Below are 57,671 nucleotides of genomic sequence, written 5' to 3'. Positions count from 1 at the left end.
ATTCGCTCGCACAGTTCGGCGTCCCACCACAGCATCGAGGCAGAGGCCCCGGCGACCAGCACGATCGCCGGGTCCGTGTGGTCTCCGAAGGTCTCGACACACAGCTCGACGCCGTTGACCGCGAGGAGTCGTTCGCCGTGGGACAGATGAGCAGTCATGTCAGCCACGCTACGCCCGCACCTTCATGGGGGTTGAGGAGCATCGGACAGGATCCGGCGCTCAGCGCGGGTTTTCGTTCCGATGTTCCCCACGCCCCGCGACGCGGTGTCGCGCAGGGCCTCCGGGGGTCGGACCACCGCCCTCGCCATCACCGGGGGAAGTCCGACCGTGACCTGTGACCGACGTCAGAGGTCCACCAGCTTGTAGTTGATCCAGTAGTCGTCGTCGTTGCCGCGATCCTTCTTGCTGCCCTTCGTGCTGTCCTGCACCGCGTCGGTGAGGTTCTCCAGCACAGGGAGGGAGACCAGCGTGGGAACGGCGATCATGCCGTCGTCGTGCTGGGCGTGGGCGGGCGCGGCGCCCAGGGCCAGGACGGCGGCGGCCAGCGCCAGGGACGAGGCGAGCTTGCGCATGCGGAACCTCGGGTGTGTGGGTCATGTCCTCCGAGGTCTCTATCCCGATGACCTGCACTGACACTCCCCAGAAGCAAGAAGTGACAGGGCGTTTGCCCTCTGTGTCCACGAGGGTGTGAAAAAGCCCCCGCGCAACGCTCGGTCGCGCGGGGGCTCCCACATCTCACCGGACCCTGCGGATCCCCCGATGCCGGCGGTCCAGCTCAGGCCGTGCGCGCTCAACCCCCGTTGGCGCCCGGCCCCGCACCCGCGCCGTGTCATCCCTGGGCCACACGGCCGTGGAGGCCGCCCCCCCGTGGCCCACGGGGCGCGCAGGTGCGCACCCGCCTGCCTACCCGTTCCACGACGGGCGAACATCGGTCTGCCTCGCCCTTGGCCGTACCTTCGGGAAACTGGGCCGGCACCGCGCGGGGAACCTGCCGTCGGCCGCACTTTCTCCGGCGGCCTCCTCCGGCGGCCGCCAGCTCTCCGGAGGGAGAGTGCCGTGCGCGAGAACCGCACAGGACCGCGGTCGCACCAGGACTGCGGTCCCGTGCAGCCTCAGGCGAAAGCGCGGACCCTCCGCAGGTTCGCGTCCGCACAGGTCAGCAACCCGCTGTCACGGGTTCCGTGGTGGCCACGGCCCAGGCAGGCGTGCACGCGCCGAAGTAGGTACACGCCTACACGTACCCGCGCGTACCTAGATCCGCCAGGGAGACCAGTCCTTGGACATCTCACCACCCGCCCCATGGGAAGCGGGTGTCCCGGCCACAGTGGTAGCAGCTCGCCGCCGTGCCGTCGGCCATGTCCAGGAACAGCTTCGGGTTGGCGCGCTTCATCACCACGTCGCAAGGCTCGCACTCGCCGACGCGTGCGTCTTGGTCAGTCAGCGGACGTGAGGGCGGGAAGACGGTGCATGCGGTCTCCCGCACGTAGCCGATCCGACCTCCGGGGACGTGGTCGGCCGGGCTCAGATCCACAGTGGGTCCGCAACGGGTTGGAGCGCGCCGCGGTGTGGCCCCGCTCCGGCCGGGCGGTGAACTCCTCCGGCACGGCCTGGGGCGCGGCCGCGCGGCGGGAGGCGGCGGTCTTGGCTAACCGGCTCGCGCTCGATGTCGACCTGGCAGCGTTCACGCGGCCACCTCGATTCCGGCGCGGCGCAGGTACTCGCCGCCCAAGAGCGCGATCGGGTCCCCGGCCGAGACCGCGGGCATGACGCCGTAGCCACGATCACGATCGTGCCCGGTCCGGCGAAGTCCTTCAGACGGCGGCCAGCGTCTTTCGCGGCGAGACCGACGATTTCGAAGGGGAAACCGTCGACCTCGTCCGACCACGCGAGGGCGGACCCGGCGGGATCGGCTTCGAATTCTTGCAGGTGGTGGGCGATGTTCCACTCGTGGCAGACCTGGTTGGGGTGGGTGCCGAACCTCTCTCGCGCTCGGCGGCCCAGTCGTAGGCGGAGTCGGTGAGGAAGGCGCGGAAGGAGCGGACGGTCTCGGCACCGGTCCTCTCCCGGATGCTCGGCACATCACCGCTCTGGCCGCGGCCGAGGGGAGTCCATGGTCTCACCACGCCCCGACGACCACGCGGAGTGATCAAGTGGAAGGAGGAGGAGAGAACACCGACTATTTCGACTACCGGCCTCCACCAGAACCGCTCCCTATCCGGCTCTGGCCTGTCCGTCCGAGAAGCCGCGCATCCCCAACGGCATCGGAAGGATAAAAAATCAGCTCGCAGTTGAAATGGACAAAAGGGAGATCAGAATCACTGGAAGCACAAGAGAGCAAAAAATAAGGGCTTTTCCGAAGGATCGTGAAAATGCGATCTTGACAAAAACTGACTGCAACAAGAAACCGAGGACGAAAGCAATAAAAGAAACCGTTATTACTTCTGTTGTGGCCCCCCAGCTGAAAGCCAAGGATGCCGGCAGCGCGGCGTACAACAGGGCTGCAAAAGTTGCGGATGCGGCGATGGGGGCGGACAGGGAGTTCTGGCCGACCGAGGACTTGCTTCTTCTGGCCAGGGAGAATGCAATTACGCCAACCGTTGTACACAGAAAAACAAATATTAAGTAGGAGGCGAAGAGAGCGAAAAAAATTATTACCGGAGGCGTGCCGGGGCTGATGCTGAATGGAAGAAGAAGCAGGAGGCAGGCGTGCATACCGCTGCCTGCGGCTGTTCTTAACATTTTTTCGGTAGCGGCCAAACACGCCTCACAAATTCTTAGGGATTCACAGTCGAGCAGTCACCACTGGCGTACGGATCGCTGTGCTCGCTGGTGCTGAAGGTAACTGACGCTGGCGGAAAAGCCAAGCTCCAGAACCCCACGTTGGTGTGCCTGTGTACGCACGTGACGTGGGTTCTGCATGCTGTTGAAGAACTGCCCGACCGATGGAGCATCGGGTATGTTTGGATCTGGTGCGTCGCAACTATAGTATAGCACTGCGGTTGGGAACAGCATCTTTAGCCCCTGCATAGCTGTACGACCCGTCGGCGTGAAGGATGACAGTCAAAGAAACATTGTTGTCGGCGCCTAGAAGGCACCCATCACCGAACAAAGCGGGTTTGTTCAACAGGTGACCATGTAGAATTCTACTGTGGTTCTTTTGAAGAATGGCGCGTTGGCCTGCATCTCATCCAAGGGGGGCGGTTTCAGCGTCTATTTTTCCGCCCCGTCCGGGAGGGTGTTGCGCTCGATCATGAGCAGCTCGCAGCGATCAGCGGACCAGACGGGGACGCCGACGGATGTCTCGCAGCAGGGCTTGGTGCCCATACTGGGTGTGCTCCTTGTCGGGAGTGGCGCGGCCCGTCCCGGGTGTCCTTGGGCGGATGGAAGGGGTGGGCCGCGTGTCTTCGTCACGCGATGTGCGCGTGACGGGACCGGGCCCCCTCCGCCCCACCCCCAGGCGGGGAAGAGGGACAGAGGCAGAGGCCACCGAGGCTCTGCTTGCGGGCGGCCCGGCACTCGGCGACACTCTTGTCTTCTGCCGACACCCCACCAAGGCGGGCACGCGAGATGATCACCGGTCAAGGACACCGAGGACTCTGGGCGGCAGCCGCCCTGGGTCTGACACTCACCGGCTGTACCCCTCCGGATCCACCTCCACCACCGCCTGAGCCGTCCGGGCCCAGCGCCTTCCCTCCGTGTTCGGACTCCAGCGGCCGGCTGATCGCCGATGTCGACAACGACGGCCACCTCGACCGCGTCACCGGCACCGAGGGCACAGGCACCGGCCTGGGCATCTCCTTCGGCGGGGAGTCCGGGTTCGCGCGACCGCGCACACCGGGCGACCTGCTCGGAAGCTCACCTGAAGGGGAGGAAGAAGAAGAGGTCACGGCGGCGGTGGCCGACTTCGACGGCGACGGATGGCTCGACCTGGCGATCGCGGCCGCCGCTCCCATCCGGGGAGACGACCCGATTCCCCCCAGAGTGACCGAGCTACGCCTGGGCCCCTTCTCGGACCAGGGCGTCGGACAGCGCACCGACGAACTGGACCCGGAGGCCACGTACGGCCTGCGCGTGGTCGACTTCGACGATGACGAACACCCCGACCTCGCGTCGTACTACTACCAAGGGGACGGCGTGTACGGGATGAACGCCCTGCTGGGCGGTGCCGAAGACGGACTGAGCGATCGGGTCGAACGCTTCTCCGAATTCGACTTTACCCACAGAGAACCCGAAGAAGATCTTCCTCCCCCGGCCCTGGACCAGTTCCACCCGGCCTGCGATACGTGACCCGGACGCGCTCGACCGGCCGGCCCGCCCCTCGACCGAGCACCTCGCCGGGACGGGGTCGAGGGACGTCCGGACAGGACCCGGCGCTCAGCGCGGGTTCGCGTCCAGGTGTTCCCCGGCCCCCGCCCAGGCGGCCCGGTCGGTGCCCCAGGAAGTGGGAGGACCGGCCCAGTTCCCGGGAGACCCCTCGTAGTGGACCGGCGGGAGCGCGTGGCGCAGGAGGCCGTGGGGAGACGGCGTGTCGGTCAGCCAGTCGGCGGCCTCGTAGGTGCCCTCCCCGGCGGGTTCGCGGGTGATGCCGTGCAGCAGCCAGTCGGCGGTTCCCGCCAGTGAGAACCGCAGGAGGCGCCCCCGGCCGTCGGTCCGCCGTTCGGTCAGTGCCCGCAGCACCCCCGCGGCCAGCAGGTAACCGGTGCCGTGGTCCAGCGCCTGGGCGGGCAGCGCGCCAGGACGTCCCTCAGGGCCCGCCTCGATCGCCGCGATACCGCAGGCCGCCTGCACCAGACTGTCGAATCCCCTCCGGCCGGCCCACGGACCCGACCACCCCCACGCGCACAGCCGGGCGACGACCAGACCGGGGCGGCGGGCCATCAGCTCCTCGGCCGCCAGCCCGCGCCGGTCGAGGGAGCCGGGCCGGTACCCGGTCACGACCACGTCGGCCGAGTCGAGCAGCCCCTGGAAGGCGCTCCGGTCCTGGGCCGAGTCCAGGTCCAGCAGGGTGGAGCGCTTACCCAGCCCGGTGTCGATGTGGCTGTCGGGATCCTCCGGAAACCTCGGCGAGTCCACGCGCAGCACGTCCGCGCCCAGCAGGGCGAGGGTGCGGGTGGCGACCGGACCGGCGATGACCCGCGTCAGGTCCAGGACCCGCACCCCGGCGGCGGGCAAGGGGGCGGGCGGCAGTCGGCGCCCGCCGGTCCCACCGGCCTCCTCGACCTCGGCCAGGGGCCGACCGCACGTGAGGGCCCCCTCGCCCGGTGCGGGGGCCACGGCCACCGCCAGGCCGCCGGCCGCGTAGACCCGCTCCTGGACCTCCCGTGCGGTGAGCGCCGCCAGCGTCTCGGTGAGCGGCCCGACCAGGGCCGCCCCACCGTCGTCCCCCGCCCCGTCCCCGGTTCCACCGCCACCGCCATGCCCCGCGCCGGGGTGAACACCCAGGGCGGCCAACAGCCGGGCACGGTGGTGGGGGTAGTTCGCGTGGGTGCGCACCCATCCGTCGGCGGTCCTCCAAAAACCCGACAGGGGTGCGAAGGGGGTCGGTTCGCGGCCGTTCACCCGCAGGTGCCGTTCGCTGACGAACGCGGTGGCCACGGCCCCCTCGTCCACCCGCACCTCGGGGACCGTCCCCCCGTTGCGCGCGGCCAGCAGCTCGGCCGCGGCGAGCGAGCACACTCCGACCGTTGCACGTGCGAGTTCACGCACCGGCAGCACGGCGGGGAGCACCTTCCCCGCACCCCGGTAGGAGACCCTCGCGGTCAGGTCCGCGGGTCCGCCGACCGCCTTCCACGCGTGGGCCGTCGTCACATCGCGTTCGCTCGTCATGGCTCCATACTCGCCGCCCCGTCCTCACCTGTCCCGGCCGGGGCCGGGTAGGGGACCCGGGCGCCCGCCTACCGGGCCAGGAGGTCGCGCAGCGCCTCGACCACCTCCGCCGGGGCCTCCTCGGCCATGAAGTGCCCGCAGGTCACCGTGCTGTGGTGCAGGTCCTCCGCCCACGCCCGCCACACCGCGGCGGCGTCATAGCCCAGCGCCGCTCCCCAGTCCTGCTGTAGCACCGACACCGGCATGCGCAGCCGGTTCCCGGCCGCGCGGTCGGCCTCGTCGTCCTCCACGTCCACACCGGCCGAGGCCCGGTAGTCGGCGACGATGGAGGTCACGGCACCGCGTGAGGCCCGCAGGTAGGCGGCGCGCACGTCGGCGGGGACCGCGTCGGGGTCGCGCGCCCAGATGTCCAGGAAGTGCCCGAAGAACACGTCGGGGCTGGCTCCGATCAGCTGCTCGGGCAGGCCGGGCGGCTGCGCCATCAGGTACAGGTGGAAGCCCACCGCGGCCGAGGCCCCGCGCAGCACCTCCCACATGTCCAGGGTCGGCAAAACGTCCAGCGAGGCCAGACGGGTGACCGCCTTCGGGTGGTCCAGTCCGGCGCGCACGGCGACCAGGGCGCCCCGGTCGTGTCCCGCCAGGGCGAAGCGCTCGTGCCCCAGGGCCCGGGCCAGGGCGACGACGTCGGCGGCCATGGTGCGCTTGGAGTAGGCGCGCCCGTCGGTGTCGGCGGGTTTGTCGCTGTCGCCGTAGCCGCGCAGGTCCGGACAGATGACGGTGTGGTCGGCGGCCAGGTCGGCCGCCACGTGCCGCCACATCAGGTGGGTCTGGGGAAAGCCGTGCAACAGCACGACGGGGCTGCCCGCTCCGCCCACGGCGGCGTTGAGCGCCACCCCCTCGGCGACGGGCACGCGCTGGTAGTCGAATCCCTGGATCCTGGGTTCCACGGTGCTTCCTTCCGATCGGTTGCCTCAGGCGCCCCCGAAGAACCCCGGGGACGCGGTCGTGCACGAGCCTGCCGGGAGCCGATGAGCAGCCGGTGAGCAACGGATGAGCACGGGCGCCGACGGTCCTGACCGGGGCGGGGCGCCGGATAGATTGACCGCCATGGGGGAGGCGACGGAGACGGCGGAGGCGGAGGTGGCCTTCGGTGTACTGGGCCCCGTGGAAGCCGTCGGCGCGCACGGGCCGCTCGACCTGAGGGGGCCGCGCCACCGCGCCGTGCTGGCACGGCTCCTGGCCGCCGAGGGGCGGGTCGTGCCCCTGGACCGGCTCGTCGCGGACCTGTGGCCCGATCCCCCCGACGGCGCTGTGGCGGCGGTGCGCACCTTCGTCTTCGCCCTGCGCCGCTCCCTGGAACCCGGCCGGGCCGCGCGCGAGCCCGCCCGGCTGCTGGTGACCGCACCACCGGGCTACGCGCTGCGCACCGCCCCGGAGACGGTCGACGCCCAACGCTTCGAGGCGGACCTGGAACGCGCAGGCGCACTGCTCGCCCGGGGCCGGTCCCACCAGGCGCTGGCCGCGCTGGAGGAGGCGCTCACGCTGTGGCGCGGTCCCGCCTACGCCGAACTCACCGCCCACCCCTGGGCGCGCGCGGAAGCCGACCGGTTGGAGGGACTGCGGCTGCTGGCCGTGGAGCGCCGCTTCGAAGCGCTGCTGGAACTGGGCCGGGCCCAGGAGACCGTGCCCGCCCTGCAGGCGCACACCCGGGACCACCCGCTGCGTGAGGACGCCTGGCGGCAACTGGCCCTGGCCCTGTACCGCTCCGGAAGGCAGGGCGACGCCCTCCTGTCCCTGCGCCGGGCACGCCAGACCCTGGTGGAGGAACTGGGCGTGGACCCCGGCCCCGAACTGCGCCGGCTGGAAGCCGACATCCTGGACCAGGCACCACACCTGACTCCACGGACCCCCGCCACCACACGGGCCGACACACACCAGGGGACGGTGCCGGCGCTCCCCGGCCCCGCACCGCACCCGCTCGTGGGCCGCGACCGGGAACTGGAGTCGCTGGAGCGGGCCGCCGCCTCCGCCGCACCGCGCACGGCGGCCCGGGTGGCGCTGGTCTCCGGTGAGGCCGGAGCGGGCAAGACGGCCCTGGCCCACACGCTCACCCAGCGCCTGGCCGCGGCCGGGTGGACCACGGCGTGGGGGCGCTGCCCCGAACACGAGGGCGCACCCCGGGCCTGGCCCTGGACGCAGATCGCCACCGCGCTGACCGCCACCGCCGCGACCGGCGCCGCGGGGTCCGCGGCCCCGTCCGCGGACCCCGCGGCGGCCCGGTTCCACGCCCTGCGCGAGGCCGTACGCCTCCTGGCCACGGCAACGGAGCGGGCCCCCGTCCTGCTGGTCCTCGACGACCTGCACCGGGCGGGACCGGAGACCCTGGACCTGGTCACGGCCCTGACCTCGGAGGCGCTGCCCGGACCGGCGCTGCTGGTGGGCACCTACCGCACCGGCGAGGTCCACCCGGCGCTGACCGCGGCCCTGGCACGCCTGGCCCCGCGCGAGCCGGCCCGGATCTACGTGGGCGGCCTGCCCGAAACCGCCACGGACACACTCGTGCGTGCCCTGGCCGGCCACGACGTCCACACGCGGGACCTGCACACGATCCACCGGCGCAGCGGCGGAAACCCCTTCTTCGCACGGGAGCTGGCCCGCCTCCTGGCCGCGGAGGGAAGCGCCGCGCTGGACACGGTTCCCGCCGGGGTCCGCGACGTCATCCGCCACCGCCTGGACGCACTGCCGCCCCCGGCCCAGCGCCTGCTGCGGCAGGCGGCCGTGATCGGCCGCGAGGTCGACACCGAGGTCCTGGCGGCCCTGTCCCCGGGCGAGGAGGAACTACTCGACGCCCTGGACGCGGCCCTGCGGGCGGGCTTCCTCACCGAACAGGACGACCCCGCGCACCGGGAGGGCACCCACCCGCTGCGGTTCGCGCACGCCCTGGTGCGCGACACCCTGTACGAGGACATCTCCCGACCGCGCCGGGCCCACTGGCACACGGCCGCGGCCGAGGCGATCGAGGCCCTGCACCCCGACCGCGCCGCCTGGCTGGCCCACCACTTCGGCCGGGCGGGCACCCGCGCCACGGCCGCCAGGGCCGCCCACCACGCCCGCCGCGCGGCGCTCCAGGCCCAGGAGCGCTTCGCCCCGCACGAGGCGGCCCGGCTGTGGCGGGAGGCCGTCACCGCCCACGCCCGCTCGGGGGAGACCGACCAGCGCCTCCACCTGGAGGCGGTCATGGGCATGGTGCGCGCCCTGGCCGTGACCGGACGGCTGGAGCAGGCCCGCCACCACCGGGCCCAGGCGGTCGCCGCGGCCGAGGACGTGGGCGACGCTGACCTGACCGCGCAGGTCATCACCGCCTTCGACGTACCCGCCGTGTGGACCCGCAACGACGACGAGGAGATGGCCCGCCGGATCGCCGGGGCGGCCGAGCGCACCCTGGCCGCCCTGCCCCGGACACACCGTGAACAGCGCGGCCGCCTGCTGGCCACCCTGGCCCTGGAGCTGCGGGCCACGCCCGAGGGCCGGGGCCGCCGCGCCGCCCGCCAGGCCGAGGAGATCGCCCGCGACCTCGACGACCCGGCACTGCTCGCCCTGGCCCTCAACGCCCGCTTCATGCACTCCTTCGAACGCGCGGGGCTGGCTCCCCGCCGCGTGGAGATCGGCGAGGAACTGGTCGACCTGGCCGCCCGGCACCACCTGGTGACCTTCCAGGTACTGGGCCACCTCGTCCTCCTCCAGGCCCACGGCGCACTCGCCGACCCCACCGCCGCCGACGCCCACGCCGAGGCCGCCGACCAGCTCGGCGCACGGTATGAGCTCCCGCTCGTGGGGGTGCTGACACGGTGGTACCGCGCACTGCGCATGAGCGCGGCCGGACGCGTGGACGAGGCCGAGGCCGCCTACCGCACCGCGAGCACGCGGCTGGCCGGAGCCGGCATGCCGGGCGTGGAGCAGGGCATCCTCCCGCTGGCCCTGCTGTGCCTGCGCGTGCGCGGCGCCGAGCCCGTGCCGGTGGACCTTCGACAGGACTGGGGACCCTACGCCCCCTGGGCCCGCGCCCTGGCCCGCCCGGGCGCCCACGACGAGCCCGTGCCCCAGGCGCCGCCGGGTCTGCTCCAGGAGGCCCTGACCTGTCTGGCCGCACGCGCCGCCACCGCCGCAGGCCACCGCGACGCGATGGAGCGCGCCTACCGGCAGCTGCTGCCCGCCCGCGGGGAGCTGGCCGGTGCGGGCAGCGGCCTGCTCACCCTGGGGCCCGTCGCCCAGCACCTGGGCGACCTCGCCCGCGCCCTCGGACACCGCGACCGGGCCGCCGAGCACTACCGCCAGGCCCTGCGCGTGGCCGACGGGGCCGGGGCGCCGCACTGGACCGCCGACGCCCGCGGGGCCCTGGAGGACCTCGGCTGAACGAGGCCGTGCCGGGCGGGGCCGTGCCGGGGAACGCCCGCCGGCGCGGTTCAGGCGGGGGCGAACGAGTCCAGGGCCGCGACGCGCTCCTCCTCCAGGAAGGCCCACGAAGGCTCCGGGGACACCCAGGCGATCGTGTAGTACGTTCCCGGGGCCACGGTGATGTTGCGGGCCAGGAGGTGGCGGGCCCGGCCGTCGCCGTTCCAGGTGAACTCCCACTCCGCGGCGGAGTGGAAGCCCGTGGAGCCGGTGACGTCCTCGACGCGCAGCCGCTCATAGCCCGGCATCCGCCCCGAGGCGCGCACGTTCTCCTCCTGGGCCAGCACGTGCTGGTACTCGTCGTCGGTGGGGTGCTGGGCCAGGTCGACCTGGAGGTAGGAGCCGTCGGTGGGGGAGTCGTAGAAGACGGCGCTCCCGTCCACCCGGCGGATCCAGTCGGCGGGGACCAGGATGCCGAAGCCCTGGGGGTCCCGCGTCCAGGTCATTCCCCCCATGGAGGGGACGTCGCCGTCCTCCCCGCCTTCGCCGGCGCTCTCCTGGCCCCCACCGGTGCTCTCCGCGCCCTCACCCTCGCCCGCGCCGGAGGCCGCCGCGGTGGTGCCGGATCCACCCTCCCTCGGATCGAACGCCACCAGCAGCGCGGCCGCCGCCACCAGTGAGGCCAGCCCCAGGGTGAGGACCACCACCGGCCAGGACAGGCGCCCGCCCCCGCGCGGCTGCCCGGGGGACGGGCGGGAACCGGCCGGGGGCGGCGGGACGGCGGTGCCCGTCCCGGTTCCCTCCCCGGCCGCGGCGCGGAGCAGGACGCGGCAGCGCGCGGCGTCGATCCGCCGCGCCGGGTCCTTCACCAGCAGACCGCGCACGGCCTCGTTCAGCGGACCGTGTCCCGAAAGGCCGGCCGGTTCCTCCACGGTGATGGCGTGCAGGGTCGCGGAGACCGTCTCCCTGCGGAAGGGGGAGACCCCGGTGGCGGCGTAGGAGAGGGTCGCTCCCAACGACCACAGGTCGCTCGCCGAGGTGGCCGGGGACGACGCCAGCCGCTCGGGGGCCAGGTAGGCGGCCGAGCCGACCATCCCACCGGTCTGGGTGAGGGCGGTGGCGTCGGCGATGGTGGCGATGCCGAAGTCGGTGAGCACCACCTGTCCGGCGTCGGTGACCATGACGTTCTCCGGTTTGACGTCGCGGTGGATGATGCCCTGCCCGTGCGCGGTGCTCAGCGCGCTGAGCAGGTCCAGTCCCCACCCGGCGATCACCCGGGCGTCGAGCGGCCCCCTCTCGCGCACCACCTTGCGCAGGGAGTGCCCGGTGAGGAACTCCATGACGATCCACGGGCGTCCGTCGTCCTCGATGATGTCGTGCACGGTCACGATGTTGCGGTGGCCGCCCATGGCGGTGGCCCGCGCCTCGCGCTTGGCCCTGGCCGCCACACGGTCGCGTTCGTCCTCGTCCAGCCCGGGGCCGAGAAGGATCTCCTTGACCGCGACGGTGCGGTTGAGCCGCGCGTCGTGGGCCCGCCACACCCGCCCCATCCCGCCCCGGCCGATCTCGGCCAGCAGGTGGTAGCGGTCACACAGCGTGCGGTGCGGTTCGGCCCGCATGGGACTCCCTGAAGGTGTGGGCCGCCTGGGCCCCTGAACGTCCGAAAGCCCGCGGGGACAGAGGGTCTCCCGCGCGCAGGGCGTCAGTCTAGTGACGTCCCGGGCCGCCCCGGTCCCCGGGGTGGGAGCCCCGGGCCCGCTCTCGTTCGCCGCCGTGGGACCGCGTCCCGGCACGGTCCGGTCGGCGTGTCGAGGACTCGGCGTGTCGAGGACGCCGGCACGGGTAGTGGGTGCCCGAACCCGAAGACGTGACCCGCCGGAGGTTCTGCCGCGATGTGTAGTTTGGCTCTCTTGTGGTAAAAAGTTAGGCGTGCCGAACTTTAGAGATGAGGCTCCCACAAAGACTTGGTCGGCGAGGCTCCCCGCCGCCCTCCTCACCCTTGCCCTGACCCTGACCGCCTGCGCCACCTCCACCGGTCAGCCCCGCGAGGACGGACGCCTCCTGGTCCTGACCACGTTCACCGTCATCGCCGACATGGCGCGCAACGTCGCCGACGGCCGCGTGGAGGTCGCCTCCCTCACCCGGCCCGGCGCCGAGATCCACGGCTACGAACCCACACCCGAAGACCTCGTCCGCGGCCAGGGCGCCGACCTCATCCTGGAGAACGGGCTCGGCCTGGAAGCCTGGTTCGCCCAGTTCACCGAGGACGTCCAAGCCCCCACCGCCGTACTCACCGAGGGCATCGAGACCATCCCCATCTCCTCGGGCGGATACGAGGGCGAACCCAACCCGCACGCCTGGATGTCCCCCGACAACGCCCACGTCTACGTCGACAACATCCGCGACGCCCTCACCGAACTCGACCCCGGGGGCGAGGACGTCTACGCCCGGGCCGCCGAGGACTACAAGGCCCGCATCAGCGAGGTCGACGACTACCTGGAGACCGAACTGGCCGAGGTCCCCGAGGGCTCCCGGGCCCTGGTCACCTGCGAGGGCGCCTTCTCCTACCTGGCACGCGACGCCGGCCTCACCGAGATGTACCTGTGGCCCGTCAACGCCGAATCCCAGAGCACACCCCAACAGACCGTCGCCGTCACCGAGTTCGTCCGCGAGCACCGCGTACCCGCCGTGTTCTGCGAGAGCACCGTCAACGACAGCGTCCAGCGCTCGGTGGCCCGCGAGACCGGCGCACGCATGGGCCAGACCCTCTACGTCGACTCCCTCTCCGAGGAGGACGGACCCGTGCCCACCTACCTGGACCTGCTCCGCCACGACGCCGAGGCCGTGGTCTCCGGGCTCAAGGAAGGAGCCACATGAGCCCCGCCATCGAGGTCACCGACGCCACCGTCCGCTACGGCGAGGTCCTGGCACTGGACTCGGTCAGCCTCTCCGTCGCCCCCGGCCGGATCTGCGGCCTGCTCGGCACCAACGGATCGGGCAAGTCCACCCTGTTCAAGACCGTGCTCGGCCTGGTCCCCACCGACCACGGCAACGTGCGCATCCTGGGCCACACCAGAACCGTCGCCCGCCGCCGGGGCCTGGTCGGCTACGTCCCCCAGGCCGAACAGGTCGACTGGGCCTTCCCCGTACGCGTGCGCGACGTGGTGATGATGGGCCGCTACGGACACATGGGACGCCGCCGCAGGGCCCGGCCCGCCGACCGCGAGGCCGTCGCCCACGCCCTGGCCCGCACCCACCTGAGCGACCTGGCCGACCGCCAGATCGGCGCGCTCTCCGGCGGCCAGCGCAAACGCGCCTTCGTCGCCCGCGCCATCGCCCAGGGCGCCGACGTGCTGCTGCTCGACGAACCCTTCGCCGGGGTCGACAAACGCTCGGAGAGCCGCATCACCGAACTCCTCCTCCAACTGCGCCAGGAGGGCCACACCCTGCTGGTGTCCACCCACGACCTGGCCCAGGTACCCGCCCTGTGCGACGAGGCGGTCCTGTTGCAGCGCCGCGTCATCGCCCACGGCGACCCCGAGACGGTCCTGCGCCCGGAGATCCTCATGGAGGCCTTCGGCATCCACACCGACGGAAGAGGAGCGGCATGGACGCCCTGACGGCACTCACGGAGTGGTTCACCGTGCCCATGCAGTTCGGTTTCGTGCAACGGGCCCTGCTGATCAGCGTGGTCGCCGGAGTGGCGTGCGCCGTCCTCTCGTGCTGGATGACGCTGGTGGGCTGGTCGCTGATGGGCGACGCCGTCTCCCACGCCGTCCTGCCCGGAGTGGTGCTGTCCTACATGGTCGGGCTGCCCTTCGCCGTGGGCGCGCTGGTCTTCGGAGCCGGATCGGTCGCCCTGATCGGGGCGGTCAACCGCACCTCCAGGGTCAAGGAGGACGCCGTCATCGGAGTGGTCTTCACCGCCATGTTCGCCCTGGGCCTGGTACTGATCTCCCGGGTGCCCAGCCAGACCGACCTGGGCCACATCCTGTTCGGCAACGTGCTGGGGGTCTCCGACACCGCCATCTGGCAGGTGCTGGTCCTGGCCGGGGTCGTCCTGGCCGTGGTCTGGTACAAGCACCGCGACCTGACCCTGTACGCCTTCGACCCGGTCCACGCCCACGCGATGGGCATCAACCCGCGCCTGCTGGAGACCCTGCTGCTGGGCCTGTTGTCGGTCACCGTGGTGGTGGCGCTGCAGGCGGTGGGGATCATCCTGGTGGTGGCCATGGTCATCATCCCCGGCGCGACCGCCTACCTGCTCACCGACCGCTTCGAGCGGATGCTGGTGATCTCGGCGGTGATGGCCGCGGCCGCCGCCGTGGTGGGGGTCTTCGCCAGCTTCCACCTGAACGTGTCCACCGGCGGGCTGATCGTGCTCACCCAGGCCTCGGTGTTCACCCTGGCCTACCTGGCCTCACCCAGGCACGGCGTGCTCTGGCGGGGCCGTACCGCACGCCGGATCCGCGCACGCGCCGCCACCGGCTGACATCCCCGCCCCGGGCCCGCCCACCGGACGCCGGGGCGCCCCCGGTCCGCCACCGGAGCGCGCTGCCCGGCCGCACTCCCGGGGAAGGCGGGCGCCCCCACGTGGAGGACGTGAGGCGCCCCGCTCCCTCGCCGGCCCCCTCCCGCACCGCCCCGACGGGGACGACCGGGCCCCCGGCGCGGCCGGTCGGCCGAGAGCGCTGCCGGGGATCCCCCCCAGCGCACACCCGGGCACCGCGGCGGACGAGGACTGCCCACGGAGCACGCCCTGGCGGGGACCGCGCCGCACGCCGGATCCGCGCGCGGAAGGGCCGCGCACACGGCTGTCGTACCTCGTGGACGCGAATTAGCCTTCGACGTACCCCGACGGGAACGGCGGATCCGCGCTGACCCGTACCCCTTCCGGGCCCCCGCGACCCACCCGAACACGAGGACGGCCATGACGCTTCTGCTCGCCCATGTCAGCGACCTGCACCTGGACGGAACCGCGCACACCACCGAGCGCGCCCAACGAACAGTGGACTACCTGCGCGGACTCTCCCGAACGCCGGACGCGCTGCTGGTCACCGGCGACATCGCCGACCACGCCGCCGCCGAGGAGTACCGGGAGGCCGCCCGGCTGCTGGACCTGCCCTTCCCGGTGCTGGTCTGCCCCGGCAACCACGACGGCCGCGCGATGATGCGGGAGGCGATGCTGGGGGAGGAGCCCTCCGAGGAGGCGTTCAACCGGGTACACGAGGTGGCCGGCGCGACCGTGCTGGCCTGCGACTCCACGGTCCCGGGCCAGGACGGCGGCCACCTGGACGCGGCCACCCTGATGTGGATCAACGAGACCCTGAGCGCACTGCCCGGCCGGGGCCCCGCGCTGTTGGCCCTGCACCACCCGCCCGTGCGGGTGCACCACCCGCTGCCCGACTCCATGCGCCTGGACAACGCCGACGACCTGGCCGGGCTGCTCCACGCCCACCCCCGGGTGGCGGGCATCCTGGTCGGACACGCCCACACCGGCGGGGCGACCACCTTCGCCGGGCGGCCCCTGCTGTTGGCGCCCGGGGTGACGTGGACACTGCGCATGCCCTGGGAGGGCGAGCCGGCCACCAACCGCGACCAGCCGCCCGGGGTGGCCTTCCACGTCCTGGAGGAGGACCACCGCCTGACCACGCACTTTCGCGCGGTGGTCTGACCCGCCGCGCACGGGGCGAGGCCCCGTGCGGGCGGCGGCCCGCCCCGCGGCCCCCAGGAGCGCTAGAGCAGCATGGCCAACTGGCGGCACTGGGCCACGAGGGTGCCCGTGCCGTCCCAGATCTCCATGTCCTCCTCGTGCATGCCGCCCGACACGTGCTTGGTGAACACCCGGCAGGCCAGCCACCCTGGGGCGGGCCGGGCGCGCACGTGCACGCTCAGCTCGACGGTGATGGTGGCGAACTCGCCGATCTCCAGCACCGCCGGGGGAGCGAAGTCCACCATCGAGGCCAGGGAGTGCGTGTCGGGCTCGCGGCCGTCGGCGAAGCGCATCCAGAACTCGGCGTGCGGGCGCCCGTCCTTCCTCCCCTCCAACCAGGCCGGGCGCCGGGGGTAGCGGTACTCCACGCTGTGGGCGATGCCCAGGCCCTCGGGCCGGTCGAACTCGGGCGGGACGAAGCAGTCCTCGGGGGAGGGCAGGCGCGGGGGCTCCTCCAGGGTCAGCACGCGCGCCTTGGGGTCGGGGGTCAGATCGCCGTAGGTGGCGGTGGCGCGCACGATCTCCTTGCCGCCCTGCTCCATGAGGGCCTGCCCGGTGGCGGTACGGCGCCCCTCACGGACCACCTCGGTGCGCACGGTGGCCTCGCCGGGGGCGGCGGGGCGCAGGAAGAACACCGAGACGGCCAGGGGGTCGGGCTGGTTCAGGCCCTGGCGCAGCGCGTTGAGGGCGGCGCCCAGCACGTAGCCGCCGTTGGGATGGGTGGTGAAGGTGTTCCAGGCGTCGGTGAGGGTGGCTGTGAACTCTCCGTCGGCGCGCTTGTCGACGCGGGTGTCCCGGTCGAACCGGAAGCCCTCGGTGGTGTGGTCAAGGCTCATACCCCGATGTTACCGGCGAGTAGGCGGGGGTGGGCGAACCGGGGCCACACCACCGCGAGAAGCCCCTCGGCCCGGGCACGGCACCGCCCCGGCACCGTTCCCGCGTCGGCCCCGCCGACCACACCCGGCCAGACGGCGCCGGCCGGGGACCCAACGCGTCCAGTACCCGCACAGGGGGCACGGGCACTGGACGCGTTCGGCGGGAGCCGAGGCCGCGGACCCGGACCGCGCCGCACGCCGACGGACACACCAGGACCCAAGGCGCGGCGCGGTGGCGCTCACCGGAGCGGAATGTCGTGCCCCCGCCCGCGTTCGCCCTCGGGGCGGGGGCCGAAGTAGCGGCGCTCGTCCTCGGCGATGGCCACGTCGTTGATGCTGGCCTCACGGCGGCGCATCAGACCGTGCTCGTCGAACTCCCACAGCTCGTTGCCGTAACTGCGATGCCACCGGCCCCCGGCGTCGTGCCACTCGTACTGGAAACGGACCGCGATGCGGTCCTCGCCGAAGCTCCACAGGCTCTTGCGCAGCACGTAGTCGAGCTCGCGCTCCCACTTGGCGGTCAGGAACTCCACGATCTGGGCGCGTCCGGTGAGGAACACCTCGCGGTTGCGCCACACCGAGTCCTCGGAGTAGGCGAGGCTGACGCGGTGCGGGTCGCGGGTGTTCCAGGCGTCCTCGGCCGCCTGGACCTTGGCCAGGGCGGTGTCGAGGGTGAAGGGCGGCAGCGGCGGTCGGGCCTGGGACATGACGGGGGCCTTTCGGGTGGTCTTCTCGGTCCACTTCACGGCGGCGCGGGCAACCGGGGCGGCGTGCCCGCAAGCACCCTTTGACGCCTTCCTTCCATTCCAAGCACGAGCACTCTCGCACGCCGGCGCATCCACTCCCACGGCGGCCCGGCCGGTTCCGACGCCCCGGCGGCCACCGGGCGGGCGGCAGGCCCGGGAGCAGGACGCCCCTCAGGCGCTCGAAGCGCCCGCCCCGGCCGCGGCCCTGGGTTTGGGCTTGGCCTTCGGCAGATGGGCGTCCAACAGCCCGAGCAGCCGCAGAACCACCGCCGCCATCAGCGACAGGCCGCCGCCCAGCTCCACGACCTCCTCCAGGGACTGCTGCACCCGCTCGGCGGAGACACTCCACGTACCGGGATCGATGGAGTCCACACCCACGGAGACGGCGGACAGGACGACACCGACGACCAGGGCGGTGGCGGCGGCACGGTCGGCGCGCACCGCACCCCAGACCGCGGGAAGCAGCACGAGCCCGACGACCGCGACGCCCAGAATGAGGAAGTCACCGGGAGCCACCCAGGGCAGGAACGGCACACTGACACCGCGCGGCGCCAGGTAGCCGTCGCGCACGCGCTCGTGGAGGGCGAAGCGGTCGTCCAGGGCCAGCGCGAGCAGACCAGCGCCCAGCAGCGGCCAGATCCACCGCCGCCCGCCGACCGTGCGCAGCACGAGGGCCACCAGGAAACAGCCGAGGCCGGCGACCACCAGAGCCACACTCTGCACCCAGGTCATCGGGGTCAGCTCCGGCGCGATCCACACCCAGTACCTCGGCCAGCGCGCCGCGGCGAGCCCGACCGGCACCAGCACCCAGAGCACGATGAGGCAGACGACCAGCCCCCTGCGCGGGCCGCTCACAGGACCACCGCCTCGGTGACGGCCGCCGCGGAGGACTCCGCGTCCTGGCGGGGCCAGGTCACCGCGTCCCGCGGCCGGCCCCGCACCGCGGCGAGCAGCCGCTCGCCCCACATCCGGGCCCCGCGCTCCAGCACCTCGTCCCGCCACCAGGCGCTGTGCCCGGTCTGCAACACACGGCCCTGGTCGAGCACGTCGGCGTCGCGCTCGGGGTCCAGGACGCCGTCGTCCACCGCGTACCCGCGCAACCGCCCCGAACGCACCCGGGCCACAACCTCCCCGGTCTCGACCAGGGCCGACCGGGCCACGTTCACCAACAGGGCCTCCGACCGCATCCGGGCCAGCTCGACCCGGCCCAGGACCGGCGGGGCCCCGTGGGCGTGACTCGCGCAGACGGCGACCACATGGCACTCCCCGAGCACACGCTCAGGCTCCACCATCGTGATCCCGTCCGCGCGTGCGCGAAGCACCGCCCGGGGATCGGTGTCCGTACCGAGGACCTCCATGCCCAGAGCGCGGGCGCGGCGGGCGACCTCCCCGCCGATGCGCCCGACCCCCACGACCCCCAGGGTCCGCCCGGTGAGCTCCACCCCGCGCAGCGAGACCTCCGGAGCGCACCGCCCGCGGCTGCGGTCGTTGGCCAGGTGCAAACGGGTGGCCAGCGCGAACAGCATCGCCAGACAGTGCTCGGCGACCGCCGTGGTCGCGTAGTCGGGCATCACCGACAGCCCCACCCCGCGCGATCGGAGGAGGTCGACGTCAATGTGGTCGTAGCCGGTCGCGTACAAAACGATTCCGCGCAACCGGGGCAGGGCGTCCAGCAGCTCGGCGTCCACCCGGGGCAGGCACAGGTTGGTGGCCCCGACCAGGTCCGCGTCGGCCAGGAGCCGGACCGCCTCCGCGCGTTCGGGGGCCGCGTCGGCCCGCACGACGGTGGTGTGCGCGTACTGCTCGATCCCGGCCCAGTGCTCGGGGGAGAGCGCGTCCCTGCCACGACGGCTGAGCACGACGAGTCGATGACGTTTCATGCGGTGTGGACCTCCAGCCTTCCAGCGATCCGCCGTTGTCGGATTCCGAATCCTCGGATGTGACTGTTACGACGGGCCCCCTCCCACGGGGGTTGGCGTCTTCACAGCACCGATACACACCCGACACACGGCGGCGTCCCCTCCTCCCGACCTCCGCGAGGACCCCACGGGTGTCGCCGAGCACGGGGATGCCAGGGGACCCAGCACCGACTCGTCAGTGGGGCGAGCACGGACATGTCCGTGCTCTCCGTCCGCCTCCTCTCCTGCCGGCGGTGCGTGATCGGGGAGAGGGCCCGATCGCGCGGCCGCCCCGAGGGCGAACCCGCCCTCGGGGCGTAGCGGCCGGCGGTGTCGGCCCGCCGATCCGTCGGCGCCCGGACTTGCAACCGGTACCCAGGTACAGGTCTACCGTCGGAGTACCCCCCGGCCACCGGGGGCGCGACGACGGGAGAGAGCGCGATGAGTGATCTGGCATGGGTGCCGCGGTCCTGCACACTGCCCACCCGGGAGCGGCCCCTGCGGGCCGCCGAGTGGGACGCGCTGTTCTCCGAGCGCCTGAGGTCGCTGTCCCGGCCCCGGCCGCTCCACCTGCGCCTTGACCTGGCCGGCGGTCCAGGCGTCCAGGAGCGGGTGCGTGACCTGGCCGAGCGCGAGAGCGGCTGCTGCTCGTTCTTCACCTTCACCACCGCCCCCGGCCCAGGCCTGGTCGGCCTGAACGTCTCGGTGGACCAGGCGCACGAGGCGGTCCTGGAGGCCCTGGCCGTGCGGGCCGCTGCGGCCGGGGAGCAGCGGTGAGCACGGGCCTGCGCAGCGGGCAGGTCGCCGCTGCGGCCGGGGTGAACATCCAGACGCTGCGCTACTACGAACGGCGCGGTCTGCTGGCCGAGCCCCGGCGCAGCAACGGCGGCCACCGCCTGTACGGCGAGGACGCGGTCGTGGCGCTGCGGGTGATCAAGGCCGCCCAGCGGCTCGGCTTCACCCTGGAGGAGGTCGCCGAGCTGTTGGAGGCCGGCCGTCACCGGCACGGCCGCCCTGCGGGCGGGCTCCAGGGGCGTGCCGCGGCCAAGCTCGCCGAGACCGAGGCGAAGATCGCCGACCTCACCACGATCCGCACCGCCCTGGTCAGCGCCCTCCAGGCGGGCTGCGACGACCTGACCGCCTGTGCGTCCAGCGCCTGCTGCCCCATCCCCTTCACCGATCTGGCCGAGGAGCACCGCCATGGCGGACCCTGCTGCTGACCCGCGCCCCCGCCTGGCCCCGAAAGCGCTCGCAGGGCTGGCCGCTGTGGCGTGTGTGGCGTGCTGCGCGCTGCCGGTGCTGATCACGGCCGGAGTCGTGGGCTCCGGTGCCGGGGCGGTGGTGGGGTGGCTGCCCGCCCTGGCCATGGCCTCGGGCGTGCTCGCCGCCGGAACCTGGCGGCTCAGCCGGCATCGCCCCTCCTGCCCCTGCTCCTCGAAGGCCGCGGGCCGGGGCAGGTGCGGATGCGGGGCGTCCGGTGAGCCGCTGGGCGTCGGCGGCCCGGACGACCGGTAGAGCCGGCGGATGAGCGCGGCGGCTCGTTCGGGCCCTCCATGTGCCCGAGGGCGAAAAGCCCTTGGCCTTTCGTCCGTACTCGCCCCCTGTCGGATAGGAGATCGTGGTGTCTGTGACCGTGCGTGTCCGAGGCGGATTCCTGCGCCGGGTCGCGACCCGGCGTCCGACGGCGGTCATCGCGGGTGCGGTGGCCACCGCCCTTGGGGTCAACCTCGCCCTGTGGTCGGCCGGCCTGGTTCTCGGCGGGTCGTTCCAGTACGTGGAGGCCGATGGGTCGCTGCACACCACCACGGCTCCGCAGGGCGTCATCACCATGACGGTGCTGCCCATGAGCGGCGGCCTGGCGCTCGCCGCGCTGCTGGCGGCCGCACAGCGGCGCGCCGTTCCACGGCGCGTGGTCCTGCGGTCGGCCCAGGCCATCGGGGCGGGTGCCGCTCTGGCCACGGCGGCGCCGACGTTCACCGCCGGTTTCGATACGCCCAGCACGGTCGCGCTCGGCCTCATGCACGCCGTCATCGCCGCCCTGGTGGTCCTGGCCCTGGAGGCACTGGTGCGCCGACCGGGAGCCGACCGTGCCGTGGTGGCACAGGCCGCCCACTGAGCGGGCCGGGCGGGCCACCCGCCTGCTGGGGCCCTGGGCCCCGGTCCCGCCAAGGAGGACTGAACCGATAACGCCAGCCGAACGCCTCCAGAGCCTGTTCGCGGCCCTGGCCGCCCTGGCAGGTCTGGCCGCACAGGCCTGCTGGGGACCGTCGGCCCGGCGGCCGAGCACGTGGTACTGCCCGCCCTGCTGGTGATGCCCACCGCCGTGTTCGTGCTCGTCGACAACGGGAAGGACGGGGCCGTGCGAACCTGGGGGTCCATCCCCTGCCCTCGTCTGCGGGAGCCGCCCGTGCGCTGGACCGTCCACTCCGAGAAGAGCCTCTACACCGACCCGTGGATCGACGTGCGGGCCGCCGACGTCGAACTCCCCGACGGGCACAGGTTCGACCACCGCCTCGTGCGCCGCCCGCCCGGCGCCGGCGCCGTGGTGCGCGACGGCCAGGGGCGTGTACTGCTGCTGTGGCGGCACCGGTTCATCACCGACACCTGGGGATATGAGATCCCCATGGGCGGCGTGCACCCGGGGGAGAGCCCCGAGCAAGCGGCCGCCCGCGAGGTGCGGGAGGAGACCGGGTGGCGCCCCGGCCCCCTGCGCCCGCTGCTGTACACCCAGCCCTCCAGCGGACTGATGGACAGCGAACACCACGTGTTCACCGCCGAGGGCGCCCAGCGGATCGGTGAGCCCGAGGACGCCTGGGAGTCCGAGCGCGTGGAGTGGGTGGCACTGGAGCGGGTGCCCGCCCTGGTACGGGAGAGGCGGCTGGTCAGCGGCACGTCCCTGAGCGCGCTGCTGTACCTGTACGCCACCGAGCCGCGGTGAGCACGGCGCCCGCCGGCGGCCCCGCCCACCCGGGAAAACCCCTCGCGCGGCCCCGGCGCACCGCACTACCCGCGGGGCCATGGCACCCACCCGCGGGCACCGGCCCGGCCCTGGCCGAGCCGGTGCCCTGCGACACCGGGCGGTTCCCGTGGCCGGTGGCGGACGCGGGCCATGGACCGCCTGGTGTGCCCCGGAGTGCTCAACGCATCAGCGCCAGCTTCCCGGTGAGCCTGTTGACGTCCCCGCGCGGTCCGAGGACGGCCACCCCCACATACTCCACGTCCTGCGGCCCGGTGGCCGCCAGCGCGTCCAGGTACTCCGCGTAGTCACGCGAGCGGCGCGCCACCTCGTTGAAGCCCACCACCGTCAGCCCCCGCTCGTCGGCTCCGGCCTTGAGCCGGCGCAGCTGCTCACCGGAGGCCACCAGGGTCGGCACCGGATGCGGGTTGAGCCCGGCGTGCGCCCCGCCGCCCGCGTCCTTGCCGTCGGCGGCCAGCGAGTCCTCCAACCGCCCTCCCAGCGCCAGGCCGAGCACCACCCCGGCGTTGGCGGCCAGCGCGGGCTCCAGGTCCTGGCGCAGGACGACGACGATCTTGGTGGACATACCCATGACTACCCCGTTCATATGGCGTGTTAACGATCCATAAACTAGGCAGGCGAACAGCTTCCCGGCGCCGGAGCCGCACACTATTCGGCACGAGTCCTAGGATGGGATGCATGGACGAACTTGATTCGGCGATCGTGCGCGAACTCCAACAAGATGCACGGCAGACCAACCGCGCCCTGGCCCACAGGCTCGGCGTGGCCCCCTCCACCTGCCTGGAACGCGTACGCCTGCTGCACCGGCGCGGCGTCATCCGCGGCTACCACGCCGACATCGACCCGGCCGCGCTCAACCGCCGGGTGGAGGCGTTCGTCTCCGTGCAGCTGCGCCCGCCCAGCCGCCAGGTCATCGAGGGCTTCAAGGCTGCGATGTTCGCCCTGCCCCAGGTGATGGCGGTCTACGTCGTGGCGGGGGAGCAGGACTTCCTGGTGCACGTGTCCGTGCCCTCCCTGGACGCGCTGCACAGCTTCCTCATCGACCGGCTCACCCAGCGCCGCGAGGTGGCCGGCTTCCGCAGCCAGATCATCTACGACAGCGCCCGCAAGAACGTCGCCGCACCCCTGGAGTGAGGAGGGGGAACCAGGTGTTCCGCCTCCACGTCCGAGATGCCACCATGACAAAAGCCACCGGAGGTGACACATGAGTAAGAACAACAACAACCTCGGGCTCGGCCTGGCTCTGGGAGTATGCCTGGGCACCACCTTCGGCGCCCTCACCGACAACCTGGCGGTGGGCGTCGCCCTGGGCATCAGCCTGGGCCTGGCCCTGGGCATGACCACCGGCAAGAGGAACGGTAGGAGGAGCGGCGACCAGGGCGAATGACCATCCGGGTGGCACTCACCACACCCCGACCCGCCCCCACCCCCTCCACCAGGCACGACAGGCGTTCTCACCAAGACCACGCGCCCCGGGTGAGCCGACTGTTTCCCGTGCGTTACGGCCGGACACCTCCAGGCAACGCGGCCTTCCTACCTTGGGCTTCGTCAGCAGCCGTCGAGAAGGAAGGCCCGTTCGTGACCTCCGAGGCTGGCCCACGCGCACCGCGCACCGGCAAGAGCTGGATCTCCCACTGGAACCCCGAGGACGAGGCGTTCTGGAACAGCACAGGACGCGCCGTCGCCCGCCGCAACCTGTGGGCCTCGATCCTCTCCGAACACATCGGCTTCTCGGTATGGAGCCTGTGGTCGGTCCTGGTGCTGTTCATGACCCCGGCGGCCGGCTTCGACTGGTCCGCCGAACAGAAGTTCCTCCTGGTCTCCGTGGTCTCCCTGGTCGGCGCGGTCCTGCGGATCCCCTACACCCTGGCCGTACCAGTCTTCGGCGGCCGCAACTGGACGATCATCTCCGCCACCCTGCTGCTCGTCCCCACACTCCTGGCCGCCCACCTCATCCAAAACCCCGACACGCCCTACTGGCTGTTCGTCCTCCTGGGCGCCACCGCCGGACTCGGCGGCGGCAACTTCTCCTCCTCCATGGCCAACATCAACTCCTACTTCCCCGAGAAGGAGAAGGGATGGGCCCTGGGCATGAACGCCGGCGGCGGCAACATCGGCGTGGCCACCGCCCAACTGGTGGGCCTGGGCATCATCGCCCTGTTCACCGTCCAGGCCGGACACCTCGTACCGCTGATCTACGTACCCCTGCTGCTCCTGGCCATCTGGGTGGCGGCACGGCACATGAACAACCTCTCCAGCGCCCGCACCGACGTCTCCGCCCAACTCGCCGCCACCAGGGACCGCCACTTCTGGATCATGTCCCTCCTCTACGTCGGCACGTTCGGATCCTTCATCGGCTTCGGGTTCGCCTTCGGACTGCTCCTACAGAACCAGTTCGGCCTGAACCCCCTCCAGGCCGCCTCCCTCACCTTCCTGGGACCGGCCATCGGCTCCCTCGTCCGCCCCCTGGGCGGCAGACTCGCCGACCGCGTCGGCGGCGCACGGGTCACCCTGTGCACCTTCCTGGCCATGGTGATCGCCACCGGCGTGGTCGTGGCGGCCATCAACCTGGACTCCCTACCACTGTTCACCACCGCGTTCGGCCTCGTGTTCGTCCTCACCGGCATCGGCAACGGCTCCACCTACAAGATGATCCCCTCCATCTACGCCGCCAAGGCACAGAACGCCATCTCCCAGGGCACCCCGGCCCAGGAAGCCCACTCCCACAACAAGCGCGTCGCCAGCTCCATGCTCGGCCTGATCGGCGCCATGGGAGCCCTGGGCGGCGTCGGCATCAACCTGGTCTTTCGCGAGTCCTTCCGCCTCACCGAGTCCGCGGCCCCCGGCTTCCTCGCCTTCGGTGCCTTCTACCTGGTCTGCGCCGCCCTCACCTGGGCCGTCTACCTGCGCCGCCCCGCCCGCACCACCGCACCCGCCGCCGACCGCGTGGAGACCAGCACACGATGACCACCACCCACTGCCCCTACTGCGCCCTACAGTGCGCCATGCACCTGGAACCGGGCCCCGACGGACGCCTGGCCGCACGCCCCGCGGACTTTCCCACCAACCGCGGCGGACTGTGCCGCAAGGGATGGACCTCCACCGAGGTCCTGACCGTCCCCGACCGCCTCACCCGGCCCCTGATCCGCAAGGACCGCGACTCAGAACTGGTACAGACCGACTGGGACACCGCCCTGGACCACGTCGCCGAACGCCTGCTGGCCCTGCGCGCCGAATCGGGCCCCGACACCGTCGCGGTCTTCGGCAGCGGCAGCCTGACCAACGAGAAGTCCTACACCCTGGGCAAGTTCGCCCGCCTGGCCCTGGCCACCTCCCAGATCGACTACAACGGCCGCTTCTGCATGTCCTCGGCGGCCGCCGCGAGCACACGCGCCTTCGGCCTGGACCGGGGCATGCCCTTCCCCCTGACCGACGTCGGCGGGGCCGAGGTGGTCCTGCTGGCCGGAGCCAACCCCGCCGAGACCATGCCACCGATGATGGGCCACCTGTCCGCACCCACCCTCATCGTCATCGACCCGCGCCGCTCGGCCACCGCCCAGGCCGCACTGAACGGCGGCGGCGTCCACCTGGCGCCCCGCCCCGGCACCGACCTGGCCCTGGCCCTGGGCCTGCTGCACGCCGTACGCGTCCAGGGCTGGTGCGACGAGGACTTCGTCCAAGACCGCACCACCGGCTTCGAAACCGCCTGGGAACACGCCGCCGCCTGGTGGCCCGAACGCACCGAACAGGTCACCGGCGTCCCCGCCGCCCACATCCGCGCCGCCGCCGACCTGCTGGGACGGGCCTCCCGCAACCACTCGGCCTACATCCTGACCGGACGCGGCACCGAACAGCACACCAAGGGCACCGACACCGTCTCGGCCTGGATCAACCTGGCCCTGGCCCTGGGACTGCCCGGCCGGCAAGGCTGCGGATACGGGTGCATCACCGGCCAGGGCAACGGCCAGGGCGGACGCGAACACGGCCAAAAAGCCGACCAGCTCCCCGGCTACCGCAAGATCGACGACCCCGCCGCCCGCGCCCACGTGGCCCGGGTGTGGGGCGTGGACCCCCACACCCTGCCCGGACCGGGCCGCTCGGCCTTCGAACTCCTGGACGCCCTGGGCACCGACGACGGCCCGCGCGCCATGCTGCTGCTGGGCTCCAACCCCCTCGTCTCCGCACCCCAGACCGAACGCGTGCGCGAGCGCCTGGCCTCCCTGGACCTGCTGGTGGCCGCCGACTTCGTCCTCTCCGAGACCGCGGCCATGGCCGACGTCGTCCTCCCCGTGGCCCAGTGGGCCGAGGAGAGGGGCACCATGACCAACCTGGAGGGACGCGTCCTGCGCCGCAACCGCGCCACCGCCCCACCCCAAGGGGTACGCACCGACCTGGAGGTACTCTCCGCCCTGGCCGTGCGCCTGGGACAACCCCCACAACGCTTCCCCACCGACCCCGACACCGTCCTGGCCGAACTGGGCCGCGCCTCAGCCGGGGGCACCGCGGACTACTCCGGCGTCACCCCCCACCGCCTGGCCTCGGGAGAGGCCCTGCACTGGCCCGTACGCGAGAAGGAGGAACCCACACCCCACCTGTTCCTGGACTCCTTCGCCCACCCCGACGGCCGCGCCCGCTTCACCCCGGTCCCACACCAGCCCCCCGCCGAGACCACCGACACCGACTACCCCCTCATCGCCACCACCGGACGGACCATGGGCCACTACCAGACCGGCGCCCAGACCCGCCGCGTCCCCGAACTGCACCGGGCCGAACCCGAGGCGTACGTGGAGGTACACCCCGACACCGCCGCCCGCGCCGGACTGGCCACAGGGCAGTGGGCCCGCATCACCTCACGGCGCGGCCACACCCGCGCCCGGGTACGCCTGACCCCCACCGCACGCCTGGACACGGTGTTCCTGCCCTTCCACTTCGCCGGAGACCAGGCCGCCAACAACCTCACCAACCCGGCCCTGGACCCCACCAGCCGTATGCCCGAGTTCAAGGTCAGCGCCGTACGCCTGGAACGCGAACCCGCCCAACCCTGACCCACCCCCTCCCGCACCACACCGACACCGCCACACCCCCGGCCGACGCCGCCCGGGAGCGCACACACCCACACCAGGAGGCAGCAGTTGAGCACCGTGCAGGGCGCGTCCCCGCGTCAGATCGTGGTCGTCGGCAACGGAATGGTCGGCGCCCGCTTCGCCGAGGAGGCGGCCCGCCTGGACCCGGCGGGGGAGCGGGCCCACATCACCGTGGTCGGCACCGAAGAACACCACGCCTACAACAGGGTCCTGCTCTCGGGCGTGGTCGCCGGGGACTACACCCCCGACCAGATCCGCCTGCCCGTCCCCCACACCCCGGGCGTGACCGTGCGCACCGGCACCACCGCCACCGCCCTGGACACCGACAACCGCACCCTCACACTCGACGACGGCACCCACCTGCCCTACGACGAACTGGTCATGGCCACGGGCGCACGCGCCGCCTTCCCCCCCATCACCGGCGTGGCCGACCCCGACGGAACCCCCGGAGAGGGAGTGACCGCCCTACGCGACCTGGCCGACTGCCGGCGCCTGCTCGCCCTGGCCGCCCCGGGCGCACCCGTGGTGGTCCTGGGCGGCGGCATCCTGGGCCTGGAAGCCGCACGCGGCCTGGTGGGCCGGGGCATGCGGGTGTCGGTGGTGGAGTCCTCCCCCTGGATCATGCGCCGCCAGATCGACCAGCCGGCCGCACGCATCCTCGCCCAGCGCTACGCCGCCCTGGGCGTGGCCGTGCACTCCTGGCGGGTGGCCGCACGCTGGATCCCCGGCACCGGCCTGGAACTGGACGACGGCCGCATACTGCCCGGCGACGCCCTGGTCGTCACCGCCGGGGTGCGCGGCAACACCGAACTGGCCAAGGACGCCGGCATCGAGGTCGAGCACGGCATCGTCGTGGACGACCGCCTGTCCACCTCCAACGCACGCGTGCACGCCATCGGCGACTGCGCCCAACACCCCGGAGGCGGCGCGGGACTCATCCAACCCGGCTGGGAACAGGCCGCGGTCCTGGCCCGGCGCCTGACCGGAACCGCACCCGAGGCGCTTTACACCGGAGCCAGGCCGCTGACCCGCCTCAAGGCCCAGGGCATCGAACTGACCGCGTTCGGGCAGGTCCACGAGGAGGAGGACGCCCACGGCCTGGAAACGGTGACCATCAGCGACCCCTACGGCGGCCGCTACGCCAAGCTCTCGGTACGCCAGGAGAAGGTCGTGGGCGCGGTACTGCTGGGCTTCCCCGAGGCCGCGGCCACCCTGGCCCAGCTCTACGACACCGGAGCCCCCGTACCCGCCGACCGGCTCGCCCTGCTCCAGGGGCTCCCCACCGCCACCCCCGACCAGGACCGGGAGGAGCCCACGTCGCTGGTGTGCCGGTGCAACGCGGTCTCGCGCACCGACATCGAACAGGCCTGGCTGGACGGGGCGCGCACCCGCGAGGCCATCGCCCGGCGAACACGCGCCACCACCGGCTGCGGCGGGTGCGTACGCGACGTGCAGGCGCTGCTCTCGGGGATGCAGGACCAGACCAACGCCCCGGTCGGCTAGGACCGTGTCTCCTTGAGGCTGCGCTTCGCCTGGTGCCCAGACGCCGAAGGCAGGGAAACCTTCGGCAGCCCCGTCGGCGCCCCCGCCACCCCCAGCGGCACAAGGCCGAGTCCACCGAACAGACCCAGGGGCCTGGGCGGCCACCGGCCCACACGCTCGCGCGACAGGCCGGCGTGCCCGCTGCGGCGGGCGCGCCCCTGCACCGTGCGCACCGGCACCTCACACCGGTCCAACACCCCGCCGCCGTGCGAGTCCGGCCGGGCGGCCCCACGCGCCCCCGCTCAGCGCACCGTCAGGGCCACCACCGCACAGACCAGAGCAGCCAGGGAGACCAACGTGCGCAGGTGGTTCCAGCGCACCCACACCGCCTCGAAGGCGCCGCGCACCGCGGCGGGGTCCGCGATCCGCCCGGCCGGACCCGCACGGTCCAGGGCGTCGTTGCGCGGCACGTTGACGGCGAAGGTCACCACCAGCGCCGCGCACAGGCACACCAGCGCCGCACCCGACCACACGGCCGCGGCCACGGCCCCCGCGACGGCGTACAGCACCACACAGGCCAGCACCGCCACCGGGGCGCCGACGAAGACCACGGCGAAGTACGGATTGAGGATGGCCGCGTTGACGCCCTGCATGGCCTCGATCATCACCCGGTCCCCGGACCTGCCCAGACCGGGCATCACCGAGACCGAGAACGCGAAGAACAACCCGGCGAAGAGCCCGGTCACCACCACGGCGAACACCGGAACCACCACGTGCACCATCTCCGCCACGCCCCACCCCGAGTCCGTCCTCAACCGCACACCTGGCCGGATCCTACGCCCAGACCGACCGGACCCACCCCCGGCCCTCGAACCCGCGCCCACCCGCCCCACGCCGGCGGGTCTCAGCCGTGCCACTCGCAGAAGAGCACGGTGGCGTCGTCGCCGAACCGGCCGTGGTGGTACTCCAAAACCCCGTGCACCAGGCGGCGCAGCGTCTCGGGAACCGGCATGTTGTCGGCCTGGTGGCGGATGACGAAGTCCACGAACCGCTCCACACCGAACTCGCGCCCCTGGGAGTCACGGGCCTCGATGATGCCGTCGGTGTAGAGCAGCAGCCGGTCGCCGGGCTCCAACTGCTCACGGCACACCGTGACCGGCAACCCCAGGTCCATCCCCAGCGGGTGGGAGGGCTCGCACTCCAGGCTGCGCACCTGGTTGTTGCGGATGAGCACCGGCGGCAGGTGACCGCAGTTGACCCAGTGCAGCTCACCGGTGGTCATGTTCAACTCGGCCAGGACCGCGGTCGCGAAACGGGTGCGCACGAACTCCTGGATCAGGGTCTCCTCCACCCCCCGGCACATCTGGGCCAGTTCGGTGCCCTTGCGGCGCTCGTTGCGAAAAGCCCCCACCGCCAGGTTCGCGATCAGCCCCGCGGCGGTGTCGTGCCCCATCGCGTCGAACATCGCCAGGTGCGCGACCTCACCCGCCACGGCGTAGTCGAAGGCGTCCCCGGCGTTGTCGTAGGCCGGCTCCGTGGCGGCCGAGATCGTCACCCGCGAATCAGCGAAGGTGCCCGGCGGCATGAGCGTCCACTGCATCTCCGCCGAGACCGACATGGGCTTGGTGCGCACCAGACGGGCGTAGGAGTCGCTGTTGGAGCGCTTGGCGATGACCAGCAGGGCCACCATCGAGGCCAGATCCCGCATCGCCGAGCGGTCCGGATCGCCCGCGTACCCCACGTGCATCACACCCAGACGCTGGGCGCCCTCCAACACCGGCACCCAGTACCGGTGCTCACCCTCCACCCGCACGGTCACACCCGTCACGTAGGCCTGTCCGGCCAGGGAGTCGTTCACGCTCAGGGCCTCACCGCCCTCATGGGCGTCCAGCCCCACACCGGTGAACTCACGCAGCACCTGCTGCTGATGATCGGCCAGGTAGACACGGGCCTGGGACAACTCGGCGCCCTCGGCCTTCTTGGCGATCAACGAGGGCAACTCCTCGAAGGTGGCAAGATGACCGGCTCGCACCAGGGAGATCATCAACTCGTTGGACGCGTGTTGCACCGGCATGGCACACCCCGGTTTCTGGCACGTTGGGCGTTCTCCTGGAACCCCCTACCCGCCGCCTCGCCTCTGGACCACAGGACTCATCGTCGCACGGCCACGCGCGAACCGAAACAGCCCCGAACCCGCCTGTGACCAGCCGATACCCGCTACTTGACCCACCACACGGAAAAATCCCCGCCCCGCGCCCGAAGCGGCCACCACGCAAGTCAGCCCCTCCCGGCCCGGTGTGCCTTGTCCAACGCCGCCACCAGCACCTCCACCGGCTGGGCGCCCGAGAAGGCGACGGTCTCGTCGATGACGAAGAAGGGCACACCGCCCGCGCCCAGGCGCCGGGCGGCGTCGATGTCCTCACGCACGTCCTGGGCGTAGTCCCGACCCTCCAGCACCCGGCGCACCTCACCCTCCTCCAAGCCGGCCTGGGCCGCCACCTCCACCAGGGTCCGCGCCTGGCTCAGATCCCGGCCCAGCACCAACTGCGCGCGCATGAAGCACTCGTGCGCCCACCCGCCCAGACCCCGCTCGCGGGCCAGGTGCAACAGGCGGTGGACGTCGAAGGTGTTGACCATGACCCCCGACTCGAAGCGATACTCCAGCCCCTCCTGGGCGGCCACCCGGGTGACCTGCTCGGTCATCGCACGCACCTGCTCCACCGAAGCACCCATCTTCTGCGCCAGAGCGTCATAGACCGGCTGGCTCACCCCCCGGGGAAAAGAGGGGTCGAGCTGGAAGCTGCGCCAGAGCACCTCGACCTCACCAGCGTGCTCGAACCGCTCCAACGCCCGCTCCAGACGGCGCCTGCCGATGTAGCACCACGGACAGACCACGTCGGACCACACCTGGACCTGCACGAGAGCATCCCCCCTCACACACCCGGAGCCAAGGCGTTCTCGACCCCGCACCACCGCCCGCCCACACCCCGACAGGCACACACCACCGCCGCGCCGCGCCCGCGCACCGAAACGCGTGCCCACCCCGACCCGGGGCGCAGCGCACACCGGGAGCGCAACACCAACGGCACACACCACCGCCCATCCTGACCACAAGCCCCACACCTGTCCACGCCCACCGGCGCACAGGCCCCTCCCGCGCCAAGCAGAACACCCCGGTACGCCCCCCGCCCCACAGGCATGTGACCAAACACCCAACCGCCCCCGACCGGCCCCGCACAACCATCCCACCCTGGGACTTCACCCCGCCCCACACCCCATCACGCACACGCCACCTGCGACAGGAGCACAACGAAACAACCGCGTCACACACGGCTGACCCCGGGGAAACACCCTGCGGGTTGCCTGAAACACGTCCGACCCCGCAGCAGGAGGAGCCGCACACCCATGGAAGAACTCGTCGTCATCGGCAACGGCATGGTCGGCCACCGACTCATCGAGGCCCTCCACGACCGCGACAGCGCCCACCGCTGGCACATCACCGTCGTGGGCGAGGAACCCCGCACCGCCTACGACCGCGTCGCCCTCTCCTCCTACTTCGACGGCGCCACCGCCCAGGACCTGTCCCTGGGCCAGGTCAGCGGCCCCCACGTGGACGTGCACGTCAACGAACGCGCCACCCGCATCGACCGCGCCCACCGCACCGTCACCACCACGACCGGCCGCGTCCTGCCCTACGACCGCCTGGTCCTGGCCACCGGCTCCACCCCCTTCGTACCCCCCATCCCCGGCCACGACCTGCCCGGCTGCCACGTCTACCGCACCATCGAGGACCTGGACGCCATCACCGCCTCCGCCCACGGCGCCCGCACCGGCGTGGTCATCGGCGGCGGCCTGCTGGGCCTGGAAGCCGCCAACGCCCTACGCCTGCTGGGCCTGCGCGCACACGTGGTCGAACTCGCCCCCCACCTGATGCCCGCCCAGATCGACGAGGGCGCCGGATCCCTCCTGCGCAACCTCATCACCGACCTGGGCGTACACGTGCACACCGGCACCGCCTCCACCGCCGTCCACGCCGCCGACCACGGCCGCGTCTCCCACCTGACCCTGGGAGAGGACACCCGCCTGGACGCCGACCTCGTCGTGTTCTCCGTGGGCATCCGCCCCCGCGACGACCTCGCCCGCACCGCCGGACTCAAGGTCGGCGAACGCGGCGGCATCGTCATCGACGACACCTGCACCACCAGCGACCCCCGCATCCACGCCATCGGCGAAGCCGCCAACCACCAAGGCACCGTCTACGGCCTCATCGCCCCCGGCAACGCCATGGCCGAAGTGGTCGCCGACCAGCTCCTGGACGGACAGGCCACCTTCACCGGCGCCGACACCTCCACCAAACTCAAACTCCTGGGCGTGGACGTGGCCAGCTTCGGCGACGCCCACGGCCGCACCCCCGGCGCCCTGGACGTGGTCGTCAACGACGCCGCCGGCGGCCGCTACGCCAAACTCGTCCTCTCCGACGACGCCACCACCCTGCTCGGCGGCGTCCTCGTCGGCGACGCCACCGCCTACGCCACCCTGCGCCCCCTGGTCGGATCCCCCCTGCCCGACGACCCGCTGACCCTGATCACCCCCGAGGGCACAACCGCCCTGGGCGCCGACGCCCTCCCCGACTCCGCACAGATCTGCTCCTGCAACGCCGTCACCAAGGGCGAACTGACCCAGGCCATCGACCACGGCAACCACGACGTGCCCGCCCTGAAGGCCTGCACCAAGGCGGGCACCAGCTGCGGCTCGTGCGTGCCCATGCTCAAACAGGTCCTCGCCCAGGCCGGCATCGAACAGTCCAAGGCCCTGTGCGAACACTTCCCCCAGTCCCGCGCCGAACTGGTCCAGACCATCCGCGCCACCGGCACCACCACCTTCTCCGCCCTCATCAGGGCCCACGGCACCGGACACGGCTGCGACATCTGCAAACCCACCGTCGCCTCCATCCTGGCCTCCCTGGGAAGCGGACACATCCTGGAGGGCGAACAGGCCACCCTGCAGGACACCAACGACCGCTACCTGGCCAACATGCAGCGCAACGGCACCTACTCGGTCGTGCCCCGCATCCCCGGCGGCGAGGTCACCCCCGACAAACTCATCGTCATCGGCGAGGTCGCACGCGACTTCAACCTCTACACCAAGATCACCGGCGGCCAACGCATCGACCTCTTCGGCGCCCGCCTGGAACAACTGCCCCACATCTGGCGACGCCTGGTCGACGCCGGATTCGAATCCGGCCACGCCTACGGCAAGTCCCTGCGCACCGTCAAGTCGTGCGTGGGCACCACCTGGTGCCGCTACGGCGTCCAGGACTCGGTGGGCCTGGCCATCCGCCTGGAGGAGCGCTACCGGGGCCTGCGCTCACCCCACAAACTCAAGTCCGCCGTCTCCGGATGCGCCCGCGAATGCGCCGAGGCCCGCGGCAAGGACTTCGGCGTCATCGCCACCGACCAGGGCTGGAACCTGTACGTGGGCGGCAACGGCGGCTTCACCCCCCGCCACGCCGATCTCCTGGCCGGCGACCTGGACGAGGAAACCCTCATCCGCTACATCGACCGGTTCCTCATGTTCTACGTACGCACCGCCGACCGCCTCCAGCGCACCGCACCCTGGATCGAATCCCTGGACGGGGGCCTGGACCACCTGCGCGAGGTCATCGTCCACGACCGCCTGGGCATCGCCGACGAACTCGAAGCCGCCATGGACGAACACGTGGCCTCCTACACCGACGAGTGGGCCGCCGTCCTGGCCGACGAGGACAAACTCGCCCGCTTCGTCTCCTTCGCCAACGCCCCCACCACCCCCGACCCCACCATCAGCTTCACCACCACCCGCGACCAGCCCGTACCCCGCACACCCGTCAACCTGGGCATGCCCGCCCACCGCCCCCAGGAGGCCACCCGATGACCACCACCACCCAGACCCGACCCACCACCTGGATCGACGCCTGCCCCACCCACCGGCTCCACCCCGAGGACGGCCTCGCCATCCTCCTGCCCGACCACACCCAGATCGCCCTGTTCCGCACCCGCGACGGACACCTGTACGCCGTGGACAACATCGACCCCTACACCGGCGCCGCCGTCATCTCCCGAGGTATCGTCGGCGACCGGGCGGGAGAGCCCACCGTCGCCTCACCCATGCTCAAGAACGTCTTCTCCCTACGCACCGGCCAGAGCCTGGACGACACCGGCGTACACCTGAGCACCTGGCCCGTACGCCAGGGCCGAACCACCGTGCAGATCGCCACCCGCGCCAAGGAGAACACACCATGAACACCCTGCCCCACGCACCGCCCGCACCCGCCACCACCGCACCCCTGGCCGGGTTCACCGTCGGCGTCACCGCCGCACGCCGCGCCGAGGAACTGAGCGCCCTGCTACGCCGCAAGGGCGCCCAGGTCATCGCCGCACCCGCCCTGCGCATCGTGCCCCTGAGCGACGACCAGCGCCTGGCCTCGGTCTCGGACCAACTCGCCCACCGCCCCGCCGACATCGTCGTGGCCACCACCGGCATCGGCTTCCGCGGCTGGGTGGAGGCCTGCGACACCTGGGGCACCGCCCAGGCACTCCTGGAGGGCATGCGCTCCTCACGCCTGCTCGCACGCGGCCCCAAAGCCAAGGGCGCCATCCGCGCCGCCGGACTCACCGAGGAGTGGTCACCCCCCTCCGAGTCCTCGGCCGAGGTCCTGGACCACCTCCTGGCCCAGGGGGTGCGGGGCCTGCGCGTGGCCGTCCAACTCCACGGCGAACCCCTGCCCGACTTCACCGCCGCCCTGCGCCTGGCCGGAGCCGACGTCGTCGAGGTCCCCGTCTACCGGTGGACCCAACCCGAGGACACCGCACCCCTGGACCGCCTCATCGAGGCCCTCACCACCGGGGGAGTGGACGCCCTCACCTTCACCAGCGCCCCCGCCGCCGCCGGACTCCTCACCCGCGCCCACACCACCGGGCACCACGGCGCACTCCTCCAAGCCCTGCGCGGCGACGTCCTGGCCATGTGCGTGGGCCCGGTCACCGCCCGCCCCCTCATCGCCCACGACATCCCCACCGTGTGGCCCGAACGCGCCCGCATCGGCGCCCAGGTCCGCAAACTCACCGAAGAACTACCCGCACGCTTTCCCACCCTGTCCGTGGCCGGGCACCGCCTGCGCCTGCGCGGCCACGCCGTCCTGGTCGACGGCACCGTCCACACCCTCTCGCCCACCCTCATGCGGCTCATGCGCGCACTGGCCCACAAACCCGGACAGGTCCTGGACCGAGCCCGCCTGCTCACCTGCCTGGGCGAGGACGCCGACGCCCACGCCGTGGAAACCGCCGTGGCCCGCCTGCGCACCGCCCTGGGCGACGCCCGCATCGTCCAGACCGTCGTCAAACGCGGCTACCGCCTGGCCCTGGACACCACCGACCAGCCCTGAGACCCCCCGAGCCCACGGCCGCGCCAGAGCACGGAAGGAAACAGCGGCGCCCGCCCCCGCCGGAGCCCCGCCCACACCACACGATGAACCGACACCCGACCCTGCTGCTGGCCGTCCACGGCACCCGCGACCCCCACGGCACCGCCGTGGCCCACTCCCTGGCCCTGCGCGTGGCCGAGGTGACACACCGACCCACCCGCCTGGCCTTCGCCGACGTCCTGGCGCCCTCCGTCGGCGACGTCGCCGCCACCATCCCCGGCCCCCTGGTGGCCGTGCCCGCCTTCCTGGCCTCGGGCTACCACGTGCGCACCGACATCCCCCGCCAGCTCGCCCTGGCGGGCCGCGCCGACGCCGTCATCACCCCCGCCCTGGGCGATCACCCCGCGGTCCTGGACACCGCGGTGCGCCGCCTGGTCCAGGCCGGCCACCGCCCCGGCGACGCGGTCGTGCTGGCCTGCGCCGGAACCTTCGACCCCCACGCGCGCGCCGAACTCGACCAGGCCCGGGCCCGCATGTCCCAGCGCCTGGGCGCCCCGGTGAGCCTGGGCTTCATCGCCACCGGCCATCCCACCCCCGCCCAGCAGGTACGGCGCCTGCGCTCCCAAGGACACCCACGGGTGGCCCTGGCCAGCTGGCTCCTGGCCCCGGGCCTGTTCCACGACCGCCTGGCCGGCGCGGGCGCCGACGTGGTGGCACGCCCCCTGTGCCCGGACCCGGCCATCGCCCACGCCGTGGCCGCCCGCTACCACCAGGCCGCCATCGCCCAACCCGCCTGAGACCACCGGGCCGCCAGAGCCCGGCGGGAAGCACCCGAGGCCCCAGGAGCAGGAAAGCGGGGGAGAGGGGAAAGGGGAAGGGAAGGGCCGACCGGGCGCACCCCGCACCAGGGGAGGGGCGCACCACCGGCACACGCACACCACACGCGTGGCCACAACCGGCCGCGCCGGCCCCGGCACGCACGACGGGCCACCGGACCGGGCACACCCCGACGGGGACCCACGCCCCGCACGCCCCGGCCCACGCAAGGACGCACATGCCCGCACCATCCACACCCCTGGACTTCCACGACCCCCGAAGCGACCGGGCCGTCGGAGCGCTCTTCGGCGCCCCGCTCGCCGCGGCCCTGATCGGCGCACCCCCCGCCCTGGCCACACCCTTCACCGACCCCGCCCACCACCCCGCACGCCTGATCCTCGCCGCACTGAGCGACCTGAACGGCCCCCACCACCTGCCCCAGGCACCCGCCGACCCCGTCCAGCACGCCTGGGCCCAGGTACTGCGCACCGCCGCCCGCACCGGCACCACACCCACCAGCGCCCCCGCCCTGGAACACACCACCGCCCAGGACCCCATGGGCGCCTCATGGCGGGCCCTGACACGCACACCCCGCCCCACCCACGACCCCGCCCACGGATCCTTCGCCTGCACCCACCTCACCGACGCCCTCCGGTACGCCCACACCAGCGCCGGAGACCAGGCCGCCCTGCACACCGCCGTCCTGGCCGCCGCCCTGTGGGGCGCCTCCGCCCTGCCCCTGGGCGCCCTGCGCCACCTGTCGCGCACCACCGACCCCCACACCCTGACCGTCACCGCCCTGACCGGCGCCCGCGGCCCCCACCCCCGTCTGTGGCCCCAACACCCCGTCCTGGTCGACGAACCCCGCCGCCTGCCGCCCTTCGCCGTCCCCCACCCCCTGGACCCCCACGTCCTGCTCGGCAACCTGGACCACCTGCGCGCCCACCCCGACACCGTCGACGCCGTGGTCTCCCTGTGCCGCACCCACCCCAGCGACGCACCCCACCTGCCCGACCACGACTGGGTACGGGTGTGGCTGCACGACCGCGCGGGCGCCAACCCCAACGTGCACTTCACCCTGGACGAGGCCGCCGCCGCCCTGGCCGCCCTGCGCGCCGAGGGCAAACGCGTCCTGCTGCACTGCTGGGCGGGCGCCTCACGCACACCGGCCGTGGCCACCCGCTACGCCGTGGCCACCCTGGGCGCACCCCCGCTGCCCACCCTGGCCACCATGATCCGCACCGTCGGCGGACACCTGGACAACCCCGCCCTGTCCCGGGCCGTCGCCCAGCTCAGCGGAGTGGACCTGCCCGACCCCGCCCGCACCCTCTTCCCCCACGGCGTCCCGCCCCGGCGCCCCGAACTACCCGCACCCCACATCACCGGATGAGGAACAAGAACGACCAGCAGGGCTCAGGAGACACGAACGACCCCTCGTGACAAGTTCCACAAACCACCCCTTTCCGGTACCGTTACCCTCGCGTGACCCCTAGGATCTGCGCCCAGACCCCCGCGCACCAACGGCGGTCCCGGCTCCACCCGCGCCACGCCCTCCCGCACCCGGGGCGTCGCACCCCGCGCCCCTCTGCCACGGCAGCCGCGCACCACATCCCAGGAGCGGACCGCCACGCCCCGTCTCCCACCCGAAGGAACCCTGCCGTGGGCACACACCAGCCCCAGACCCCACCGGGCGACGAAGACACCACCCGTCCCCAGGCGCCCGTGGGCCCCCGCGTGGCCGCCAAACGCTCCCGCCGCAAACGCACCCTGATCCTGGCCTCGGCCACCACGGCGGCACTCCTGGTGGCGGGCACCGCCACAGCCACCGTCATCGCCACCGGAGCCGACCCCGACACCACCACCAACGCCACCGGCGTCCCCGACGCCGACCCCGACCCCCTGGTCACCGACGACACCACCCCCCAACACGGCGAGGACCTGCGCCGACAAGCCCAGGACGCCGTCGCCTCCGCCACCCAGAGCACCAGCACCGAGGCCTCCACCATCCTCGAAGAACCCGAGGAGACCGAGGAGGCCGAAGAACCCGCCGCCCAGGAGGACACCCCCGAGTCCACCGGCCAGGGCGGCACCTGCCAGGCCTCCTACTACGGCGCCGAACTCGCCGGAAACCAGACCGCCAACGGCGACACCTTCGACCCCAACGCCATGACCGCCGCACACAAGACCCTGCCCTTCGGCACCCAGGTCCAGGTCACCAACCCCGACAACGGCAAGTCCGTGACCGTACGCATCAACGACCGCGGCCCCTACGTCGACGGCCGCTGCCTGGACCTGTCCACCGCCGCCTTCGACCAGATCATCGGCACCGGAGCCGGAGTCGGCCAGGTCCAGTGGCAGGTCGTGGGCTAAAACCCACCCCCACCCCCGCACCAGACCCCAGGCGCCCCTTCCCACCACACGGGAAGGGGCCCTCGCGCGTGTGGGCCCACGCACGTCGCCACGACATGGCACAATCCCCAGCACCCACCACCGACACACAAGGGAGCAGGGGCGTTGTTTCGCACCACCACCGGCTGGGTCGTCTCACCCACCGACCTCGTCGACACCCTGGAGTGCGACCACCGCAGCGCCCTCAAAACCGCGCTCGCCGCACGCCTGCCCGGCGCACCCGCACCAGAAAAAGTCGACCCCCTCATAGCCCACCACGGCCTGGTCCACGAACAGGACGAACTCGACCGCCTCACCACCCTGTTCGGCGAAGTCGTCCACATCCCCGACCCCCGCCCCGACGACACCTCCCTGGCACAGGCCGCCACCGCCACCACCCAGGCCATGGCCGCCGGAGCCCCCGTCATCTACCAGGGCAGCTTCCACCACCCCCTCACCCCCCACCACACCGACCACCCCGTCGCCTTCCACGGCCGCGCCGACTTCCTCATCCGCTCCGACCTGGACCCCGCCACCGGCCACCAGCGCACCCCCGCACCCACCACCCCCACCTACGAACCCTGGGACACCAAACTCGCCCGCCACCCCGGCCCCGGCGCCGTCATCCAACTGGCCGCCTACGCCCAAGCCGTCACCGTGGCCACCGGCCACACCCCCCAGCACATGCACCTGCGCACCGGCGACGGCCACACCCACACCCTGGCCACCACCGAATTCACCCCCATCCTGGCCACCGTCACCACCCGCCTCCTGAACCGCCTGAACCAGGAGATCGCCCTGCCCACCCCCACCTGGGGCGAACCCCGACCCGCCTGCGAGAGCTGCGGCTACACCACCTGGTGCGCACAAGGACGCACCGCCGCCCGCCACCTGTCCCTGGTCGCCGGACTACGCACCGACCAGGCCGCCAAACTCACCGACACCGGCCTGAACACCATCGACGCCCTGGCCCACGCCCACCCCGACCAGCGCCCACCCACCCTGCCGCCCCGCTCCTTCGACCAACTACGCGCCCAGGCCGCCCTCCAGGTACGCCAGGACACCACCCGCACCCCCGCCAACCCCCAGGGCACCGTCACCGCCGAAGTCTTCTCCCCCGACGGCCTGGCCTCCCTGCCCGCTCCCAGCCCCGGCGACGTCTTCTTCGACATGGAGGGCTACCCCTACCACTCCCGCGAGGGCGAACGCGGCCTGGAATACCTCTTCGGCGCCACCACCGAGGACGAAGGGGGCACCGAGACCTTCCACGCCTTCTGGGCCCACGACCGCGCCCAGGAGAAGAAGGCCCTGGAGGACTTCGTCGATTTCGCCCTCACCCGCATCGACACCGACCCCGGCGCGCACATCTACCACTACGCCTCCTACGAGGTGGACCGCCTCAAACACCTCAGCTCGGAGTTCGCCACCCGCGAGGAGGAGGTCAACCGCCTCCTGCGCGAGAACCGGCTGGTGGACCTGTACACCGTGGTACGCAAGAGCCTGCGCGTGTCCCAGCGCTCCTACTCCATCAAGTACCTCGAACCCCTCTACCTGAGCGGCGCACGCTCAGGAGGCGTCACCACCGCCACCTCCAGCATCGACGCCTACGCCGCCTACCTGCGCGCCACCCACACAGGCCAACACGAACAGGCCCAACACGTCCTGGCCGACATCGCCGCCTACAACCGCGACGACTGCCACTCCACCGCACGCCTGCGCGACTGGCTGGAGGACCACCGCACCCACCAGGGCATCACCGACCGCCCCCTGGTCCAACTCGAACTCACCGAAGCCGAAGCCGAACGCGCCCGCAAACGCGCCGAGAAGACCGCCCGCCACACCGCCCTGACCCAACCCCTGCTCGACCAGGTCCCCGACAAGGCCGAGGAACGCCGGGGCGACCACCACACCCGCGCCCAACTGGCCGCCCTGGTCGGCTACTACCAGCGCGAGAACCTTCCCCCCTGGCGCGAACACTTCCGACGCACCAGCGCACCCCTGACCGACCTGGAAGCCGACACCGACTGCGCCGTCCCCTGGCAGGTCCACACGGGGGAGTGGATCGAGCCCAGCGGCCGCCAACGCAAATCCCGCCGCGAACTCGCCCTGCGCCTGGACACCTCCCACCCCCACCCCTTCACCCCCCACCAGGACGTCCACCTGCTCTACCCCGGCGCCCCCGGACAGGCCGCCACCACCACCCAGGCCACCATCACCCACGCAGACGCCCACACCCTGACCATCACCGAGACCTGCGACCCCGACGCCACCTACTCCCGGCCCCCCGTCGCCGTCCTGCCCGGCTCCCCGGTCAACCCCGCCCCCAAGGACGGCGCCCTGGAAACCGTGGCCCGTACCGCACTGGACCACCTGCCCGCCTGGCCCCACCACCCCGGCCTGGACGTGGTACGCCGCATCCCACCCCGCCTGGACCCGCCCGGCCCCCTGCCCGACCCCGCCCACCACCAAGACGACCCCCTCAGGGCCGCCATCGCCGCCGTGGACCGCCTGGACCACTCCTACCTGGCCGTACAGGGACCACCCGGCGCCGGAAAAACCTACCTGGCCGCCCAACTCATCACCCACCTGGCCCGCCAGGGCAAGAACGTGGGCGTGTGCTCCACCAGCCACAAAGCCGTGGAGAACGTCCTGTCCGCCGCCCTGCGCGCCGCCCACGACGCGGGCGTCCACCTCGCCGCCGCCAAACGCGCCAAGAGCCGCACCAAGGACACCGGCCACACCCCGCCACCGCCCTGGGAACAGCCCTCCACCGCCCAGGCCCTGGCCACCTGGCGCAACAAACACACCGCCCGGGCAGAACCCGTCCTGATCGGCGGCACCGCCTGGGCCATGTCCAACGCCGCCATGACCGCCGACCCCCTGGACGTCCTCATCATCGACGAGGCCGGACAGTTCGCCCTGGCCGACACCCTGGCCGTCTCCACCGCCGCCCACAACCTCGTCCTGCTCGGAGACCCCCAACAACTGCCCCAGGTCGTCCAGGGCACCCACGGCGAGGGCGCCGACGCCTCCGCCCTCCAACACCTGATGGCCGGACGCCAGATCATCGACCCAACACGCGGCTACTTCCTGGACCAGACCCGGCGCATGCACCCCGACCTGTGCTCCACCGTCTCCACCCTGGCCTACCAGGGCCGCCTGCACGCCCACCCCACCACCACCCACCGCACCCTCTCCACCCTGCGACCAGGCGTGTACACCCACCCCACCACCCACCACGGCCGCACCACCCACAGCCCCGAAGAGGTCCAGGCGGTCGTGGAGGTCGCCACACGCCTGGTCGGTGAGAAACTCACCACCCACCCCGACCAGGGGCCACGCCCCCTGACCGGCCACGACATCCTGGTGGTGGCCCCCTACAACCTGCAGGTACGCGCCCTACGCCGCGCCCTGGAAGCGGCCACCGCCACCCAGCCCGCCCTGGAGGGCGTACGCGTGGGCACCGTCGACCGCTTCCAGGGCCAGGAAGCCGCCGCCGTCATCTGCTCGATGACCACCTCCAACGCCGCCGACACCAGCCGCGGCACCGCCTTCGTCCTGGACCGCAACCGGCTCAACGTCGCCCTCTCCCGCGCCCAACTCCTGGCGACGGTGGTCTTCTCACCCGGCCTGCTCACCACCACCCCGCGCAGCATCGACGAACTACGCCTGCTCGCCTCCTTCACCGGCCTGACCCAAGACGCCCACCCCTGGCCCCACGGGGGCGCGTGAGAAGACCCCCGCACCAACGCACCGCCGAACAACCCGAAAAACACACCCCCGGCCCCACCCGGCCACCGGTTCCCCACACCCCACGGGTGGAGTACGTTTTACACAGCACCCACCCCAACGCCCGCGCACCCGGGCGGGCCCCGCGCGCGTGCGAGGGCCCCACCGCCCACACCCCGCGCCACGGGCGCACCCCCACCCGGACCACCACCCGTTCTCGAAAGGCACCCCGGCCCCCGTGTCTGACCGACCCTCCGCCCCCGGCGGCGGCCGCAACACCCGCCACCCCGCCGGCATCCGCGCCGTCATCTCCCTCCTGGCCCTGTTCGCCCTGGTCCTGGGCCCGGTGGGCTACCTGCGGGGCCTGACCGCCAACGCCCACGCCGGCTCGGCCGCCGAATGGTTCACCCTGGCCTTCGGCGCCGCGGTGGGCATCCCCCTGCTGGCAGCCGCCGTGGCCACCGTCGCCGGAGACCGCAAAGCAGCCCTGTGGTCACTGGCCCTGCTGGCGTGGCCGGTCGTCTTCGTCACCGCCCTGCACCTGACCCAGACCGCCTAAGACCCACCCCGCCCGCACCTGCCACCACACCAGGACCCACAGGCAGCGGTAGGCTACCGGCGTGTCACCCAAGAAACGCAAGCGCCGCAGGGCCCACCAGCCCGACACCACCCCCACCCAGGCGCCCCAGGCCAACACCGAGCACACGGGCACCACCCAACACACCCCGGGGGAGCGGATCAGCCGGACACCGGTGGTACTCACCGACCCGCCCGACCGCAGGATCACCGCCCTGTGGGTGGGCCTGGCCCTGCTGTGGGCACTGGGCACCCCGCTGGCACTGGCCAACCTGCTGTTCGTGTTCATGGACCTGCAGGGAGCCGCCCCCAGCGCCCAAAACCCCACCGCCCCACCCCCAGAGAGCGTGGACGCCATCGGCGACGCCCTGGTCTGGGTCCTGGTCCTGGCCCTGGTGGTCCCGGCCGCCTCAGCCGTGACCGCACTGGTACTGCGCCGCAAGATCGCCGCGATCGGCTTCACCACCGCCCTGGTCGTCGCGGCGGTACCCCTGCTGTGGGTCATGCCGCCCGCCCAACTGTGGGACGCCCTCCTCACCCACCTCCTGGGCCCCTGACACCCCACCCGCACCTACCATGCCCACGCCCCATCCTGGGCCATCATGGATCACCGTGAACACACCCCACCCCACCCACCACGACCCGCCCACCGACGAGGTCGCCCTCCCCGAACCCGTACGCGCCCGCCTGGAACACACCACCCACGGCGTCCTGGTCGACACCCGCGCCCTGGCCCAGGTACGCGAGCGCTTCGACACCGAACAGGCCCACGTCCTGGGCCGCTACCTGGCCAACGCCCAATCACCCAACACCCTGCGCGCCTACCGCACCGACTGGACCTCCTTCACCGCCTGGTGCCTGGCCGAACAGCGCCAGTCCCTGCCCGCGGACCCCGTGGACGTGGCCGTGTACCTGGCCGCCTGCGCCCACACCCGCACCCCCGACGACACCGCCTGGGCCCTGGCCCCCTCCAGCATCGAACGGCGCGCCGCCGCGATCGCCGCCGTCCACGGCGCCCACGGCCTGGAATCACCCACCCGCGCCGAAGTGGTGCGCATGACCCTGCGCGGCATCCGCCGCACCCGCGACACCCGCCCCCGCCGCAAGGACCCCGTCGTCCTGGCCACCCTGGAAGCCCTCCTGGCGGTACGCCCCCACCCGGGCCACCCCCAGGGCGTGGCCCGGCGACGCGACACCCTGCTGCTGCTGACCGGATTCGCCGGAGCCCTGCGCCGCACCGAGCTGGCCTCGCTCACCTTCGACGACCTCACCGTGCGCACCGACGCCTCCACCGGCGCACCCGCCCTGGTGGTACGCCTGGGCGCCACCAAAACCGACCAGGAGGACCGCTACGGCCAGGTGGTGGCCCTGCCCCGGGGACGGCACCGCCACACCTGCCCGGTGTGCGCCCTCGCCGACTGGTCCCACCTGCTCCAGGCCCACCTCCAAGGCGGCACCCAGGCCGTGCGCGAGCTACTGGCCCAACCCCAGGCCAACACACCCCTGACCCACCTGTGCCAGGACTGGAACGGCACCGACCTGCGCGACGGAAGCCGGCGCCCGCTCCTGCCCACCGTGGACCAGCACGGACACATCGGGGCGCGGGCCATGTCGGGCCGGGCCGTGGGCGAGCTGGTCAAACGCTACGCCCGCCGGGCCGGACTCAACCCCGACGACTTCGGCGGGCACTCCCTTCGGTCCGGATTCGCCACCCAGGCGGCCCTGGGCGGAGCCAGCGACCGCGAGATCATGCGCCAGGGCCGCTGGACCAACCCGCGCACCGTGCACGACTACATCCGCACCGCCAACCCCCTGGAGGACAACGCCGTCACCCGCCTGGGCCTGTGACGCCGATCCCACCAGCAACCCCGGTGTCTCAGGTTGTCAACAAACACCCCAGCAACACTCGAAATCACCCACCAAAGTGCGATCCTTCCCTGATGAGACATTAGGTTGGTTGCGTGAGAAAGGGGACGGACCCATGGTCGACGAGTTTCGCGCGGCATTCCAAGAACTGATCGACGCCTCCGTGGCCACCGACCCCCGACACTTCCCCACGGCCGTCCACAAGGTCTACCTCCTGGCCTCCCAGATCCCCGTCTCCGAACGCGAACTGGCCCTGGAGGCCCTGGCCCCCCTCCTGGCCGGAGACCAGGCCGCCCCCGGCATCATCGCCGACCTGTCCGTGGTCGCCGGAGCCCTGGTCGAAATGGGCACCGACCCCGGCCCCACCGGCGTGGAGGTCCTCCACCGCCTACGCACCATGGGCAAGGGCGCCATCGTCTTCGCCCACGCCTGGGAACGCACCGGCGACAGCGCCCCACCCGACCCCGACACCGTCACCGCCGACGCCGAAACCCGCGTCGCCACCGACCTGGGCCCCGACGCACCCGGCGCCACCATGTGCTGGTGGACCATCCGCCGCCACGGCCTGGCCGCCAAGACCATGCTCAGCGAACCCTCCGTACGCGCCCACCTGCGCCGCACCCCCGCACTGCACGCCGAACTCGTGGCCATCGCCAACCAACTCAGCGACCCCCTCCCCGAGTTCGACGAGGTCCGCGCCCTCCTGCGCATGGCCGAAGCCACCAGCGCCCTGGTCATGGACCGCCACTCCGGCCGCGCCTTCCGCGTCCTCTTCGACGGCATCGGCGACAACTTCCAACTCCACACCCTGCTCGCCGACGCCCTCATCGGCCCCCAGCGCCAGGGCCTGCCCGGAGAACCCCCCGACCCGCGCTGGGTCAGCGCCTTCCGCGACACCGCCCCCGACCCCGGCGCCCAGACCGTACGCGGCTGGTGGAACCTGGTCGCCCACGACGGCACCTGGGTGTGGAACGAGGGCGTACCCGCCCAGATCCCCACCATCGACGGCGAACACGTCCTGGTCCTGGACGAACAGCCCTACCCCCGCTCCTGGAACGCCGCACGCCGCCACCCCCAGGTACACGGCTGGCTGGAGGTGGAGTCGGAACTGGACCCCGAGGAAACGGCCCTGTGGTGGAAACGCGTCGCCCCGGCCGAACCCGCCATCCCCAGCGCCGACACGCACCAAGGCCCCCCGCCCCTGCCCGAACCCGTACTCCTCCAGGGCCAGGACACACCCCAGCCCCAACGGGTACGCAACTTCCTGGCCCAGGGCGAGACCACCACGGAACCCGACGCCCCCGCCCCCACGGCCCAGATCCCCACCGTCCCGCCCCCGCCAACGCAGCCCGACCCAGAGCCCGAAGCCGCACCCGCCCCCGCGCCCGCTCCGGAGCCCCAGGGCACCCCCCTCCGCCAAGGCCGCCCCGCCCCGGCCGGCGCCCCCGGCAACAAACTCCTGCCACCCCTGCCCCAAGGGGTGTCCAAAAGCGCCAACTGGGGACCCACCTGGCGCTGAGACCGCCACAAGCCCCGGCCCACACCACACCGGCCCGGGCGGCCCCCGCCGCACCCACGCGCAGGAACCACCCGGGCCGATCCGCCCTCAGGCGCGGTGCCGGGCCGCCGGCTGCGGCGCCGCCTGAGTGGGCCCCTCGTCGTCCCCGTACAGGCCCTCGAAGTACTCCTCCTCCGTGGGACCCTCGCTCTCCCGCTCCCGGCGCCAGCGCCCGCCCACGAACACGGGAGTGAACAGCACCACCACCAGCGGAACGAACACCCCCAGCGGCAACAGGACCAGGGCACCCTCCGTCCCGGGCACCTGCGGCAACCGCTCCAACAGGTGCATCCGCACCAGCGACACCGCGCTCAACGCCCCCAGCGTCAACGCCATCGCCAAAGGCAGCATCGGCGTCAAACGCGCCGGAACCGCGGACAGCGCCACCAGCAGGCCCACACCCACCAGCCCCGCCACCGCCAAAGGCCCCGATCCCTGCAGGACGCCCATATCAGCGGCGTACAGACCACGCAGATGAGCGAACGCCCACCCCGTCATCAGGACCAGCACGGGACCCACGATCAAACCGGACAAAAAACCGACAAAGTGTCGCACGAGGGTGCTCCTCTCAGGGGTTGGGGAGCACCATAGCGGCAAAAACGATCTCCGGCATCACATCCCACCATTTCCCCACACCCCCACCACACCGGCCCATACACCACCCCCACCAGCGCCACCACCCCCACTGAACTGGGCCGACGCGAACAACGAACACCCCGAACACGACCCCGACGTCATCGAACCCGCCACCCGCATGTTCGACCACGCACGCAAGGGCCACACCACCACCCCGACCCGGTACCTGGACGCCGGACTACCGGCCGACCTCACCAACGACAGGGGCACAGGGGCGACACCCTGCTCATGCCGGCCGCCCACCACGACCACACCGACACCGTCGCCGCCCTCCTCCACCACGGCGCCGACCCCCACGCGAGCACCCCACCACCCGCGAGACCGCCCGCATGTTCGACGAACAGGACCCGCTCACCCTCCTCGAACACCGAACCGTCCCACCACACACCAGAGCCCGGCCCCCACCCAGGAGGAACCGGGCCCGCACACACGGCAGGACACACCCGCCGACCACGCCCTAACCGGCGCCGGGACCACGGCGCAACGAGTCCGCACCCGGCCGACCGGGCACCTCCAGCACCCGGTCACTGGGCGCCCGGGCACCCCACCGGCGACGCACCTCATAGGCCACCAGCGCCACCAGCACCGACCCCACCGACGCCAACAGCGCCTGCCGCTGGTCGGGCAACACCACCATCGCCACGAAAACCGTCACCAGACCGAGCAGCACCGCCCACGTCAGGTACGGAAAACCCCACATACGCAACGCCAACCGCTCAGGCTCACGCCGACGCACCCGTCCACCCACCACCAACTGCGAAGCACAGATCGTCAGGAACAGGACCAACAGGATCGCGCCGATCGACGCCACCAGGAACGGGAACACCCGGTCAGGCCACAGATAGTCGGCCACCACCGCGGCATAACCCACCACGGTGCCCAACAGGATCGCCCGCACCGGCACACCCCGACCGTTGGTCCCACGCAACGCACGAGGAGCATCACCCTGCCGCGTCAGGGTGAACAACATCCTGGACGAGGTGTACATCGCCGCGTTGAGCACACTCAACACCGCCACGAACACCACGACCTCCATGATCAACGCCGCCCCGGGCACACCCACACGCTCCATCACGGCCACGAACGGACTACGCCCCGGATCCACGGTGCTCCACGGCAACACCATCACCACCACCAGGATCGACGCCACGTAGAACAACCCGATACGCCAGAGCACGTTCGTGATCGCCGACGCCACACTCCGCTCGGGCTCCACGCTCTCACCAGCGGCGACCGTGATGATCTCCACCCCGCCAAAGGCGAACAGCACCACCACCGTGGCAGCCAGCACCGCGACCCACCCGTTGGGCGCGAACCCGCCGTGCTCCCACAGGTTGGCCACACCAGAACCGTCCGAGCCGCTCCACAACCCCAACGCCCACAGCCCCCCGATCAACAGGAACGCCACGATCGTGGCCACCTTGACCAGGGAGAAGAACGACTCGGTCTCCGCGAAGACACGCACCGAGACCAGGTTGGCCGCCGTCATCGACAACAGCACCAGCAACGCCAGCGCCCACCCCGGCACCCCGGGCACCCACTGGCCCAGGATGGTCGCACCGGCCACCGACTCCGCGGCCACCAACACCGCGTACATCCACCAGTACACCCACCCGATGATGAAACCCGCCCGGGGCCCAAAGGCCAAACGCGCGTAGTCGGAGAAGGACCCTCCCGCGGGAACCGCCACCACCATCTCGCCCAGGGCACGCAGGGTGAAGAACACCAGCGCACCGGCCAGGACATAGGAGAGCACCGCGGCCGGACCCGCCAACTGGATCACCGCACCGGAACCGATGAACAGCCCGGCACCCACCGAGCCACCGATCGCGATCAGCGCCATGTGACGCCGCCGCAGCGAATGGGCCAGCCCCGCACCGGAGGCATTCGTTTCGTTGGCCGCCCCCGAGGGCGGCATCGCACCGCTTGTCACCTGGCCAACCCTAGGCACATCTCATCCCGTGGACATCCCCGACCCCACCAAAAACAACGGATGACCCCATCACGTGCACCACACCCCGGCCCCACACACGAGAGACCCCCACCCGGCACAACCCACACCACCGCACAGCACCCCGCGACACCGGGGGAGGGGCACCCCAGGCGGCGACACGCCCACCACCAGATGAACACACAGCGACAACGCTGCTACGTTCAGCACTCACACCGTGTACGCCACCCACCGCACAGGACCAGCATGCCCCACACACCCGCCATCGACCTGGCCCACATCCAGCACCTGTACCGCACCCACCGCGACGACCTCGCCCGCGTCCGCGAACACATGCGCCACCACCACACCACCACCCCCGGCCCCCACCCACACGACATCGAAGCAGAGATCACCTACCTGCTCCTACGCGCCCACACCCCCGCGCACACCCTCCAGATCGGCACCGGCCACGGCTCCACCACCACCTGGATCCTGCACGCCCTGCGCGACAACGGCACCGGACACCTGCACTCCTTCGACACCCACGACCACGCCACCCGCCACGTCCCCACCCACCTGGCACACCACAGGTGGACCCACACCCAAGGAGACCCCCGCACCAACACCACCCACCTGCCCCCGCACACCGACCACCTCGTCCTCAACCCCACCCAAGGCAGCTGGTTCACCCGCTGGTACCTCAACCACCTGCTGCCCACCCTGCCCGCACACACCCCCACCAGCGTCCACGGCGTCTTCCACCACACCCACACCCCGCCCTACACCGAAGGCGCCCTCATCCTGACCTGGCTCACCAACAACACCACCGGCTTCTTCACCGCCTCCGCCGCCCGAGCACCCCACACCCACCGCGCCCTGTGCGACCTCAAAACCGAACTGGGCCTGGCCACCCCCATCCACCCCGCCCGCCACAACCCCACCATCTACTTCCGCCTGCCCCCACACCCCCACCACCGGGCCACACCCCCCACCACCCGACACACGAAAGAGGGAGCGAAGGCCACAGCCCCCGCCCCCTCACAGGACACCACCACTCAGCTCTCCTCAGCCTCCACCCCAGAAGCCTCCGACCCCCGCAACTCCCGCAACCGGCTCACCTCACGCACACCCACCACATCAGCCGCATCAGCCACGATCCGCGAAAAATTCACCGGCTGATCCAAACTCACCATGTGCCCCGCACGCGGCACGTTCACCAACCGACCATCCGCACACGTGTCAAAGAACTGCTTCTCATGAATCCGGAAGTGGTCCCGCGACCCGTTGACCAACCACACCGGCCCCGGATACGCCGACAACGCCGACAACACGTCCATCTCCGAAACCGCGTCGATCACCGCCGTGGCCGCCTCCACCGCCAGACCACCGTCCAACACCGCCTCCGCGGCACCATCACGCAACGTCAACCGGTGAAAACGCTCATTGATCGTCGCACCCCGATCCGGCAACCGATCCATCAGCACCGCCGGAATCCGATACAACTGCGCCAACAACTGCGCGGGCTTGGCCGTACACCCGGCCGCCACCAACCCCGCCACCCGACCCGGCGCCGCCCCCGCCGCCGCGATCGACACGAAACCACCCAGACTCAACCCCACCAACAGCGCACGACCACCCACACCATCGATCGCACCCAACACCGCATCCACCGCACCCCCCAGCGAGAACTCCTCACCACGCCGCGACCCGTGCCCGGGAAGATCAGGCGCCACCACCGTGCACCCCTGAGCCTCCAACAACTCCACCTGCGGACGCCACATACTCCCCGACAACCGCAACCCATGCACCAGAACGATCGGCACACCCATGAACGCCTCCTCCTACCGCGCTCCGTAGCGCACCGTCACCGGAGCATGATCAGACCAACGCAACCCGTGCTCCACCGCACGCTCCACCCGCGCCGACACGGCACGCGCCGCCAACCCCGGCGTGGCCACCTGCAGATCGATCCGCCACCCCGTGTCATTGTCAAAGGCCCGCCCCCGATAGGACCACCACGTGTAGGGCCCCTCCTGATCCGGACACAACGCCCGCACCACGTCCACATACCCGGCCTCGTCGAAGACCCGCGACAACCACGCCCGCTCCTCGGGCAGGAACCCCGCCTTCCTCCGGTTGTTGCGCCAGTTCCTCAGATCCACCTCGGCGTGCGCGATGTTCCAGTCCCCGCACACCACCAGCTCACGCCCCTGCTCCACCACCTCACGGCGACGCTTGACCAGATAGGGCAGGAACGCCTCCATGAAACGCTCCTTCTCCAACTGACGCTCCGTACCCACCTCACCCGAGGGCAGATACAGACTCGCCACCGTCACCCCACCCAGATCCACCTCCACATACCGGCCCGACTCCTCGAACTCGGCATGGCCGAACCCCACCCGCACACCATCGGGCTCCTCACGCGAGTACACCGCCACCCCCGCACGCCCCCGCGCCGACGCCGGAGCCAACACCACATGCCACCCCTCAGGCCCGATCACCCCCGCGGGCAACTGGTCGGCCTCAGCCCGCGTCTCCTGCAAACACACCACGTCAGCCTCCGTCGAGGCCAACCACCCCACGAACCCCGGATCCTTCTTCGCCGCGGCCCGCAGACCGTTCACGTTCACACTCGACACCGTCAAAGAACTCGTCATCACAGGACAAAGCCTAGTCACACCTCACCCACCCCCACCCTCGGCCACCAGACGCCGCACCACCCCATAGGTACGGTTCGACGAGGCCGCCTCCCGCCGCGCCCGGGACGTCACCTCGATATAGGCCTGCGAGGAAGCCACCGACGCGTGCCCGAGCAAGTGCATGATCTCGGTGACCGAGGCCCCGTCCTCCGCCAACCGCGTCGCGAAGGTATGCCGCAACGCATGCACCAGCGTCCCCCGCGCCACCCGGTCATGCACCCCCGCATGCCGGTAACACTGCTTGACCAGGTACTGAAGCCCACCACGCCGCAACCCCTGCCCACGGTTGTCCACCAACAACGGATCCGACTCCCGCACCACCCCGAACCGCCCACGCCGCGAAACCAGATACGCCTCCAGCAACGCCTCCAACGGCACCTCGATCGGCAGGACCCGCTCACCCCCGCCCTTGCCCACCACACGGATCCGCCGCTCACCCGGACGCCCACCCACCGACTCCACCCGCAACGCGAGCATCTCCGCCGACCGCATCCCCGTCAGCAACGCCAGAGCCAACACCGCCAGATCCCGCTCCGGCCACGGATCACGCGCCTTACGCGCCCCCCGCGCCAACGCCTCCAGCAACCGCTCGGGGGTGTCCTCGCCCATCAACGGCTTGGGAGAAGAAGGCCGCACCCGGGGCCGCGGCACCGCCGACATCGGATTGCCCGCCACCACCTGCTCCGACACCCAGAACGCGAAGAACCCGTTCCACGTCGACCAGGCCCGCAGCACACTCGACGCCGCACGCTCGGCGGCGAACTCCGCGAACGCCGCCCGCAACACCGGCGCCCCCAGATCCGCCCAGACCACCCGCTCGGGCTCCACCCCCACCGCCTGGGCCACGCACTCCAACACCCCGTGCAGGTCACGCCGGTAGGCGGCCACCGTGTGGGGGGAGGGCTTGGCCGCCCGACGCGCCACCAGATACTGCTCAACAGCCTCGACCACAGGACCCGTCTGACCACTCATATCCACAGCATCCCCGATACCGCAGGCACTTCCACCACCCACCACCCGGATTCGAACACTCTTCGGACAGGAAGGCGGGGGAGTGGACCCCAGGAGGGCCGGGGCGGGGGAGAGGCCTCCCTCAGAGCACGTCCCACGGCACCGGGCCACCGCCACGACGACACCAACACACCGTAATGACATGTAACCCTTGGTGACCAATGGTGAACGTCGGCCCTCGGCCGGGGGAGTGGGGGTGAGGGCGCAGGGCATGCGGGCGCGGGGCGTCCCGCCGGGCAGGAGGCGAAGACGGCACACACAAGCACCGGAGCGAGCAGAACCGGGGGAACGTCCACCCAAACGCCCAAATTACGCATAACAACTCAAAACCCTACAAAGTCATGCATAACACGGTTTATGCATGAAACATGGAGAGATCCGACATCCCGAGAGGGGCACGGACACCCCCGAAACCCCCGCCGAGCCACCACCACGGCCGCACACCACCGGGGGACCACCCCACGACAACCCGACCCACCAGGAGGCAGAACGCGCCCGCACACACCGCACCACGGAACCCACCGGGCGCCCACACCGCCCATGAACAGCCAGGACACCGAACCAGAGACCACGGCGCGCCGGCGGCCCACGGCCCCGGACACCGAACCAGGACGGCACAGCCGAACCACCGACCCGCACAGGAGCCGCACCAGCAACGGCATCCGACACGGCGCACGAGCCACTGAGGAGAACCCTGAAGAGAACACGCGACTCCAGGAGCGAACGCGCACCTCGAACCAGGCACATCCGCCGCCGCACCAACGACGACTCCACGGCGCTCACCGGCGAGCAGCCGCCCGGCCCTGCCGCGAGGCGCCGGCCGAGACACCCCAAGACGCCAGACCCACACGAGAAACGCGCACAACGCCCGGACGCCGGCCCTCACAACCCCTTCCCCGCCCCCGCCACAAAAAGCCGATAATGCACATTATGTCAAGTAGAGCTGACGGGCGCCCCCACCACCCAAGAAAACAACGACGACACCCCGCCCCCCGCACACAGACCTACTCCGGCAACCGCAACCACCCCGTACGCACCCGCCACGAACCACCCGACTCCAACCGCTCCACCACCGCACGCTCCAACCGCGTCCGCCGCGGCGCCGACCCCACATCCACCCTCGGCATCCCGAACACGAACCGGAACACATCCGCATCCCCCGGCTGCCCCCCACCCACCAACGTGAACCGACGCTGGAACCGCACGATGTTGGACTCCTCCCCCAACACCCCACCCCACCGCGGATCCAACAACCACGACGTACACGTGGCCACCACCGGATCACACCCCAGATGCTCCCGAGCAAACCCCCGAGCCCGACCCAACGCCCCATCCACCGACACCGGATCCAACCCACCCGTCGGAATATGCAACCGCAAAGCCACATCCCCCCGACCCATCCCCGGCCCCAACCCCGCGGCCTCCTCCTCCGAATACCACTCCACACCGCCCCCCTCCACCAACAGACCAGGCTCGAACTGCAACCCGCCCAACCAGTACAGACGCCCACGGAACTGCGCCGCCACCCACGCCGCCGTCTCCACACACAACCGACCGAACATCCGACGCGACCGCGCCACCTGCACACCCACATCGGCCAACGTCGCCGCCGTCACCGACGGATCCACACCCAACGCCCCATGCGCCTCGAACTGCGCCGGCACCCGCGCCGCGAACGCCCACAACGACGCCACCCGCACCCGCGGATCCTCCGCCTCCACCAACGCCGGCCAATCCCGCCACCGCCCCACCGGCAGATCAGCGTCCGCGCACAACCGCCGATACATGCACCCCACCAGATGCCACAACTCCGGCGGCCACTCCCCCAACGAAGCACCCGACCCCGGCCACAACGCCTCCACCTCGGCCCGATCCACCGCCTCCAACGCGAACAGATCCAACACCCGAGCCGCCTCAGCCCCCACCGGAACCTCCAGAGCCCTCACCGGCTCCGGCAACCGCTCCGCCTCCTCCAACCACGCACGCACATCCGCGCCCAGACCGAACCGTTCCACCACAGCGACGCTATCCATCCCCACATCATGGCCAACCGCCACAGCACGCGCCAGTGAGGCCAGCCTCACAGGTGGGCATAGTGTTGACGTAACCCACCAACACCCCACCAACCGAGAACGAGGACCACCACCGATGCCCGTGCCCGACCCGGCGCACCACATCCGCGACTGGCTCGCCACCTACGACACACCCACCACATCGGTGGCCCACCTCCTCTGCGACCGCCACACCCCCCACACCACCGCCACCACCGAGATCGGCCCCACCCTGGCCGCGACCACCCTCACCTTCGGCGAACTCACCGAACGCTCCCGAGCCCTCGCCGCCGCACTCGCCGACCTGGGCATCACCACCGGCGACCGCGTCGCGACCCTCATCCCCAAGGGCACCGACCTCACCGTCACCGCCCTGGCCGTGTGGCGCCTGGGAGCCGCCCTGGTCCCCCTGCTCTCCTCCCTCGCCCCCTCCGCCATCACCGAACGCCTCACCGACTCCCACGCACGCCTGATCGTGTGCGACGCCGAGTACCGCAACAAACTCGACACCGACCACTCCCCCACCCCACACATCGCCACCACCGGCACACACCCCCTGCGCGAGGGCGACCACACCCTGGCCGGCCTCACCGAACACGGCGCCACCCTCCCACCCCCCGCCGACACCGCCGTGGGCGGCGACGGCCTACTCGCCATCGTCTACGTCTCCAGCGTCATCGGCCCGCCCCGCGGCGTGCGCGTACCCGTACGCGCCCTGGCCGCCATGCACGCCTACCACCACTACGGCCTGGGCGTACACGACGACGACGTGTACTGGAACACCGCCGACCCCGGCTCCGCCTACGGCCTCTACCACGGCCTCATCTCACCCCTGCTCGCCGGACACAACTCCCTGGCCCTGCGCGCCGGGTTCTTCGACCCCGAACTCACCCTCGACGTACTGGGCATCCACGGCGTCACCAACCTGGCCACCGACCCCACCACCTACCGCACCCTGCGCGCCGCCACCAAGACCCTGCCCCCCGAGGTCATGGTCCAGAGCCTGGCCAGCGCCGGAGAACCCCTGGCCCCCGACGTCATCGACTGGGTCACCGACATCTTCGGCGTACCGGTACGCGACCACTACGGGCAGACCGAACTGGGCTGGTGCGTGGGCATCCCCAACGGCGACACCGGCCAGGACGTCGCCCCACCGCCCGGAGCGATCGGCCCCGCGCTGCCCGGCTGGCGGGTCGAGGTCCTGGAGGCCATCTCCGACGACCCCGCTCCCCCCGGCACCTACGGGCGCATCGCGGTGGACCTGGAGCACAGCCCGCTCGCGTGGTTCGACGGCTACGTCGGCCACGAGGGCGCCTCACAGGTGCGCTTCACCCCCGACCACACCTACTACCTGACCGGGGACACAGGGATCCGGGACCGCGAGGGGTCACTGTTCTTCTCCACCCGTGACGACGGCGCGATCCTGACCTACGGCTACCGGATCGGCCCCAGCGAGGTGGAGTCGGCGCTCAACGCCCACCCGCAGGTGGAGGAGTGCGGGGTCTACTCGATCCCCGACGAGCTCGCCGGGCAGGTCATCGGCGCCCGTGTGGTCCTGGCCCCGGGCCGGGACGCGTCCCCCGAACTGGCCGAGGAGCTCAGGGAGTGGGTGCGCGACCGGATCGCCGAGCACGCGGCCCCGCGGGTGGTGGACTTCGTGGACGAGCTGCCCAGGACGGCCTCGGGCAAGATGCGGCGGGCCCACCTGCGGTGAACGCGGGCCCTCCCCTCCCCCGCCGCCACGAGCCCCACCGTGCAGACCCGGTGGGGCTCTTCCACGCCCGCGTCGCACCCCGGTGCCGAAACGACCGCGCCGTCGGAGTCGTCAGGCTCTGAACACCGGTGCCGGGCCCGGCGGCGTCGGGGGCGATGTCCGGCACGGCGCCCGTACAGGGAGGACGGGAGACCCCGCCACCGCTGCCGGTGACCGGGCCGACCGCCTCCGCGGGGCGGTCAGGGGACGAGTTCGTCCACGCGCGCGGCCAGTGCCATGTCCTTGTCGGTGACGGCGCC

General features: G+C 71.9%; 49 protein-coding genes and 1 pseudogene (2 of these 50 only partly in view). 30 read left to right on the top strand and 20 right to left on the bottom strand.

All coding sequences use genetic code 11. From position 1 onward, the window contains the following. Both NOSIN_RS08710 and NOSIN_RS08705 read right to left on the bottom strand, forming a co-directional pair. Positions 1-158, bottom strand: the 5' end (the start) of a protein-coding gene (locus tag NOSIN_RS08710) for an alpha/beta fold hydrolase (protein ID WP_077690246.1). 697 nt of this gene lie to the left of the window's left edge; 158 of the gene's 855 nt are visible here — the first part of the coding sequence; the start codon lies at positions 156-158; its stop codon lies beyond the left edge, outside the window. Between the two features lie 186 nt (positions 159-344). After that, positions 345-572, bottom strand: coding sequence for a hypothetical protein (locus NOSIN_RS08705; RefSeq protein ID WP_077690245.1), 228 nt, complete (start codon positions 570-572; stop codon positions 345-347). Positions 573-2,293: 1,721 nt separating this feature from the next. Between NOSIN_RS08705 and NOSIN_RS26690 the strand changes: the two genes are divergently transcribed. Together NOSIN_RS26690 and NOSIN_RS08690 are read left to right on the top strand one after the other, a co-directional pair. Beyond that, complete coding sequence (locus tag NOSIN_RS26690; protein WP_143832891.1) at positions 2,294-2,626, top strand: hypothetical protein; 333 nt, start codon at positions 2,294-2,296, stop codon at positions 2,624-2,626. Positions 2,627-3,567: 941 nt separating this feature from the next. Further along, positions 3,568-4,287, top strand: coding sequence for a lipocalin/fatty acid-binding family protein (locus NOSIN_RS08690; RefSeq protein WP_077690242.1), 720 nt, complete (start codon positions 3,568-3,570; stop codon positions 4,285-4,287). Between the two features lie 87 nt (positions 4,288-4,374). Here the strand turns inward: NOSIN_RS08690 and NOSIN_RS08685 are convergent, their stop codons facing one another. Together NOSIN_RS08685 and NOSIN_RS08680 are read right to left on the bottom strand one after the other, a co-directional pair. Beyond that, positions 4,375-5,826 (bottom strand): CoA transferase, encoded by a 1,452-nt coding sequence (locus NOSIN_RS08685; RefSeq protein ID WP_077690241.1) that lies wholly within the window; start codon positions 5,824-5,826, stop codon positions 4,375-4,377. 68 nt (positions 5,827-5,894) lie between these two features. Then, positions 5,895-6,773 carry an alpha/beta fold hydrolase gene (locus tag NOSIN_RS08680; RefSeq protein ID WP_077690240.1) on the bottom strand — a complete coding sequence of 293 codons (879 nt, stop codon included), beginning with the start codon at positions 6,771-6,773 and terminating at the stop codon, positions 5,895-5,897. Between the two features lie 160 nt (positions 6,774-6,933). Here NOSIN_RS08680 and NOSIN_RS08675 point away from each other — a divergent pair, with 160 nt between their 5' ends. After that, positions 6,934-10,239 (top strand): AfsR/SARP family transcriptional regulator, encoded by a 3,306-nt coding sequence (locus NOSIN_RS08675; RefSeq protein WP_077690239.1) that lies wholly within the window; start codon positions 6,934-6,936, stop codon positions 10,237-10,239. A 50-nt stretch (positions 10,240-10,289) separates the two neighbouring features. Here NOSIN_RS08675 and NOSIN_RS08670 read toward each other — a convergent pair whose 3' ends face one another. Then, positions 10,290-11,837 carry a serine/threonine-protein kinase gene (locus NOSIN_RS08670; RefSeq protein WP_077690238.1) on the bottom strand — a complete coding sequence of 516 codons (1,548 nt, stop codon included), beginning with the start codon at positions 11,835-11,837 and terminating at the stop codon, positions 10,290-10,292. 310 nt (positions 11,838-12,147) lie between these two features. Between NOSIN_RS08670 and NOSIN_RS08665 the strand changes: the two genes are divergently transcribed. From NOSIN_RS08665 to NOSIN_RS08650, 4 genes are all read left to right on the top strand, one after another. Next, positions 12,148-13,095: a metal ABC transporter substrate-binding protein gene (locus tag NOSIN_RS08665; protein ID WP_077690237.1), complete on the top strand. Its 948-nt coding sequence runs from the start codon at positions 12,148-12,150 to the stop codon at positions 13,093-13,095. Beyond that, positions 13,092-13,838 (top strand): metal ABC transporter ATP-binding protein, encoded by a 747-nt coding sequence (locus NOSIN_RS08660; protein WP_077690236.1) that lies wholly within the window; start codon positions 13,092-13,094, stop codon positions 13,836-13,838. Before NOSIN_RS08665 ends, NOSIN_RS08660 begins: the two co-directional genes overlap by 4 nt. Next, the gene (locus tag NOSIN_RS08655; protein ID WP_077690235.1) at positions 13,826-14,710 is read left to right on the top strand and encodes a metal ABC transporter permease; all 885 of its coding nucleotides are present in this window, start codon (positions 13,826-13,828) and stop codon (positions 14,708-14,710) included. The genes NOSIN_RS08660 and NOSIN_RS08655 overlap by 13 nt, the downstream gene beginning before the upstream one ends. 438 nt (positions 14,711-15,148) lie before the next feature. Then, the gene (locus NOSIN_RS08650) at positions 15,149-15,892 is read left to right on the top strand and encodes a metallophosphoesterase (RefSeq protein WP_077690234.1); all 744 of its coding nucleotides are present in this window, start codon (positions 15,149-15,151) and stop codon (positions 15,890-15,892) included. 62 nt (positions 15,893-15,954) lie between these two features. On the opposite strand, the gene NOSIN_RS08645 is transcribed toward NOSIN_RS08650, so the two are convergent. The 4 genes from NOSIN_RS08645 to NOSIN_RS08630 form a co-directional block, all read right to left on the bottom strand. Next, positions 15,955-16,767 (bottom strand): thioesterase family protein, encoded by an 813-nt coding sequence (locus NOSIN_RS08645; RefSeq protein ID WP_077690233.1) that lies wholly within the window; start codon positions 16,765-16,767, stop codon positions 15,955-15,957. A 278-nt stretch (positions 16,768-17,045) separates the two neighbouring features. Further along, on the bottom strand, positions 17,046-17,513 hold the full coding sequence (locus tag NOSIN_RS08640) for a nuclear transport factor 2 family protein (protein ID WP_077693496.1): 468 nt from the start codon (positions 17,511-17,513) through the stop codon (positions 17,046-17,048). Positions 17,514-17,723: 210 nt separating this feature from the next. Then, positions 17,724-18,407, bottom strand: coding sequence for a hypothetical protein (locus NOSIN_RS08635; RefSeq protein WP_077690232.1), 684 nt, complete (start codon positions 18,405-18,407; stop codon positions 17,724-17,726). Then, positions 18,404-19,432: a 2-hydroxyacid dehydrogenase gene (locus NOSIN_RS08630; RefSeq protein ID WP_077690231.1), complete on the bottom strand. Its 1,029-nt coding sequence runs from the start codon at positions 19,430-19,432 to the stop codon at positions 18,404-18,406. The genes NOSIN_RS08635 and NOSIN_RS08630 overlap by 4 nt, the downstream gene beginning before the upstream one ends. 459 nt (positions 19,433-19,891) lie before the next feature. On the opposite strand from NOSIN_RS08630, the gene NOSIN_RS08625 reads away from it, so the two are divergent. The 5 genes from NOSIN_RS08625 to NOSIN_RS08605 all read left to right on the top strand — a co-directional run bounded on the left by NOSIN_RS08625 (position 19,892) and on the right by NOSIN_RS08605 (position 22,388). Further along, entirely contained in the window at positions 19,892-20,227 is a 336-nt protein-coding gene (locus NOSIN_RS08625) for a hypothetical protein (protein ID WP_077690230.1), read from the top strand. After that, positions 20,224-20,670, top strand: coding sequence for a MerR family transcriptional regulator (locus NOSIN_RS08620; RefSeq protein WP_077690229.1), 447 nt, complete (start codon positions 20,224-20,226; stop codon positions 20,668-20,670). The genes NOSIN_RS08625 and NOSIN_RS08620 overlap by 4 nt, the downstream gene beginning before the upstream one ends. Continuing rightward, on the top strand, positions 20,651-20,965 hold the full coding sequence (locus NOSIN_RS08615; RefSeq protein ID WP_143832890.1) for a hypothetical protein: 315 nt from the start codon (positions 20,651-20,653) through the stop codon (positions 20,963-20,965). Before NOSIN_RS08620 ends, NOSIN_RS08615 begins: the two co-directional genes overlap by 20 nt. Before the next feature lie 106 nt (positions 20,966-21,071). After that, the gene (locus NOSIN_RS08610; RefSeq protein WP_206057584.1) at positions 21,072-21,566 is read left to right on the top strand and encodes a DUF6069 family protein; all 495 of its coding nucleotides are present in this window, start codon (positions 21,072-21,074) and stop codon (positions 21,564-21,566) included. Positions 21,567-21,857: 291 nt separating this feature from the next. Next, positions 21,858-22,388 (top strand): NUDIX hydrolase, encoded by a 531-nt coding sequence (locus tag NOSIN_RS08605; protein WP_077693494.1) that lies wholly within the window; start codon positions 21,858-21,860, stop codon positions 22,386-22,388. Positions 22,389-22,587: 199 nt separating this feature from the next. Here the strand turns inward: NOSIN_RS08605 and NOSIN_RS08600 are convergent, their stop codons facing one another. Continuing rightward, positions 22,588-22,998: a DUF2000 domain-containing protein gene (locus NOSIN_RS08600; RefSeq protein WP_077690227.1), complete on the bottom strand. Its 411-nt coding sequence runs from the start codon at positions 22,996-22,998 to the stop codon at positions 22,588-22,590. 107 nt (positions 22,999-23,105) lie between these two features. Between NOSIN_RS08600 and NOSIN_RS08595 the strand changes: the two genes are divergently transcribed. The 5 genes from NOSIN_RS08595 (at position 23,106) to NOSIN_RS08575 (ending at position 29,014) form a co-directional block, all read left to right on the top strand. Further along, complete coding sequence (locus NOSIN_RS08595; protein WP_077690226.1) at positions 23,106-23,561, top strand: Lrp/AsnC family transcriptional regulator; 456 nt, start codon at positions 23,106-23,108, stop codon at positions 23,559-23,561. 70 nt (positions 23,562-23,631) lie between these two features. Then, positions 23,632-23,814 (top strand): hypothetical protein, encoded by a 183-nt coding sequence (locus NOSIN_RS08590; RefSeq protein ID WP_077690225.1) that lies wholly within the window; start codon positions 23,632-23,634, stop codon positions 23,812-23,814. A gap of 191 nt (positions 23,815-24,005) precedes the next feature. Further along, on the top strand, positions 24,006-25,394 hold the full coding sequence (locus NOSIN_RS08585; RefSeq protein ID WP_077690224.1) for an MFS transporter: 1,389 nt from the start codon (positions 24,006-24,008) through the stop codon (positions 25,392-25,394). After that, positions 25,391-27,472, top strand: coding sequence for a molybdopterin oxidoreductase family protein (locus NOSIN_RS08580; protein WP_077690223.1), 2,082 nt, complete (start codon positions 25,391-25,393; stop codon positions 27,470-27,472). Before NOSIN_RS08585 ends, NOSIN_RS08580 begins: the two co-directional genes overlap by 4 nt. An 87-nt stretch (positions 27,473-27,559) precedes the next feature. Next, positions 27,560-29,014, top strand: a complete 1,455-nt coding sequence (locus NOSIN_RS08575; RefSeq protein WP_077690222.1) for an FAD-dependent oxidoreductase — start codon at positions 27,560-27,562, stop codon at positions 29,012-29,014. 281 nt (positions 29,015-29,295) lie between these two features. Here the strand turns inward: NOSIN_RS08575 and NOSIN_RS08570 are convergent, their stop codons facing one another. The 3 genes from NOSIN_RS08570 to NOSIN_RS08560 form a co-directional block, all read right to left on the bottom strand. Continuing rightward, positions 29,296-29,784: an anthrone oxygenase family protein gene (locus NOSIN_RS08570; RefSeq protein ID WP_077690221.1), complete on the bottom strand. Its 489-nt coding sequence runs from the start codon at positions 29,782-29,784 to the stop codon at positions 29,296-29,298. 113 nt (positions 29,785-29,897) lie between these two features. Beyond that, positions 29,898-31,067, bottom strand: coding sequence for a PP2C family protein-serine/threonine phosphatase (locus NOSIN_RS08565; protein WP_077690220.1), 1,170 nt, complete (start codon positions 31,065-31,067; stop codon positions 29,898-29,900). Positions 31,068-31,270: 203 nt separating this feature from the next. Next, positions 31,271-31,912, bottom strand: coding sequence for a DsbA family oxidoreductase (locus NOSIN_RS08560; protein ID WP_077690219.1), 642 nt, complete (start codon positions 31,910-31,912; stop codon positions 31,271-31,273). Between the two features lie 486 nt (positions 31,913-32,398). On the opposite strand from NOSIN_RS08560, the gene nirB reads away from it, so the two are divergent. The 11 genes from nirB (at position 32,399) to NOSIN_RS08505 (ending at position 47,289) form a co-directional block, all read left to right on the top strand. After that, entirely contained in the window at positions 32,399-34,906 is a 2,508-nt protein-coding gene (gene nirB / locus NOSIN_RS08555) for a nitrite reductase large subunit NirB (RefSeq protein ID WP_077690218.1), read from the top strand. Then, positions 34,903-35,274, top strand: coding sequence for a nitrite reductase small subunit NirD (gene nirD, locus NOSIN_RS08550; protein ID WP_077690217.1), 372 nt, complete (start codon positions 34,903-34,905; stop codon positions 35,272-35,274). Before nirB ends, nirD begins: the two co-directional genes overlap by 4 nt. After that, positions 35,271-36,416 carry a uroporphyrinogen-III synthase gene (locus NOSIN_RS08545; protein ID WP_077690216.1) on the top strand — a complete coding sequence of 382 codons (1,146 nt, stop codon included), beginning with the start codon at positions 35,271-35,273 and terminating at the stop codon, positions 36,414-36,416. Before nirD ends, NOSIN_RS08545 begins: the two co-directional genes overlap by 4 nt. An 83-nt stretch (positions 36,417-36,499) precedes the next feature. Then, positions 36,500-37,192, top strand: a complete 693-nt coding sequence (locus tag NOSIN_RS08540; RefSeq protein ID WP_077690215.1) for a sirohydrochlorin chelatase — start codon at positions 36,500-36,502, stop codon at positions 37,190-37,192. Between the two features lie 257 nt (positions 37,193-37,449). After that, positions 37,450-38,601, top strand: a complete 1,152-nt coding sequence (locus NOSIN_RS08535; RefSeq protein WP_077690214.1) for a protein-tyrosine phosphatase family protein — start codon at positions 37,450-37,452, stop codon at positions 38,599-38,601. A 269-nt stretch (positions 38,602-38,870) separates the two neighbouring features. Further along, a complete protein-coding gene (locus NOSIN_RS08530) occupies positions 38,871-39,581 on the top strand; it encodes a septal ring lytic transglycosylase RlpA family protein (protein WP_236743328.1) in 711 nt (236 codons plus the stop codon). 144 nt (positions 39,582-39,725) lie between these two features. Next, entirely contained in the window at positions 39,726-43,331 is a 3,606-nt protein-coding gene (locus NOSIN_RS08525; protein ID WP_077690213.1) for a TM0106 family RecB-like putative nuclease, read from the top strand. A 235-nt stretch (positions 43,332-43,566) separates the two neighbouring features. Next, positions 43,567-43,887 carry a hypothetical protein gene (locus tag NOSIN_RS08520; protein WP_077690212.1) on the top strand — a complete coding sequence of 107 codons (321 nt, stop codon included), beginning with the start codon at positions 43,567-43,569 and terminating at the stop codon, positions 43,885-43,887. Positions 43,888-43,948: 61 nt separating this feature from the next. Next, on the top strand, positions 43,949-44,461 hold the full coding sequence (locus tag NOSIN_RS08515; protein WP_077690211.1) for a hypothetical protein: 513 nt from the start codon (positions 43,949-43,951) through the stop codon (positions 44,459-44,461). Positions 44,462-44,516: 55 nt separating this feature from the next. Further along, positions 44,517-45,752: a site-specific integrase gene (locus NOSIN_RS08510; protein ID WP_077690210.1), complete on the top strand. Its 1,236-nt coding sequence runs from the start codon at positions 44,517-44,519 to the stop codon at positions 45,750-45,752. A gap of 133 nt (positions 45,753-45,885) precedes the next feature. Beyond that, positions 45,886-47,289, top strand: a complete 1,404-nt coding sequence (locus NOSIN_RS08505; RefSeq protein ID WP_077690209.1) for a hypothetical protein — start codon at positions 45,886-45,888, stop codon at positions 47,287-47,289. Between the two features lie 87 nt (positions 47,290-47,376). On the opposite strand, the gene NOSIN_RS08500 is transcribed toward NOSIN_RS08505, so the two are convergent. Beyond that, a complete protein-coding gene (locus NOSIN_RS08500) occupies positions 47,377-47,883 on the bottom strand; it encodes a hypothetical protein (protein WP_077690208.1) in 507 nt (168 codons plus the stop codon). Positions 47,884-48,421: 538 nt separating this feature from the next. After that, positions 48,422-49,807 (bottom strand): amino acid permease, encoded by a 1,386-nt coding sequence (locus NOSIN_RS08495; RefSeq protein WP_077690207.1) that lies wholly within the window; start codon positions 49,805-49,807, stop codon positions 48,422-48,424. Between the two features lie 354 nt (positions 49,808-50,161). Between NOSIN_RS08495 and NOSIN_RS08490 the strand changes: the two are divergent. Next, positions 50,162-50,863 (top strand): annotated as a pseudogene (locus NOSIN_RS08490) (class I SAM-dependent methyltransferase); the annotation flags it as partial. An 89-nt stretch (positions 50,864-50,952) separates the two neighbouring features. On the opposite strand, the gene NOSIN_RS27705 reads toward NOSIN_RS08490, so the two are convergent. The 4 genes from NOSIN_RS27705 to NOSIN_RS08470 all read right to left on the bottom strand — a co-directional run bounded on the left by NOSIN_RS27705 (position 50,953) and on the right by NOSIN_RS08470 (position 55,640). Then, positions 50,953-51,726, bottom strand: coding sequence for an alpha/beta fold hydrolase (locus tag NOSIN_RS27705; RefSeq protein WP_077690206.1), 774 nt, complete (start codon positions 51,724-51,726; stop codon positions 50,953-50,955). A 12-nt stretch (positions 51,727-51,738) separates the two neighbouring features. Then, the gene (locus tag NOSIN_RS08480; RefSeq protein ID WP_171986653.1) at positions 51,739-52,554 is read right to left on the bottom strand and encodes an exodeoxyribonuclease III; all 816 of its coding nucleotides are present in this window, start codon (positions 52,552-52,554) and stop codon (positions 51,739-51,741) included. Between the two features lie 24 nt (positions 52,555-52,578). Next, positions 52,579-53,568, bottom strand: coding sequence for a tyrosine-type recombinase/integrase (locus tag NOSIN_RS08475; protein WP_077690204.1), 990 nt, complete (start codon positions 53,566-53,568; stop codon positions 52,579-52,581). Between the two features lie 1,043 nt (positions 53,569-54,611). Further along, positions 54,612-55,640: an acyltransferase domain-containing protein gene (locus tag NOSIN_RS08470; RefSeq protein ID WP_077690203.1), complete on the bottom strand. Its 1,029-nt coding sequence runs from the start codon at positions 55,638-55,640 to the stop codon at positions 54,612-54,614. Positions 55,641-55,755: 115 nt separating this feature from the next. Between NOSIN_RS08470 and NOSIN_RS08465 the strand changes: the two genes are divergently transcribed. Then, on the top strand, positions 55,756-57,372 hold the full coding sequence (locus NOSIN_RS08465) for an AMP-binding protein (protein ID WP_077690202.1): 1,617 nt from the start codon (positions 55,756-55,758) through the stop codon (positions 57,370-57,372). Positions 57,373-57,611: 239 nt separating this feature from the next. On the opposite strand, the gene NOSIN_RS08460 is transcribed toward NOSIN_RS08465, so the two are convergent. Beyond that, on the bottom strand, positions 57,612-57,671 hold the final stretch of the coding sequence (locus tag NOSIN_RS08460; RefSeq protein WP_077690201.1) for a 4a-hydroxytetrahydrobiopterin dehydratase. It continues 225 nt past the right edge of the window; only the last 60 of its 285 coding nucleotides appear in the window; the start codon falls outside the window, past its right edge; the stop codon is at positions 57,612-57,614.

Origin of the sequence: Nocardiopsis sinuspersici, assembly GCF_001998325.1 — a bacterium.
In the GTDB taxonomy this organism is placed as follows: Bacteria; Actinomycetota; Actinomycetes; order Streptosporangiales; family Streptosporangiaceae; genus Nocardiopsis; species Nocardiopsis sinuspersici.
Note: the sequence above shows the minus strand (reverse complement) of the source record. Positions and strands in the feature narration are given on the sequence as shown.

What these genes read in the sequence shown, in the direction of transcription:
- NOSIN_RS08505 (WP_077690209.1), top strand. Translation starts at nt 45,886, where the DNA reads ATGGTCGACGAGTTTCGCGCGGCATTCCAAGAACTGATCGACGCCTCC.
- NOSIN_RS08600 (WP_077690227.1), bottom strand. Translation starts at nt 22,998, where the DNA reads ATGGGTATGTCCACCAAGATCGTCGTCGTCCTGCGCCAGGACCTGGAG.
- NOSIN_RS08495 (WP_077690207.1), bottom strand. Translation starts at nt 49,807, where the DNA reads ATGGCGCTGATCGCGATCGGTGGCTCGGTGGGTGCCGGGCTGTTCATC.
- nirD (WP_077690217.1), top strand. Translation starts at nt 34,903, where the DNA reads ATGACCACCACCACCCAGACCCGACCCACCACCTGGATCGACGCCTGC.
- NOSIN_RS26690 (WP_143832891.1), top strand. Translation starts at nt 2,294, where the DNA reads ATGGACAAAAGGGAGATCAGAATCACTGGAAGCACAAGAGAGCAAAAA.
- NOSIN_RS08690 (WP_077690242.1), top strand. Translation starts at nt 3,568, where the DNA reads ATGATCACCGGTCAAGGACACCGAGGACTCTGGGCGGCAGCCGCCCTG.
- NOSIN_RS08615 (WP_143832890.1), top strand. Translation starts at nt 20,651, where the DNA reads ATGGCGGACCCTGCTGCTGACCCGCGCCCCCGCCTGGCCCCGAAAGCG.
- NOSIN_RS08595 (WP_077690226.1), top strand. Translation starts at nt 23,106, where the DNA reads ATGGACGAACTTGATTCGGCGATCGTGCGCGAACTCCAACAAGATGCA.
- NOSIN_RS08470 (WP_077690203.1), bottom strand. Translation starts at nt 55,640, where the DNA reads ATGGATAGCGTCGCTGTGGTGGAACGGTTCGGTCTGGGCGCGGATGTG.
- NOSIN_RS08685 (WP_077690241.1), bottom strand. Translation starts at nt 5,826, where the DNA reads ATGACGAGCGAACGCGATGTGACGACGGCCCACGCGTGGAAGGCGGTC.
- NOSIN_RS08540 (WP_077690215.1), top strand. Translation starts at nt 36,500, where the DNA reads ATGAACCGACACCCGACCCTGCTGCTGGCCGTCCACGGCACCCGCGAC.
- NOSIN_RS08675 (WP_077690239.1), top strand. Translation starts at nt 6,934, where the DNA reads ATGGGGGAGGCGACGGAGACGGCGGAGGCGGAGGTGGCCTTCGGTGTA.
- NOSIN_RS08650 (WP_077690234.1), top strand. Translation starts at nt 15,149, where the DNA reads ATGACGCTTCTGCTCGCCCATGTCAGCGACCTGCACCTGGACGGAACC.
- NOSIN_RS08465 (WP_077690202.1), top strand. Translation starts at nt 55,756, where the DNA reads ATGCCCGTGCCCGACCCGGCGCACCACATCCGCGACTGGCTCGCCACC.
- NOSIN_RS27705 (WP_077690206.1), bottom strand. Translation starts at nt 51,726, where the DNA reads ATGGGTGTGCCGATCGTTCTGGTGCATGGGTTGCGGTTGTCGGGGAGT.
- NOSIN_RS08565 (WP_077690220.1), bottom strand. Translation starts at nt 31,067, where the DNA reads ATGCCGGTGCAACACGCGTCCAACGAGTTGATGATCTCCCTGGTGCGA.
- NOSIN_RS08655 (WP_077690235.1), top strand. Translation starts at nt 13,826, where the DNA reads ATGGACGCCCTGACGGCACTCACGGAGTGGTTCACCGTGCCCATGCAG.
- NOSIN_RS08640 (WP_077693496.1), bottom strand. Translation starts at nt 17,513, where the DNA reads ATGTCCCAGGCCCGACCGCCGCTGCCGCCCTTCACCCTCGACACCGCC.
- nirB (WP_077690218.1), top strand. Translation starts at nt 32,399, where the DNA reads ATGGAAGAACTCGTCGTCATCGGCAACGGCATGGTCGGCCACCGACTC.
- NOSIN_RS08580 (WP_077690223.1), top strand. Translation starts at nt 25,391, where the DNA reads ATGACCACCACCCACTGCCCCTACTGCGCCCTACAGTGCGCCATGCAC.
- NOSIN_RS08480 (WP_171986653.1), bottom strand. Translation starts at nt 52,554, where the DNA reads ATGACGAGTTCTTTGACGGTGTCGAGTGTGAACGTGAACGGTCTGCGG.
- NOSIN_RS08670 (WP_077690238.1), bottom strand. Translation starts at nt 11,837, where the DNA reads ATGCGGGCCGAACCGCACCGCACGCTGTGTGACCGCTACCACCTGCTG.
- NOSIN_RS08475 (WP_077690204.1), bottom strand. Translation starts at nt 53,568, where the DNA reads ATGAGTGGTCAGACGGGTCCTGTGGTCGAGGCTGTTGAGCAGTATCTG.
- NOSIN_RS08645 (WP_077690233.1), bottom strand. Translation starts at nt 16,767, where the DNA reads ATGAGCCTTGACCACACCACCGAGGGCTTCCGGTTCGACCGGGACACC.
- NOSIN_RS08535 (WP_077690214.1), top strand. Translation starts at nt 37,450, where the DNA reads ATGCCCGCACCATCCACACCCCTGGACTTCCACGACCCCCGAAGCGAC.
- NOSIN_RS08630 (WP_077690231.1), bottom strand. Translation starts at nt 19,432, where the DNA reads ATGAAACGTCATCGACTCGTCGTGCTCAGCCGTCGTGGCAGGGACGCG.
- NOSIN_RS08705 (WP_077690245.1), bottom strand. Translation starts at nt 572, where the DNA reads ATGCGCAAGCTCGCCTCGTCCCTGGCGCTGGCCGCCGCCGTCCTGGCC.
- NOSIN_RS08660 (WP_077690236.1), top strand. Translation starts at nt 13,092, where the DNA reads ATGAGCCCCGCCATCGAGGTCACCGACGCCACCGTCCGCTACGGCGAG.
- NOSIN_RS08590 (WP_077690225.1), top strand. Translation starts at nt 23,632, where the DNA reads ATGAGTAAGAACAACAACAACCTCGGGCTCGGCCTGGCTCTGGGAGTA.
- NOSIN_RS08625 (WP_077690230.1), top strand. Translation starts at nt 19,892, where the DNA reads ATGAGTGATCTGGCATGGGTGCCGCGGTCCTGCACACTGCCCACCCGG.
- NOSIN_RS08545 (WP_077690216.1), top strand. Translation starts at nt 35,271, where the DNA reads ATGAACACCCTGCCCCACGCACCGCCCGCACCCGCCACCACCGCACCC.